45 protein-coding genes and 1 tRNA gene are annotated in these 40,689 nt (G+C 60.7%); 21 read left to right on the top strand and 25 right to left on the bottom strand.

From position 1 onward, the window contains the following. Nucleotides 1–645: 645 nt before the first annotated feature. The 9 genes from ACW9H9_RS23840 to thrS form a co-directional block, all read right to left on the bottom strand. A tRNA-Pro gene (locus tag ACW9H9_RS23840) sits at nucleotides 646–722 on the bottom strand. Between the two features lie 91 nt (nucleotides 723–813). Further along, entirely contained in the window at nucleotides 814–1,170 is a 357-nt protein-coding gene (locus ACW9H9_RS23835) for a MerR family transcriptional regulator (protein WP_003174972.1), read from the bottom strand. Beyond that, nucleotides 1,151–1,453, bottom strand: a complete 303-nt coding sequence (ihfA, locus tag ACW9H9_RS23830; RefSeq protein ID WP_002553164.1) for an integration host factor subunit alpha — start codon at nucleotides 1,451–1,453, stop codon at nucleotides 1,151–1,153. Before ihfA ends, ACW9H9_RS23835 begins: the two co-directional genes overlap by 20 nt. Before the next feature lie 3 nt (nucleotides 1,454–1,456). Next, a complete protein-coding gene (gene pheT, locus ACW9H9_RS23825) occupies nucleotides 1,457–3,835 on the bottom strand; it encodes a phenylalanine--tRNA ligase subunit beta (protein WP_457345652.1) in 2,379 nt (792 codons plus the stop codon). Between the two features lie 26 nt (nucleotides 3,836–3,861). Further along, nucleotides 3,862–4,878, bottom strand: a complete 1,017-nt coding sequence (gene pheS, locus ACW9H9_RS23820; RefSeq protein ID WP_065874065.1) for a phenylalanine--tRNA ligase subunit alpha — start codon at nucleotides 4,876–4,878, stop codon at nucleotides 3,862–3,864. A 109-nt stretch (nucleotides 4,879–4,987) separates the two neighbouring features. Further along, nucleotides 4,988–5,344 carry a 50S ribosomal protein L20 gene (gene rplT, locus ACW9H9_RS23815; RefSeq protein WP_002553161.1) on the bottom strand — a complete coding sequence of 119 codons (357 nt, stop codon included), beginning with the start codon at nucleotides 5,342–5,344 and terminating at the stop codon, nucleotides 4,988–4,990. Nucleotides 5,345–5,374: 30 nt separating this feature from the next. Then, a complete protein-coding gene (gene rpmI / locus ACW9H9_RS23810; protein WP_002553160.1) occupies nucleotides 5,375–5,569 on the bottom strand; it encodes a 50S ribosomal protein L35 in 195 nt (64 codons plus the stop codon). Between the two features lie 60 nt (nucleotides 5,570–5,629). Beyond that, on the bottom strand, nucleotides 5,630–6,181 hold the full coding sequence (gene infC / locus ACW9H9_RS23805) for a translation initiation factor IF-3 (RefSeq protein ID WP_457345657.1): 552 nt from the start codon (nucleotides 6,179–6,181) through the stop codon (nucleotides 5,630–5,632). Beyond that, entirely contained in the window at nucleotides 6,181–8,103 is a 1,923-nt protein-coding gene (gene thrS / locus ACW9H9_RS23800) for a threonine--tRNA ligase (protein WP_457345651.1), read from the bottom strand. Before thrS ends, infC begins: the two co-directional genes overlap by 1 nt. A gap of 364 nt (nucleotides 8,104–8,467) precedes the next feature. Here thrS and ACW9H9_RS23795 point away from each other — a divergent pair, with 364 nt between their 5' ends. Together ACW9H9_RS23795 and ACW9H9_RS23790 are read left to right on the top strand one after the other, a co-directional pair. After that, a complete protein-coding gene (locus ACW9H9_RS23795) occupies nucleotides 8,468–8,782 on the top strand; it encodes a hypothetical protein (protein ID WP_457345650.1) in 315 nt (104 codons plus the stop codon). A 288-nt stretch (nucleotides 8,783–9,070) separates the two neighbouring features. After that, on the top strand, nucleotides 9,071–9,283 hold the full coding sequence (locus ACW9H9_RS23790) for a cold-shock protein (RefSeq protein ID WP_003234260.1): 213 nt from the start codon (nucleotides 9,071–9,073) through the stop codon (nucleotides 9,281–9,283). A 71-nt stretch (nucleotides 9,284–9,354) separates the two neighbouring features. Here the strand turns inward: ACW9H9_RS23790 and ACW9H9_RS23785 are convergent, their stop codons facing one another. The 9 genes from ACW9H9_RS23785 to ACW9H9_RS23745 all read right to left on the bottom strand — a co-directional run bounded on the left by ACW9H9_RS23785 (nucleotide 9,355) and on the right by ACW9H9_RS23745 (nucleotide 17,244). Continuing rightward, on the bottom strand, nucleotides 9,355–9,675 hold the full coding sequence (locus tag ACW9H9_RS23785) for an I78 family peptidase inhibitor (RefSeq protein WP_457345649.1): 321 nt from the start codon (nucleotides 9,673–9,675) through the stop codon (nucleotides 9,355–9,357). A gap of 146 nt (nucleotides 9,676–9,821) precedes the next feature. Next, nucleotides 9,822–10,130, bottom strand: a complete 309-nt coding sequence (locus tag ACW9H9_RS23780; RefSeq protein WP_457345648.1) for a hypothetical protein — start codon at nucleotides 10,128–10,130, stop codon at nucleotides 9,822–9,824. Between the two features lie 142 nt (nucleotides 10,131–10,272). Next, entirely contained in the window at nucleotides 10,273–11,301 is a 1,029-nt protein-coding gene (locus ACW9H9_RS23775) for a nucleoside hydrolase (RefSeq protein WP_457345646.1), read from the bottom strand. A gap of 30 nt (nucleotides 11,302–11,331) precedes the next feature. Beyond that, entirely contained in the window at nucleotides 11,332–11,736 is a 405-nt protein-coding gene (gene rbsD / locus ACW9H9_RS23770) for a D-ribose pyranase (protein WP_457345644.1), read from the bottom strand. Further along, entirely contained in the window at nucleotides 11,733–12,650 is a 918-nt protein-coding gene (gene rbsK, locus ACW9H9_RS23765; RefSeq protein ID WP_457345642.1) for a ribokinase, read from the bottom strand. Before rbsK ends, rbsD begins: the two co-directional genes overlap by 4 nt. A gap of 13 nt (nucleotides 12,651–12,663) precedes the next feature. Continuing rightward, entirely contained in the window at nucleotides 12,664–13,695 is a 1,032-nt protein-coding gene (locus ACW9H9_RS23760) for a LacI family DNA-binding transcriptional regulator (protein ID WP_457345641.1), read from the bottom strand. A gap of 3 nt (nucleotides 13,696–13,698) precedes the next feature. Next, a complete protein-coding gene (locus tag ACW9H9_RS23755; protein WP_457345639.1) occupies nucleotides 13,699–14,676 on the bottom strand; it encodes an ABC transporter permease in 978 nt (325 codons plus the stop codon). Beyond that, entirely contained in the window at nucleotides 14,673–16,226 is a 1,554-nt protein-coding gene (locus ACW9H9_RS23750) for a sugar ABC transporter ATP-binding protein (protein ID WP_457345637.1), read from the bottom strand. The genes ACW9H9_RS23755 and ACW9H9_RS23750 overlap by 4 nt, the downstream gene beginning before the upstream one ends. A gap of 58 nt (nucleotides 16,227–16,284) precedes the next feature. After that, on the bottom strand, nucleotides 16,285–17,244 hold the full coding sequence (locus tag ACW9H9_RS23745; RefSeq protein ID WP_457345636.1) for a substrate-binding domain-containing protein: 960 nt from the start codon (nucleotides 17,242–17,244) through the stop codon (nucleotides 16,285–16,287). 558 nt (nucleotides 17,245–17,802) lie between these two features. Between ACW9H9_RS23745 and ACW9H9_RS23740 the strand changes: the two genes are divergently transcribed. The 3 genes from ACW9H9_RS23740 (at nucleotide 17,803) to ACW9H9_RS23730 (ending at nucleotide 20,016) form a co-directional block, all read left to right on the top strand. Beyond that, complete coding sequence (locus tag ACW9H9_RS23740) at nucleotides 17,803–18,891, top strand: asparaginase (RefSeq protein ID WP_457345634.1); 1,089 nt, start codon at nucleotides 17,803–17,805, stop codon at nucleotides 18,889–18,891. Nucleotides 18,892–19,070: 179 nt separating this feature from the next. Continuing rightward, nucleotides 19,071–19,322 carry a DUF1654 domain-containing protein gene (locus tag ACW9H9_RS23735; protein ID WP_457345632.1) on the top strand — a complete coding sequence of 84 codons (252 nt, stop codon included), beginning with the start codon at nucleotides 19,071–19,073 and terminating at the stop codon, nucleotides 19,320–19,322. A gap of 4 nt (nucleotides 19,323–19,326) precedes the next feature. Further along, complete coding sequence (locus tag ACW9H9_RS23730; RefSeq protein WP_457345630.1) at nucleotides 19,327–20,016, top strand: endonuclease; 690 nt, start codon at nucleotides 19,327–19,329, stop codon at nucleotides 20,014–20,016. A gap of 40 nt (nucleotides 20,017–20,056) precedes the next feature. On the opposite strand, the gene ACW9H9_RS23725 is transcribed toward ACW9H9_RS23730, so the two are convergent. After that, nucleotides 20,057–20,434 (bottom strand): SPOR domain-containing protein, encoded by a 378-nt coding sequence (locus tag ACW9H9_RS23725; protein WP_457345656.1) that lies wholly within the window; start codon nucleotides 20,432–20,434, stop codon nucleotides 20,057–20,059. A 258-nt stretch (nucleotides 20,435–20,692) separates the two neighbouring features. On the opposite strand from ACW9H9_RS23725, the gene csrA reads away from it, so the two are divergent. From csrA to ACW9H9_RS23710, 3 genes are all read left to right on the top strand, one after another. Next, entirely contained in the window at nucleotides 20,693–20,887 is a 195-nt protein-coding gene (gene csrA / locus ACW9H9_RS23720; RefSeq protein ID WP_003192511.1) for a carbon storage regulator CsrA, read from the top strand. Nucleotides 20,888–21,167: 280 nt separating this feature from the next. Further along, a complete protein-coding gene (locus ACW9H9_RS23715) occupies nucleotides 21,168–21,425 on the top strand; it encodes a hypothetical protein (RefSeq protein ID WP_457345628.1) in 258 nt (85 codons plus the stop codon). Nucleotides 21,426–21,524: 99 nt separating this feature from the next. After that, nucleotides 21,525–21,803: a hypothetical protein gene (locus tag ACW9H9_RS23710; protein ID WP_457345626.1), complete on the top strand. Its 279-nt coding sequence runs from the start codon at nucleotides 21,525–21,527 to the stop codon at nucleotides 21,801–21,803. A 12-nt stretch (nucleotides 21,804–21,815) separates the two neighbouring features. Here ACW9H9_RS23710 and ACW9H9_RS23705 read toward each other — a convergent pair whose 3' ends face one another. Next, on the bottom strand, nucleotides 21,816–22,484 hold the full coding sequence (locus ACW9H9_RS23705) for an HAD family hydrolase (protein ID WP_457345624.1): 669 nt from the start codon (nucleotides 22,482–22,484) through the stop codon (nucleotides 21,816–21,818). Nucleotides 22,485–22,780: 296 nt separating this feature from the next. Between ACW9H9_RS23705 and ACW9H9_RS23700 the strand changes: the two genes are divergently transcribed. From ACW9H9_RS23700 to ACW9H9_RS23680, 5 genes are read left to right on the top strand one after another with little or no spacing between them, the layout of a single operon-like run. Beyond that, on the top strand, nucleotides 22,781–23,749 hold the full coding sequence (locus tag ACW9H9_RS23700) for a CobW family GTP-binding protein (protein WP_457345622.1): 969 nt from the start codon (nucleotides 22,781–22,783) through the stop codon (nucleotides 23,747–23,749). Between the two features lie 11 nt (nucleotides 23,750–23,760). Next, nucleotides 23,761–24,498: a nitrile hydratase subunit beta gene (gene nthB, locus ACW9H9_RS23695; protein ID WP_457345621.1), complete on the top strand. Its 738-nt coding sequence runs from the start codon at nucleotides 23,761–23,763 to the stop codon at nucleotides 24,496–24,498. Beyond that, complete coding sequence (nthA, locus tag ACW9H9_RS23690; RefSeq protein WP_457345619.1) at nucleotides 24,495–25,115, top strand: nitrile hydratase subunit alpha; 621 nt, start codon at nucleotides 24,495–24,497, stop codon at nucleotides 25,113–25,115. Before nthB ends, nthA begins: the two co-directional genes overlap by 4 nt. 10 nt (nucleotides 25,116–25,125) lie before the next feature. Then, complete coding sequence (locus tag ACW9H9_RS23685; protein WP_457345617.1) at nucleotides 25,126–25,449, top strand: nitrile hydratase accessory protein; 324 nt, start codon at nucleotides 25,126–25,128, stop codon at nucleotides 25,447–25,449. Nucleotides 25,450–25,495: 46 nt separating this feature from the next. Beyond that, nucleotides 25,496–26,464 carry a GlxA family transcriptional regulator gene (locus ACW9H9_RS23680; protein WP_457370548.1) on the top strand — a complete coding sequence of 323 codons (969 nt, stop codon included), beginning with the start codon at nucleotides 25,496–25,498 and terminating at the stop codon, nucleotides 26,462–26,464. Here the strand turns inward: ACW9H9_RS23680 and ACW9H9_RS23675 are convergent. From ACW9H9_RS23675 to ACW9H9_RS23665, 3 genes are read right to left on the bottom strand one after another with little or no spacing between them, the layout of a single operon-like run. Beyond that, entirely contained in the window at nucleotides 26,461–27,369 is a 909-nt protein-coding gene (locus ACW9H9_RS23675) for a LysR family transcriptional regulator (RefSeq protein ID WP_457345613.1), read from the bottom strand. The two genes, ACW9H9_RS23680 and ACW9H9_RS23675, sit on opposite strands and share 4 nt — an antisense overlap. A gap of 49 nt (nucleotides 27,370–27,418) precedes the next feature. Next, the gene (locus ACW9H9_RS23670; RefSeq protein ID WP_457345654.1) at nucleotides 27,419–28,696 is read right to left on the bottom strand and encodes a dicarboxylate/amino acid:cation symporter; all 1,278 of its coding nucleotides are present in this window, start codon (nucleotides 28,694–28,696) and stop codon (nucleotides 27,419–27,421) included. A gap of 32 nt (nucleotides 28,697–28,728) precedes the next feature. Next, nucleotides 28,729–29,955: an amidase gene (locus ACW9H9_RS23665; RefSeq protein WP_457345612.1), complete on the bottom strand. Its 1,227-nt coding sequence runs from the start codon at nucleotides 29,953–29,955 to the stop codon at nucleotides 28,729–28,731. 267 nt (nucleotides 29,956–30,222) lie between these two features. On the opposite strand from ACW9H9_RS23665, the gene ACW9H9_RS23660 reads away from it, so the two are divergent. The 5 genes from ACW9H9_RS23660 (at nucleotide 30,223) to ACW9H9_RS23640 (ending at nucleotide 33,923) form a co-directional block, all read left to right on the top strand. Continuing rightward, complete coding sequence (locus tag ACW9H9_RS23660) at nucleotides 30,223–30,501, top strand: phage infection protein (RefSeq protein ID WP_457345611.1); 279 nt, start codon at nucleotides 30,223–30,225, stop codon at nucleotides 30,499–30,501. A 162-nt stretch (nucleotides 30,502–30,663) separates the two neighbouring features. Then, nucleotides 30,664–31,434 (top strand): alpha/beta fold hydrolase, encoded by a 771-nt coding sequence (locus ACW9H9_RS23655; protein WP_457345610.1) that lies wholly within the window; start codon nucleotides 30,664–30,666, stop codon nucleotides 31,432–31,434. Between the two features lie 111 nt (nucleotides 31,435–31,545). Beyond that, the gene (locus ACW9H9_RS23650) at nucleotides 31,546–31,803 is read left to right on the top strand and encodes a DUF2790 domain-containing protein (RefSeq protein WP_457345608.1); all 258 of its coding nucleotides are present in this window, start codon (nucleotides 31,546–31,548) and stop codon (nucleotides 31,801–31,803) included. 51 nt (nucleotides 31,804–31,854) lie between these two features. Further along, nucleotides 31,855–32,526, top strand: coding sequence for a heavy metal response regulator transcription factor (locus tag ACW9H9_RS23645; RefSeq protein ID WP_457345607.1), 672 nt, complete (start codon nucleotides 31,855–31,857; stop codon nucleotides 32,524–32,526). Then, on the top strand, nucleotides 32,523–33,923 hold the full coding sequence (locus tag ACW9H9_RS23640; protein ID WP_457345606.1) for a heavy metal sensor histidine kinase: 1,401 nt from the start codon (nucleotides 32,523–32,525) through the stop codon (nucleotides 33,921–33,923). The genes ACW9H9_RS23645 and ACW9H9_RS23640 overlap by 4 nt, the downstream gene beginning before the upstream one ends. A gap of 13 nt (nucleotides 33,924–33,936) precedes the next feature. On the opposite strand, the gene ACW9H9_RS23635 is transcribed toward ACW9H9_RS23640, so the two are convergent. After that, nucleotides 33,937–35,139 (bottom strand): ROK family transcriptional regulator, encoded by a 1,203-nt coding sequence (locus ACW9H9_RS23635; RefSeq protein ID WP_457345604.1) that lies wholly within the window; start codon nucleotides 35,137–35,139, stop codon nucleotides 33,937–33,939. A gap of 202 nt (nucleotides 35,140–35,341) precedes the next feature. On the opposite strand from ACW9H9_RS23635, the gene ACW9H9_RS23630 reads away from it, so the two are divergent. Genes ACW9H9_RS23630 through ACW9H9_RS23620 form a run of 3 tightly spaced genes read left to right on the top strand, consistent with a single transcriptional unit; the run spans nucleotide 35,342 to nucleotide 38,756 of the window. Next, nucleotides 35,342–36,733: an APC family permease gene (locus ACW9H9_RS23630; RefSeq protein ID WP_457345602.1), complete on the top strand. Its 1,392-nt coding sequence runs from the start codon at nucleotides 35,342–35,344 to the stop codon at nucleotides 36,731–36,733. Nucleotides 36,734–36,741: 8 nt separating this feature from the next. Further along, on the top strand, nucleotides 36,742–37,746 hold the full coding sequence (locus tag ACW9H9_RS23625; protein WP_457345600.1) for an ROK family protein: 1,005 nt from the start codon (nucleotides 36,742–36,744) through the stop codon (nucleotides 37,744–37,746). Then, nucleotides 37,737–38,756: an SIS domain-containing protein gene (locus ACW9H9_RS23620; RefSeq protein ID WP_457345599.1), complete on the top strand. Its 1,020-nt coding sequence runs from the start codon at nucleotides 37,737–37,739 to the stop codon at nucleotides 38,754–38,756. Before ACW9H9_RS23625 ends, ACW9H9_RS23620 begins: the two co-directional genes overlap by 10 nt. Nucleotides 38,757–38,871: 115 nt before the next feature. Here ACW9H9_RS23620 and ACW9H9_RS23615 read toward each other — a convergent pair whose 3' ends face one another. Continuing rightward, complete coding sequence (locus tag ACW9H9_RS23615; RefSeq protein WP_457345598.1) at nucleotides 38,872–40,056, bottom strand: acyl-CoA dehydrogenase family protein; 1,185 nt, start codon at nucleotides 40,054–40,056, stop codon at nucleotides 38,872–38,874. Nucleotides 40,057–40,689: the final 633 nt, after the last annotated feature.

Below are 40,689 nucleotides of genomic sequence, written 5' to 3'. Positions count from 1 at the left end.
GCAAACTCAGCGGCCAAGGCCATGATGAGTTACACCACTTCCAGGGACACGATCGTTACCCGTAAGGCCTACTACCCACAAGGCGGCAGCATTCTCACCGACTTGGTACATCCACGAAGACAAAATTGTCGTTATTAATTTTAATAGCCCACCTCTGGCCGTCACCAGGCCTGCCGCATCAGCAGCGGCTAGCATCGCCATATTTACCATGATTGCCATGGACCCCGCTCTCAGCGCAATAGAGAGAACCTGGGCGTTATGAAGACTCGAAACATCCGGCTTGCTCATTAAAACCACCTACCCCTGCGTCTCGTGAAATATTGCGTACGACGCTGCTGAGCAGCTGTTATTCCATCGCAACGAAGGCAGAGGTGGATCAGGCCAAAGATCTGGGGTGCACCGCGAGGATTTGTTGCGGGAGGACTTGAAACCCTTGGTTGCATTGCTGAGTCAATGGGTATCGAGCGTGACGCCTTGCAATAGCTGGTGAAGGCGGCGAATAAGCGGTATCGGCAACCGGCTCAAAAGGACCGGTGTTGACGATTTTGAAGAGGAGGCAGGCGTGAGAAAACGACAAGTCACGCAAATGTTACGCACATGAAAAAGGCCAATGCTCTGAGCATTGGCCTAAGTCATTGAAAAATATGGTCGGGACGGAGTGATTCGAACACTCGACCCCTAGCACCCCATGCTAGTGCGCTACCGGACTGCGCTACGCCCCGACTAGGCGTGTTACTGGGTTCGCTTCGCAACGAAGCGAACAGGAATATACCGCAAGCTTTTGAAATGTGGAAGTATTTTTAAAGCCTGATGTTATTTCTTCAGCACCACCAGCACATCTTCGAGTTCGGAGATCATCTGGCGGATCAGTTGCTTGTACTGGGTGGTGTCGTCTTTGGCCTCATCACCCGACATGCGCTGACGCGCACCGCTGATGGTGAACCCCTGATCATACAGCAACGCACGGATCTGTCGGATCATCAGCACGTCCTGGCGCTGATAATACCGACGGTTCCCGGTGCGTTTGACGGGGTTGAGTTGAGGAAACTCCTGCTCCCAATAGCGCAGCACGTGCGGTTTTACCGCACAGAGCTCGCTGACTTCACCGATGGTGAAGTAGCGTTTGCCTGGGATGACGGGCAGTTCGTCGTTATGACTTGGTTCCAGCATAAGCCTCAACTCGGGCCTTTAACTTCTGCCCTGGACGAAAGGTGACCACACGGCGAGCCGTGATCGGGATTTCTTCTCCCGTTTTTGGATTGCGGCCAGGCCGCTGGCGTTTGTCCCGAAGGTCAAAATTGCCGAAACCGGACAATTTGACCTGTTCGTTGTCTTCAAGAGCGTGCCTGATTTCTTCAAAAAACAGCTCGACCAATTCCTTGGCCTCACGTTTGTTCAGACCCAGCTCTTCATACAGACGTTCCGCCATCTCAGCTTTCGTCAAAGCCCCCATACGTCACTTCCTTAACGTGGCGTTTAACCTTTGTTCGAGCGAGGTGAGGATATTTTGCGTAGTCGTATTCACCTCATCGTCATTAAGAGTGCGCGATGGATGCTGCCAGGTCAAGCCAACGGCAAGGCTTTTTCTATGTGGATCAATGCCTTTACCTTGATAGACGTCAAATAGCCTGAGGTCTGTCAGCCATTCCCCTGCATTTTCACGGATTACGTCCAGAACCGCCGTGGCCGCCACGTCTTGATCGGCGATCAAGGCCAGGTCACGTCGAACTTCAGGGAAACGCGACAACTCGCTGAATTTCGGCATTTTGCCCGAGGCGACTTCGGCCAGCACCAGTTCAAAAACAAAGACCGGACGGTCTAGGCCCAAGTTTTTCGACAGTTCTGGGTGAATAGCGCCCAGGAACCCGACCAAACGCCCATCGCGCTCGATGCGAGCCGTCTGGCCCGGATGCAGCGCCGGGTGACTACCTGCCGTGAAGGTGAATGAGTCCAGCGCGCCGGCAAAGCCCAACACGGCTTCCACATCCGCCTTGACATCAAAGAAGTCAACGACGTCACGCCCCTGCGCCCAACCTTCCGGCAGACGGCTACCGCAAACCACACCGGCCAGCATCGGCTCTTGCTTCAAGCCATCGAGCTGACCAACAAAACGCAGGCCACTTTCGAACAGGCGAACGCGGTCTTGCTGACGGTTCAGGTTGTGGGAAAGCGCCTTTACCAGGCCCGGCCACAAGGACGAACGCATGGCAGCCATGTCGTTCGAGATCGGGTTGGCCAACAGCAGCGGCTCAACACCCGGGTTGAACAGCTCAAACTGTTTCGGATCGATGAAGCTGTAGGTCACCGCTTCCTGATACCCACGAGCCACCAGCAGGCGACGCAATTCAGGCAAGTGCGCACGCGCCTCAGCCTTCGGTTGCGGGGCCAGACGCGCTTGCGGATAACGAACCGGCAGGCGGTTGTAGCCGTACAGACGGGCCAGTTCTTCGATCAGATCGACTTCCAGGCTGATGTCGAAGCGATGGCTTGGCACTTCTACCTGCCACTGCCCCGCCGCACCGGCAGAAACACCCAGGCCGAGAGCCGACAGCAGGCGCTCGATTTCAGCAGGCTCGATGACCAGGCCGAGCATTTGCTCCACAGCAGCAGCGCGCAGGGTGATCGGTGCAACCGACGGCAGGTGCTGCTCACTGACCGTTTCGGTGATCGGCCCCGCTTCGCCACCGGTGATTTCCAGCAGCAAGCCCGTGGCGCGCTCCATGGCTTCACGGGCCAGTTGCCAGTCAACGCCGCGCTCGTAACGGTGTGAGGCGTCGGTGTGCAAGCCGTAGGAACGTGCCTTACCGGCAATGGCGATCTGGTCAAAGAAGGCACTTTCCAGGAACACATCGCGCGTGGTGGCGGATACGCCGCTGTGCTCGCCACCCATCACGCCAGCGATAGCCAAGGCACGGGAATGGTCGGCGATGACCAGGGTATCGCTACGCAGGCTGACGTCCTGGCCGTCGAGCAAGACGAGTTTTTCGCCCTCCTCAGCCATGCGCACGCGGATGCCACCGTTGATTTCGGCAAGATCGAACGCGTGCAGCGGTTGGCCCAGCTCCAGCATCACGTAGTTGGTGATGTCGACGGCAGCGTCGATACTGCGTACGTCCGCACGGCGCAGGCGCTCCACCATCCACAGTGGGGTTGGCTTGGAGAGGTCGACGTTACGGATGACACGACCCAGGTAGCGCGGGCATGCGTTGGGGGCCAGCACCTCGATCGAACGCACGTCATCGTGCACAGCAGGTACGGCTGCCACCACCGGACGAGTGACAGGAGCGTCGTACAGCGCGCCCACTTCACGAGCCAGGCCCGCCAAAGACAGGCAATCGCCACGGTTCGGGGTCAGGTCGACCTCGATACTGGCGTCTTCCAGATCCAGGTACACACGAATGTCCTGGCCAACAGGCGCATCGGCCGGCAGCTCCATCAGGCCATCGTTACCTTCACCGACCTGCAGCTCAGCCTGCGAGCACAGCATGCCGTTGGACTCGACGCCGCGCAGCTTGGCCTTCTTGATCTTGAAGTCGCCCGGCAGCTCGGCACCGATCATGGCAAACGGGATTTTCAGGCCCGGGCGCACATTGGGCGCACCGCACACGACCTGAAATGTTTCCGAGCCATTGCTAACCTGGCATACACGCAGCTTATCGGCATCGGGGTGCTGCTCGGTGCTCAACACCTCGCCCACCACCACACCACTGAAAACCCCGGCGGCCAGCGTAACGCTATCGACCTCAAGACCGGCCATCGACAGACGGGCAACCAGCTCGTCGCGACCTACCTGCGGGCTTACCCAGCCACGCAGCCATTGTTCACTGAATTTCATCCTGCTCTCCTAAAGGTTCGTTACGACTAGCGAAATTGCGCGAGGAACCGCAAGTCGTTGTCGAAGAACAGACGCAAGTCGTTCACGCCGTAACGCAGCATGGCCAGACGCTCAACGCCCATACCGAAGGCAAAGCCCGAGAATTCTTCCGGGTCGATCCCGGACATGCGCAGCACGTTGGGGTGAACCATGCCGCAGCCCATCACTTCCAGCCAGCCGGTCTGCTTGCACACGCGGCAACCCTTACCGCTGCACATCACGCATTCCATATCCACTTCAGCGGACGGCTCGGTGAACGGGAAGAACGATGGGCGGAAACGTACCGCCAGTTCTTTTTCAAAGAACACCCGCAAGAACTCTTCGATGGTGCCTTTAAGGTCAGCGAAGTTGATATCGCGATCGACCAGCAGGCCTTCGACCTGGTGGAACATCGGCGAGTGGGTGATATCGGAGTCGCTACGATACACACGGCCTGGGCAGACAATGCGGATCGGCGGCTTGTTCGCTTCCATGGTGCGCACCTGTACCGGCGAGGTGTGGGTACGCAGCAGCATGTTCGCGTTGAAATAGAAGGTGTCATGCATCGACCGGGCCGGGTGATGGCCTGGGATGTTGAGCGCCTCGAAGTTGTGATAGTCGTCTTCGACCTCAGGGCCTTCGGCAATGCCGTAGCCGATGTGGGTAAAGAACTGCTCGATGCGTTCCAGCGTCCGGGTAATCGGATGCAGGCCGCCGGAGGTCTGGCCACGGCCAGGCAGGGTGACGTCAATGGACTCGGCGGCGAGCTTGGCCGCAAGATCGGCCTCCTCGAGCGACGCCTTGCGCGCATTGAGAACCTCTGTAACACGCTCTTTGGCAACGTTGATCAGCGCGCCGACTTGCGGACGCTCTTCAGCCGGCAAATTCCCCAGGGTCTTCATCACCTGAGTCAATTCACCCTTTTTGCCAAGGTAGTGAACCCGGATTTGCTCCAGGGCATTGATGTCTTCAGCGCTTTGCACAGCCTCAAGAGCTTGGGCGACGAGCGCGTCCAGGTTTTCCATGTACAGACTCCAGATACAAAATAGGGGAAGAGCTTGAAGGCTCTTCCCCTATTTATGACGTTTAACACCCTAGGCTACAGGAGCAACCCAGGATGACTGTCGGGGGTACTTAAGCCAAGGTGGCTTTAGCTTTCTCGACAATCGCAGCAAACGCCGCTTTTTCGTTCACTGCCAGATCAGCCAGAACCTTACGGTCGATCTCGATGGACGCTTTTTTCAGGCCAGCGATGAAACGGCTGTAGGACAGACCGTTAACACGTGCACCAGCGTTGATACGAGCGATCCACAGAGCGCGGAACTGACGTTTTTTCTGACGACGGTCACGGTAGGCGTATTGGCCTGCCTTGATTACCGCTTGCTTGGCAACACGGAATACGCGTGAACGCGCGCCGTAGTAGCCTTTAGCAAGTTTCAGAATTTTTTTGTGACGCTTACGGGCAATGACGCCACGCTTTACACGAGCCATGAGTTACTTCCTCTATTCTTGATCCAAAAATTAACGAAGGCGCAGCATGCGCTCGACTTTTGCCACGTCAGACGGATGCAGCAAGCTGCTACCGCGCAGTTGACGCTTACGCTTGGTCGACATTTTGGTCAGGATGTGGCTCTTGAAAGCGTGCTTGTGCTTGATACCGTTAGCAGTTTTCAGAAACCGCTTAGCAGCACCACTTTTGGTTTTCATCTTTGGCATGTTCGGATACTCCGCATTCAGTTGATAAACATAATCAGAAGGCCTGCCGTGCCCTGTTGATTACTTCTTCTTTTTCGGGGCGATGACCATGATCAGCTGGCGTCCTTCCATCTTAGGATGCTGTTCGACCGAACCGTACTCGAGCAGGTCGTTTTCAACCCGCTTGAGAAGTTCCATCCCCAGCTCCTGGTGGGCCATCTCACGGCCGCGGAATCGCAAGGATACCTTGGCCCTGTCCCCATCACTCAGGAAACGTACCAGGTTGCGCAGTTTTACCTGGTAATCCCCTTCCTCCGTCCCTGGACGAAACTTGATTTCTTTAACCTGCACTTGCTTCTGGTTTTTCTTCGCAGCAGCAACTTGCTTTTTCTTTTCGAAAATCGATTTGCCGTAGTCCATCACCCGACAAACGGGCGGCACTGCATCGGCGGAAATTTCCACCAGATCCAGCTTGGCTTCTTCAGCAATTCGAAGCGCTTCATCAATCGAGACGATGCCAATCTGCTCGCCGTCAGCGCCAATTAACCGAACCTCGCGTGCCGAGATATTCTCGTTGATCGGGGCTTTCGGTGCAGCTCGTTTATCTTGTCTCATATCACGCTTAATAATAATTACTCCGAATCTTGGCGACCACGCCGGGAAACCGCTTGCGCGAGGAACTCCGAGAACTGGGCGACGGGCATCGAGCCCAGGTCTGCACCTTCACGGGTACGCACAGCGACAGTTTGCGTTTCGACTTCCCGATCTCCGATAACCAAAAGATAGGGAACCTTGAGCAAGGTATGCTCGCGGATTTTAAAGCCGATCTTTTCATTTCTCAAGTCAGACTTGGCACGAAATCCGCTTTCATTGAGAGTTTTTTCAACTTCAGCGGCAAAATCTGCCTGTTTATCAGTGATATTCATGATCACTGCCTGAGTCGGCGCCAGCCACGCAGGGAACGCGCCCTCGTAGTGCTCGATCAGGATCCCGACAAACCGCTCGAACGATCCGAGGATCGCGCGGTGCAGCATCACAGGATGCTTGCGGCTGTTGTCTTCGGAGACGTACTCGGCTCCCAAGCGGATCGGCAGGTTAAAATCGAGCTGCAAGGTACCACATTGCCAGACACGACCAAGACAATCTTTCAGCGAGAATTCGATCTTGGGACCATAGAAGGCCCCCTCACCCGGCTGCAGATCATACGCAAGGCCCGCACTATCAAGGGCTGCGGCCAGAGCGGACTCGGCGCGGTCCCACAATTCGTCGGAGCCGACGCGTTTTTCCGGACGAGTGGACAGCTTCATCTCGACATCGGTAAAGCCGAAATCGCGATAAACGTCCATGGTCAGCTTGATAAATGCTGCGGACTCGGCCTGCATCTGCTCTTCGGTGCAGAAGATGTGTGCGTCATCTTGAGTAAAACCACGCACGCGCATAATGCCGTGCAGTGCACCCGAAGGCTCATTGCGGTGGCAAGCACCAAACTCGGCCAAGCGCAGTGGCAACTCGCGGTAGCTTTTCAAACCCTGGTTGAACACCTGCACGTGGCAAGGGCAGTTCATCGGCTTGATGGCGTAGTCGCGGTTTTCCGACTGAGTGGTGAACATGTTGTCGGCGTAGTTGGCCCAGTGCCCGGACTTTTCCCACAGGCTGCGATCAACCACTTGCGGCGTCTTGATCTCCAGGTAACCGTTGTCGCGCTGAACCTTGCGCATGTACTGCTCCAGCGCCTGGTACAGGGTCCAGCCGTTAGGGTGCCAGAACACCATGCCCGGCGCTTCTTCCTGGAGGTGGAACAGGTTCAGGCGCTTGCCGATCTTGCGATGGTCGCGCTTCTCGGCTTCTTCGATGCGCTGGATGTAGGCCGCCAGCTGCTTCTTGTCCGCCCAGGCCGTGCCGTAGATCCGCTGCAATTGCTCGTTCTTTGCATCGCCGCGCCAGTAGGCGCCCGACAGCTTGGTCAGCTTGAACGACTTGAGAAAGCGCGTGTTCGGCACGTGCGGGCCACGGCACATATCCACGTATTCTTCATGGTAATACAGGCCCATGGCCTGCTCGTCCGGCATGTCTTCTACCAGGCGCAACTTGTAGTCTTCGCCGCGAGCGGTGAACACGTCGATCACTTCCGCGCGCGGCGTGACCTTCTTGATGACGTCGTAATCTTTCTCGATCAGCTCGTGCATACGCGCTTCGATCGCCGCGAGGTCGTCCGGGGTGAAAGGACGCTCATAGGCGATGTCGTAATAGAAGCCTTCGTCGATGACCGGGCCAATCACCATCCTCGCCGTCGGATACAGCTGCTTGACCGCGTGGCCAATCAGGTGCGCGCAGGAGTGGCGAATGATTTCGAGCCCTTCCTGATCCTTGGGGGTGATGATCTGCAGGCTGGCATCGCCGGTGATCAGGTCGCTGGCGTCAACCAGCTTGCCGTCGACCTTACCGGCCACGGTGGCCTTGGCCAAACCTGCGCCAATGGATGCGGCGACATCGGCTACGGAAACCGAATGATCGAATGAGCGTTGACTGCCGTCGGGAAGAGTAATAGTTGGCATGGCGCCTCCTCTCCTAGTGGTGACCCCTACCAAAGGTCACGTGGGTTGGGATGAGCCAGTACAAGATCCAACACCAGGCCATTCATGATGAACGCCTGCCTTACAGCGGCAGGAGCCTTTCGGCCAACCGGTAATCGAACCAGAGTGACTGGAATTAAACAAAGAACGGTCATGGCAAGGCGGCAAGTGGCACGCCTGTAATAGCCAAGCGGGCGATGCTAGCACAGATGAGTGGTTGTCGCGTGGTCACGGCCTGCGCAAAGGCAATTTCCTGGCATCGCAGCCCGGAAAGTGAACTTGAGCTGTACGTCAGCCCTCAAATCCACTGAGAATCACCGTTTGTCCCCGACTCGAAGGAGCACCCATGATGCGTATTACCTCGACTTTCGCCCTCGCCGCTTCACTGACCTTCCTCTCCCTGGGCGCACAAGCCGCCGCCCCGTCGAACTGGCCTGCCGGCGCTCGCGACAGCTTCGTCAAGGACTGCAGCTCGGCCGCCAGCCAGAGCGTGGATGTGAAGACCGCCAAGGATCATTGCGAATGCGGCGCCGACAAGATCAACGCCGAGTTGAGCACAGCAGAAATCAAGGAGCTGATGACCAACCAAAACGCCAGCCAAGAGCTTAAAAACAAAGCGGTCGCGGCGATTTCGTCCTGCAAAGTCGTGAAGAAAAAGTAATCTGGGGCATCGCTTAGCCCCTGATCGCGCTGAAAAAACCGTCTAAAACTGCCTTTTCTCACAATTTACACAGCTTTTACGGCTTTTTTTAATAGCTGATATTTCGCACAAAAGCCCCGTAGAACGGGGCTTTCAGCCACCTTGGCAGCGAAACACAACGCGATTGATTAGCAAACAGTGCCTTGGGGGGGCTCCCAAGTCGAACATTTCGACTATGATAGCTCGGTGTGCCCAGTTGGCCTGAGCAACACAGCACTACTGAAAATATATGTTTCTTGGAGATACACCATGTCTAATCGCCAAACCGGCACCGTTAAATGGTTCAACGATGAAAAAGGCTTCGGCTTCATCACTCCTCAAGGTGGCGGTGACGACCTGTTCGTACACTTCAAAGCTATCGAAAGCGACGGTTTCAAAAGCCTGAAAGAAGGCCAAACCGTATCCTTCGTGGCTGAGAAAGGCCAAAAGGGTATGCAAGCTGCACAGGTTCGCGGCGAGTAATTCTCCGCTGAGCTAAAAAACCCCGTCCATGTGACGGGGTTTTTTATGGGCGTCACAAAAGGCGGGAACGATCAGCCGCAATTGACCCGATTGATCACCAGGTTGTCATCGGTGTTGAGGTTCAGGCGATCGGAGCGATATTCCAGTGTCACCATGTCGTCAGGGGTGAGGATCCGTGCGTTTTGCGCACCGGCGCGGGTACGGGCCTGCTCCAGCAACTGCGCCGAAGCTTTCTGGCCGATGGCGAACTCGGCAGCCTTAGCCTCACAGCGCGTGTGAACCGCATCGGCCACCGCGGCGTCTTTGGCAGGCTGCGAACTACCCGGGGTGCTGCAACCCGCCAACATCAGTGCAGCCAACAAAGAACCCAATGACGCAAGCTTCCAAGGCATGGAGCCTCCTTTGATAAATATGAACAGAGATCGTGCGACCATCGTTTAGTGGAATGGTTTCAGAATTGTCACAATTGGCCGCAAGGCAGTCTGCCTGACTCGGCCCCCTCCCCCGACGAATCAATCGTCACCAGATATGAATATCGTCAGTAGATGTCGATGTAATCCGACACCGGTTTCGGCCAGTTTTGTTTCAGCGCATTAAAAATCTGCATGACCCACACCTCATCGCTGGCGGCAACAAGCCCGACGTAGCCGGAACCCTTTGCCCAGGTTTCCAGGCGAAACAGCAGCCCGCCGATGTCCACACCGCCCACCGCCGTTCCCGATGAAAGATAAGCGATACCCGCCCGGGTTACACGCAACTGGGTGTGCTCGTCATCACTGGCGCTCGCGAGCAATTGGCGCACAGCGTCCAGCGTCAGGTTTTCGGGGTTGTTCAAATCGATCTGCACGCGCTTTGCCCTGGCAATTAAACAGGCCGACAGTGTCGCACAGGCCCACGCCTGCGCCTAAGCAGCCGTCCAAAGAAAGCACCGGCAGGAAAACGTGGGCCCATCAAGAAGCGGTCGACGAACGCCGACCGCAAAGCAGCACTTACTTCAACCGCGCAAGACGCTCGGTCAGCAGGTCAAAGAAGCCCTGGGCGTTGCCGTTTTCCACCCAGAACACATTTTTTGGCTGCTTGAGGCCGTCATACCAGTCCACGATGGTCTGGCCAAACGTCGGGCCTTCACGGCTGTCGATCACCATGTTGACCTCACGCCCGGTGAACAGCTGAGGGTTGAGCAGATACGCGATCACCGTGGCATCGTGCACCGGGCCGCCGGAAATGCCGTAGTGCTCCATGTCGCCTTTGACATATTCGTTGAGAATATTGCTGACCACCTTGCTTGCATTATTGTTCAAGTCGGCGATTTTCTTCAGGCGAGCCTCGCTGGTGAGGATCTTGTGAGTCACGTCCAGCGGCAGGTACGTCAGTTTCACGCCACTTTTGAGCACGATCTCAGCGGCGGCCGGGTCGGCGAACAGGTTGAACTCAGCGACCGGCGTGATGTTACCGCCGTTGAAGTGCGCCCCGCCCATGACCACGACTTCCTTGATGCCTTGCGTGATCTCTGGCGCCTGGGTCAGTGCCAACGCCAGGTTGGTCTGCGGGCCGAGCATGGCGAGGGTGATGCTGTGCGGCTTGGCGGCCGTCAGCGTCTTGATCAGGTAATCAACCGCATTGCCTTCAGCCAGGCCTTTTTTCGGCTCATGCACGGTGACGCCCGAAATACCCTCCTTGCCATGGATGTTCTCGGCGTAGATCGGCGTGCGCAGCAGCGGCTTGGGCGCGCCGGCATACACCGGGATGTCTTCGCGCCCCGCCCACTCGCGGGCCAGGCGGGCATTACGTGAGGTTTTGTCCAGGCGCACGTTGCCGGCCACAGTGGTCAGCGCAAGGATATTCAGTTCCTGAGGTGAAGCCTGGGCGAACAATAAAGCCACCACATCATCGGCACCCGGGTCGGTGTCGATGATCAGGTCGATTTTGTCCGCCGCCTGGGCGCCGACCGTGGTCAGCGCAGACATCAGCAGCACGCTCCGAAACAGATTTCGCAGGGTTGGGTTGCCACGTTGCATGAAACACTCCTTGTCATGGGGGGGAGAAACCTAAAAAGTCACGCCAGAAACCAGCGCGATATTGCAATAGGGCTGGCATTCACCAGTACGCACGACCGCGCGCGCCTTGCGGCTCAGTTGCTTGAACGCCTCGTGGCTGACCAGCTGGCGCTCACCCAGCGCCGATTGTTCGGTCAGCGCCGCAAGATCGACCAGCGCCGGTGGTTGCTTGAGCAGGATTTCTTCGGCCAGCACATGGCTTTCTACCTGCATTTCGCTGAGCACCACGCGCAGGGTGCTGATGAAGTCGGGAATGCCTTTCGTCAGCGCCAGGTCGATCATCTCGACGCCTGGCGGCACCGGCAGTCCCGCATCGCCAATGACCAGAATATCGCCGTGCCCCAACGAAGCGATCACGCGTGACAGGGCGATGTTGAGCAGTGGGGTCTTTTTCATTTGGATACAAAATCCTGGACGTCATGCAGCGTGGGAATAGAAGGTTGCGCACCGGCGCGGGTCACCGACAGCGCGGCGGCCGCCTGACCAAAACGAATGGCCTCGGCTTCACGTTTGCCGCCCGCCAATGCGGCTGCAAAACCGCCGACAAACGTATCACCGGCGGCCGTCGTGTCCACGGCCTTGACCTTCGGCGCTGGCAGGTGCTCAAAACCCTGACCATCGGCAAACAACGCCCCTTGGGAGCCCAAGGTAATAATGACTTTGCCCGCACCCGCCGCTATCAGGCGGGTCGCTGCGACCTTTGCGGTGTCCAGCGAATCCACCACCACCCCGCTCAACGCAGTGGCCTCGCTTTCATTGGGAATCAGGTAATCGATAAACGCATACCACGCCTGCGGAAGCGGGCTGCTGGCCGGCGCCGGGTTGAGAATCACGGTCTTGCCCAGTTCACGACCGCGCTTGAGCGCATAGGCCACCGTTTCCATCGGCACTTCAAGCTGGCAAACCACCACATCGGCCTCTTGCAGCACGGCGTCAAAGGCTTGTAGACGCTGCGGCGTCAATTCGCCGTTGCCGCCCGCGACGATCACAATCGCATTCTGGCTGCTGTCATCCACCACGATCAGCGCAACACCGCTGGAGCCGTCAACACGACTGACGGCCTGGCAATCGATCCCTTCCTCTACCAGGGCGTCGCGAAGTTGCGCGCCATAGGCGTCTGTTCCCACGCACCCCACCATCGCAACCTGCGCGCCCAAGCGCGCCGAAGCCACCGCCTGATTGGCACCCTTGCCGCCCGGCACGGTGGAGAACGATTGGCCGATCAGGGTTTCACCGGCACGCGGCAAACGGCTGGCCCGGGTGACCAGGTCCATGTTCAGGCTGCCTACTACCACTACTTTTGCTGGCATACATCAGTACTCATCAATTCGGTTCAGCGGTATGGGCGACCGCACCCGCCAAGGGCGCTGTCGACTCACGCAGCACGATGCTCGGCGTCACAATGCGCTGCTCGACCGGCAGTTGGGGTGACGCGATTCTTCGCAGTAACAGTTCGGCCGCCATCTCACCCAACTGCACGATCGACTGGCCCACCGTGGTCAGCGCCGGGTACACATAACGACTCATTTGAATATCGTCAAAACCAATCACCGACAGTTCAGCGGGCACGCGGATATTGCGCTCGGCCGCCGCTCGCAATACGCCGAAACCAATCATGTCGTTACCGGCAAAAATGGCAGCAGGCGGATTATCCGCAAGCAGTTGCGCCGCGGCGGCGTAACCACCGGTGCTGGTGAAGTCGCTTTCCAGCACGCGGCCAGGCGGCACGTGCAACCCGGCTTCCTCCATGGCGCGATAAAAACCGGCCATCCGCGTTTGCGCCACGCGGGTATGACCGGGGCCACCGATACAGGCGATGTCGCGGTGCCCTTGGTCCAGCAGATGCCGGGTCGCGAGGTAAGCACCTTGTTCATGATCGATACGCACCAGGTCGACATCAATGCCGTCCAAGGCACGGTCGACGATGACCATGGGCGTGCGTACCACTTTCAGGCCGGTGGCCAGGCCGCTGTCATCACCGCCCACCGAGGTCACGATCAGGCCATCGATGCGCTTCTCTAACAGCACCCTTAAATAGTTGCGCTGCTTTTCGGCGTTGTCATCAGAGTTGCACAAGATCACGCAGTACCCGTTGCGCTCGCAGTAATCTTCGATGCCGCGGGCCAGCTCCGCAAAATACGGGTTGAGGCTGTTAGGCACCAACAAACCGATCGTAGCGGTGGTCTTGGCCTTCAAGGACCGCGCAACCGCACTGGGCACATAGTCGAGTTGCTTGATAGCCGCTTCGACCTTGATTCGTACAGGCTCACTGACCGGGCGCGTCTTGTTCACCACATGGGACACCGTGGTGTAGGAAATCCCCGCAAGCGCTGCCACATCCTTGATCGTCGCCATGGCTCAGCCTCGCCGACTGGCGCGCTGGCTGCGGTACGTGTCCAGTATCACAGCGATCACGATGACGGCACCGGTAATGATGCGTTTGGTCGGCTCGGTCGCACCGATCTGCGCAAGGCCTGCGGCCAGTACCGAGATAATCAGCACACCAAAAAAGGTGCTGATGACCGAACCACGACCACCCATCAGGCTAGTCCCGCCGATCACCACCGCCGCGATCACTTGCAGTTCAAGGCCTGTACCGGCGTTCGGGTCCGCCGCTTCCAGGCGGGAAATCTGAAACAGCGCCGCCAGGCCCGCCAACAAGCCCATCAGGCTGAATACCAAAATCTTGTAGGGCTTTGGATTGATCCCCGCCAGACGCACGGCCTCTTCGTTGGTGCCAATGCCGATCAGGTAACGACCGAACACCGTACGGGTCAACACCAGTTGAGCGGCCACAATCACCAGGAAAGCGATGATGAACGAGGGCGAAATCCCGAAGGCAACCGGGTTGGACAGCCAGGCGAATGAGTCACCGATGTAGGCCGTGCGCGAGCCGGTCATTTGGTACGCAACGCCACGGGCCATTTCCAGCACACCCAGCGACACGATAAATGAAGGAATGCGCCAGGCCACGGTGATGGAACCGGTAATAGTACCGGCCAATGCGGCGCAGCCCATGCCCAGTACCGCGGCAGGCAACACGCCCCAGCCCCAGCCCAGAATCGCCACGCTGACCGCAGAAGCGGCCAGGGCCAGCACCGAACCCACCGACAGGTCGATACCGCCGATGATCAAGACAAAGGTCATGCCGACCGCCAGTACCATCAGGTCCGGGATCTGGTTGGCCAGGGTGCTGAACGTGTCATAAGACAGGAAGTGGTCGCTCAGGAACGAGAACAGCGCAATCATCGCCAGCAAGGCACCGGCCAGGCCCAGATAAGTGCCAAGGCCGGCGAGGGAGCCGCCGCGTTTTGCGGGAGTGGAAGCAGTTTTCATGGGGCAGTCCTGGGCGCTGCGTCGTTGAGCAGCGCATCACGTTTCTGGTAACCGGCAAAAGCGGCAGCGAGCAATTCGTCCTGGGTCCAGCTGTCGCGCTCGAATGTCTCGATCAGACGCCCGGCGGACAGCACGCCGATCCGGTCACAGATCAGCATCAGCTCGCGCAGGTCGCTGGACACCACCACCAGCGCCTTGCCCTGGCGGGTCAGGTCGCCAAGCAGGGCGTAAATATCAAACTTGGCGCCGACGTCGATGCCTCGGGTCGGCTCATCGAACAACATCACCGAACAGTCACGCTCCAGCCAGCGGCCAATCACCACCTTCTGCTGGTTGCCGCCCGACAGCTCGGACACCAACTGCGCCGTACTGGAACTGCGAATGCGCATGGCGTCGACCTGACGCTTGGCCAACGCGGTTTCATCACCGCCGTTAACCAGACCGGCACTGGAAATCTTCGGCATATTGCCCAGCGCAATATTGGCGCTGATGGATTGGGTGAGCAGCAGCCCCTCCCCCTTGCGGTCTTCGGTGATCAGGGCGATGCCGTGGCCTACCGCGTCGACCGGGGAACGAATACTGACGACCTGGGCGGGCGAGCCCAACGCCACGGTGCCGCTGTCGGCCGTGTCGGCACCGAAGATCAGCCGCAGCAGCTCGGTACGGCCTGCGCCGATCAGGCCGGAAATCCCGTAGATTTCACCGGCACGCACTTCAAAAGACACATCACGAACCTTGTCCGAACGCGTCAGGCCTTTGACCGTCAGCGCCGGCGCACCAATGGTGCGCGGCCCCAGGTCGATCTGCTCGCCCAGTTCGCGCCCCACCATCAACGTGACCAGTTGCTCGCTGTTGTAGTTGGCCATCGGCTCGACGCAGACCAGCTTGCCGTCACGCAACACGGCAATGCGTTGCGCCACCCGGGCCAGCTCTTCCAGCCGGTGAGAGATGTAAATGATCGCCACGCCCCGGGCCTGCAGGCGGGTGATTTGTTCAAACAGCATCTCGACTTCACGGGCGGTCAGCATGGCCGTGGGTTCGTCGAGGATCAGCACGTGACAGTCGCCGATCAGGTTGCGGGCAATCTCGACCATTTGCTGGTGACCGATACCCAGCGTCCCTACCAGGGTGTCCGGGTCGATCGCATCCAGGCCGACTTGGGCCATGGCTTCGATAGCGGCTTTGCGCAGTTGCTTGCGGCTGATCCAGCCACCGTGGCTGGGCAGGTTATCGAGAAACAGGTTTTCGGCCACCGTCAGGGTCGGCAGCAGGTTGAGCTCCTGCATGACCATGCGAATGCCCAGCTCTTCAGCTTGGGTCCGGCTGACCGGGGTGTAAGGCTGGCCATTGAATTGCATCTGGCCGTCGGTCGGGGTGACCAGGCCGCCAATAATTTTGGACAGCGTGCTTTTCCCTGCGCCATTCTCACCGGTCAACGCCAACACTTCCCCGCGATTGAGCGTCAGGGTGATGTCGGACAGAACCGGCTGGGCATAGGTCTTGCCGATACCGCTGACCGTGAGGACAGCGTTCGGTGCGCAAGATGACATAGTGAACGTCTCCAGGCGCCCGCTCGGGATGAGCGGGCGCTGCGTGTTGCTGCGGGGATTACTTCTTGAGAACGAGCTCGACCGGCGTTTCGATCACGCCATTGACGGCATCGACCTTCTCACCCTTGACCAGTTTCAGCGCGTTCTGGATACCGAACACGGCTTGCTGGGCGGCGGCCTGGTCGGCGGTGGCCAGCACGCGACCGTCTTGCAGCATCGGCTTGATGGCTTCGATGTTGTCGTAGCCCACCACCTGGACCTTGCCCGCCTTGCCCGCGGCACGCACAGCAGACACGGCGCCCAGCGCCATGTTGTCGTTACCTGCCAGCAGGGCTTTCAAGTCCGGGTATTCGCTGAGCATGGCCGAGGCCACTTTGTTGCCCTGGTCGATTTCCCAGTTACCAGACTGAGTGGACACAATCTTCATGCCCGCCGCGTCCATGGCATCCTTGAAGCCCGCGGTACGTTGCTGGGCGTTGGTCGTGGTCGGTACGCCTTCGATGATGGCAACCTTGTCGCCAGCGGCCAGTTGCTTGGCGAGGTAATCACCCACCAGCTTAGCGCCCTTGCGGTTGTCGGGGCCTACGAAGGGAATGTCGAGGTTCTTGCTTTTCAACACGTCCGGGTCCAGACGGTTGTCGATGTTGACGACCTTGATACCCGCGTCGGAGGCTTTTTTTAGCACGGTGACCAGTGCCTTGGAGTCGGCCGGGGCGATCACCAGTGCATCCACCTTGGACAGGATCATCTGGTTGACGATATCGATCTGGGCGGCGGTGTCGGTTTCGTTCTTGATCCCGTTGGTGATCATGTCGAAATCGGCGGCGTGGGCCTTCTGGTAATCCTTGGCACCGTCTTGCATGGTGACGAAGAATTCGTTGGCAAGGGATTTCATGACCAGGCCGACCTTGGGTTTGGCGGCGGTTTCGGCGGCAAATGCAGAGGAGAGAGGCAGGGCAGCGGATGCGGCAGCAAGCACAGCAACAGCAAGAAGACGTCCAGCGAATGGCAGCTTCATGGGTTCACTCCGATCTTATGATTATTGTGGGCAACGCTTGCACCGAAAAAACACTTCGGCAGCCCTCCCACCCGGGGGGCTGATACGAGCGTTCACGACACCCCGGGGGGGCGCTGCGCGAAACATCTCGCAAACGTTTGCGTTAAACAAACTATGAGAACGTTGTAGGGATTTGTCAACGTTAGAAATTGGCTTTTGCCGACGCCTCATATCGCTTTTTCCTACGTAACCCCGGTGAACCCTCGCCCGACCTGAAGACGCTACAAAACGACAGGTCGATGTTTATACCTCTGGCTTTATCCAAAGCCTTTTCCGTACGCCTTTTCGGACAACCGAACACGCTCTTGCCGATTGTTCGGAAAGCCGGACGAAGGTTGCAAAAAAGCGCCTGAAACATAATAAAAAATAGATACAGATCAATAAGTTGAACCAAACCTAAAACCACAATGGCGCTGGTACAAATCCTGCTCTTACTCCTTGCCTCGTGGCGTTCAGAAGCGTCCGGGTGTTTCTAGATGAACCTGCATCAGCACTCATCAAAAACCAGAGAGAAGAATAATGAAATCTGCATTGAAGACTTTTGTCCCGGGTGCCCTCGCCCTTCTGCTGCTGTCCCCGCTTGCCGCTCACGCGAAAGAAGCTGAAACCCAACAAAAACTGGCCAACGTGGTCATTCTTGCGACCGGCGGCACCATTGCTGGCGCCGGCGCCAGTGCCGCCAACAGCGCGACCTACCAAGCCGCCAAGGTCGGCATCGACAAACTGATCGCCGGCGTTCCTGAGCTTAGCCAAGTGGCCAACGTTCGCGGCGAGCAAGTGATGCAAATTGCGTCTGAGAGCATCACCAACGAAAACCTGCTGCAGCTGGGCCGTCGCGTCGCCGAACTGGCCGACAGCAAGGATGTGGATGGCATCGTGATTACCCACGGGACCGACACCCTCGAAGAAACTGCCTATTTCCTCAACCTGGTGGAAAAGACCGACAAGCCCATCGTGGTGGTCGGTTCCATGCGCCCAGGCACCGCCATGTCGGCTGACGGCATGCTCAACCTGTACAACGCCGTGGCCGTGGCCGGTAGCAAAGACGCGCGCGGCAAGGGTGTGCTGGTGACCATGAACGACGAGATCCAGTCGGGGCGCGATGTGAGCAAAATGGTCAATATCAAGACCGAAGCCTTCAAGAGCCCATGGGGCCCGCTGGGCATGGTGGTGGAAGGCAAATCCTACTGGTTCCGCCTGCCTGCCAAGCGCCACACCTCGGGCTCGGAATTTGACATCAAGTCCATCAAGAGCCTGCCTGACGTAGAAATCGCCTACGGCTATGGCAATGTCAGCGACACCGCCTACAAGGCCCTGGCCCAGGCTGGCGCCAAAGCCATCATCCACGCGGGCACTGGCAACGGTTCGGTGTCCTCCAAGGTCGTACCGGCGCTGCAGGAACTGCGCAAACAAGGTGTGCAGATCATTCGTTCTTCCCACGTCAACGCCGGCGGTTTCGTTCTGCGCAACGCCGAACAGCCTGACGACAAGTACGATTGGGTGGTCGCCCACGACCTGAACCCGCAAAAAGCCCGCATCCTGGCCATGGTAGCCCTGACCAAGACCCAGGACAGCAAGGAACTGCAACGGATCTTCTGGGAATACTGAGTGCCCCGGGCCTGACCTGACGTAGTCAGGCCCTTCCCGCCTTTCGCCTCCTCACAAAAAACCGAAACCCGTATTCCTGCGTCAGATCACCGTCAGAAAACGCTCTTGAGTTTTGAGTAGTTGCGAAATCGCCTACAGTTAAATACTGTATGCACGCACAGCAAACTAAGGAAATTCCCGTGGCAACGTCCTCCTCCGTAGCAGTTGCAGCACCTGATGCCTACGCACGCCTGGCCCTTCGCGTACAAAAAATCATCAATTCGACCACGGCACAAAGCAGCAAGGCCGCGCTGATCTTCCGCTTGCCGGACGAACCCGTGGATGAATGGGAGCGCTTGCTTGAAGAGATTGCAGAAAACGACAACGTCACCGTCGCCCATCGCGATGACGGCGGCGTGCAGATTTTCTGGGTTGTGCCGAAGGAAGATTGAGTCAATGGGTGTTCGTTTTATCAGCGTGTTTTGCCTGTTTTTTGCCGTCACCGCTCATGCCCAAGCCCCCAAGACCTTCAGTGAAGCCAAAAAAATCGCCTGGAAACTGTATGAACCTCAATCCACCGAGTTTTATTGCGGCTGCAAATACTCCGGCAACCGGGTGAACCTCAAGGCCTGTGGCTACATTCCTCGCAAAAACGCCAACCGCGCGGCACGCATTGAATGGGAGCACATCGTTCCCGCCTGGCAGATCGGCCATCAGCGCCAATGCTGGCAGCAGGGTGGGCGCAAGAACTGCACGCGTCATGACGACGTCTACAAGCGCGCAGAAGCCGACCTGCACAACCTGGTGCCGAGCATCGGCGAGGTCAATGGCGATCGTAATAACTTCAGTTTTGGCTGGCTGCCGGTGCAACGCGGGCAGTACGGCTCCTGCCTGACCCAGGTGGATTTCAAGGCGAAGAAGGTGATGCCCCGCCCCTCCATTCGCGGCATGATCGCGCGGACTTACTTCTACATGAGCCAGCAGTACGGCTTGCGCCTGTCGAAACAGGACCGCCAGTTGCACGAAGCCTGGAACAAGACTTACCCAGTACAACCCTGGGAACGCCAGCGTAACCAGACCGTGGCGTGTGTGATGGGACACGGCAACGCGTTTGTCGGACCGGTCAACTTGAAAGCCTGCGGGTGAACATTACGGGCGGGAGAAATGCCTCCCGCCCGGCCCGGCATTACTGCGCCGCTTTGTGTTCGATCACCTGCGACACCGTGTCGTTCTTTTTGGCCCTGGCCAGTTTTTCCGTCAACAGTACCTGCTTGGCTTCAGCCTCTTGCTTAGTGCTGAAAGGTCCCAGCAAGACCTGATCTTTGCCGTCCTCTTTGGCCAGGTAGAAACTGAACCCGTGTTCAAGTAGCCAGGCGGTCAAATCAGTCATCGCCTGTAACTTGTGATCGGGTGGTCCCACCCATACATCCCATTCCTGAGGCGCAATCGCGCCCGCCTGGGAAGTGGGCTGAACGTCTGCCTGGGCGACGGCGGGCGGGGCCTTGGGGGGATCGGCAGGCTTGCCTTCGCCACAACCTGCCAATACCAGTACCGCAATTGCCATCGCTACTTTACGCACTGCCCTGCTCCTTTAACGATCAAAGAGGCAACTTTATCATTCACTGTCTATTCTGGCCGTCATAAACGTTGGCTTAAACAATGCGAATGATGTATCGCAGACCTGTATGATGGCGCCACGGGAATTAATGTTGCCTCCAAGCGTCCTAAAAGAGGCAGCCACAGGGAAGCGCTTCGCAGTAAGCTACGCACATCCGACATCTGCCCTGCCTGAATGTCCTTAAAAGTAATCAAGGAGAAGTCCATGCTGATACTCACCCGCAAAGTCGGTGAAAGCATAAACATCGGTGACGACATCACGATCACCATTCTGGGCGTTAGCGGCCAGCAAGTAAGAATCGGCATCAACGCCCCCAAGGATGTTGCCGTGCATCGCGAGGAGATTTACCAGCGCATCCAGGCCGGCCTGACTGCTCCGGATAAAAACCAGACACCTTGAAGCGCCTCAGTAGCCAGCCCTTTCGTTTACTGTAACGGCTGGCGAAAACCCTCCAGGCCTGTGCGCGCCATCGGCAACCCAGCCCCACACCGCGTGCCCTGCCGCTCGCGGCAATCCCCCTCAAAAGAACCCCGTGAGTCAACATCGGACGCGCGCCGCATGGGACTCAAGGCGTTTTTGCGCATGAAATCTCTTACATCACACGGGAACTTGTCGCTAAATCGATGGACGAAACTGCGTACAAACACTCGACAATTTCCAGCGCCCTCGGGAGCCCGTGATGAGGCCAATCGGCAAGCAGCCTTATTTGTCCAGGTCGTGGGTGATCGCCCTGCTCATCGGGGCGGTCTTTATCCTGCTGGAATGGGGCATCAAGTTTGAAGTCGAAGGCGCCGCCCCCCTGCAAAATCGCTCGAAGCTGGACCTGGCGCTGTTTCTGGTCGGGTATCTGTTTATTTTTTGCCTCAAGCCGATCCAGGCGGCCATTCATCGAAAACTCTGCCGCCGCGCCTTGAGCCACCACCGCCAAAAAGCGTGAGGCGGGTGCTAACGCCTGCTATCAGATAGCCGCTATTTACAGCCTGACGACACCCCCTATGCTTGGGGCATGCACGCTTTGTAAAAGGTTATGCCGTCGATGGACACTCTGAGCAAAACCGAAATCGAAACGGCCCTGGCCGCCCGCCTGCCCAGCTACACGATCGTGTGCACCCTGCATGCCGACGGCACCTTGTCGGCGATCCTCAGCGGCCCCGAAGCCGACCATTTCGCCGTGACCGGAATTGTGCGGGCACATTACCGGGGCGCTGAAGCGATCGGCCGGTTGGCCAGCGAGATCCTCAAAGAAATGGTGCTTTCGCGCCAGGGCATCAAGAGCAACCGGCTGCACCCACTGGCCGACAGTGGCCGCCCTTGAGCCTATAAAACCTCACCGACGCAGCGACAACCACCCCTCATCGTCACACAGCACCTGCAAACCTTCGTACCCGGCAATCGTCGGATGTGCCGTCTGCATCGGCGTGAGATGGGTTGCCGTCACCACCAGCACATCGGCGCCCGCCGCTTCACCGGCACGAATACCCACCGGGGCGTCCTCAAACACCAGACACTCCTGCACCGCCACCCCCAGGCGTTCTGCGCCCAGCACGTAGCAGGCCGGGTCCGGCTTGCCGATGGCAACGTCTTCGGCCGTGACCCACACCGCCGGCGGGCGGATACCGGCCGCGTGCAGGCGGCGCAGCGCCAAGGCCTTGGGCGCGCTGGTCACCAGCGCCCATTGCGCTGCAGGCAAGGCATTGAGAAACGCCGCCGCACCAGAAATGGCCACCACGCCCTCCACGTCCTCGATTTCTGCCTCGGTAATCCACTGCGCCTCGGCCTGCGGATCGACACCGGGCAGTGCCTGCCGGGTAATGGTGTCGATGGCCCGTGCGCCATGAATCGTCTTCAAAAAGGCCGGCACGTCCAGGCCGTGTCGTTCGGCCCACGTGCTCCACACGCGCTCGGCGGCGGCGATGGAGTTGAGAAGCGTGCCGTCCATATCAAACAGGAACGCGCGGTAACGGTTGGCAAATACACCTGAATCGTGGATGGACACTGCTCGGCTCTCTCTGGCGTTCGTCACCCGGTGTTGGGCCCTGACGAATGATTGGCTCGATGCAATCTACGGATCACTCCGCTGCTTGTAAACGATGCAACGCCAGCGCCCGAGGTGCCAAGAACGTGCAACCGCGCATGCCGCCCGAATGTCCATTGCGGTTGAAAAAACCTCGGGCGGCCAAATGCACCCGCAGCGCTGGCCATATGCTCCCTCCTGCCAGACACCCACTGCAGGCTGGAGCGCATCTGGCTTGTCTTACGCACCCCGTCAATTTTTGTGCGAAGAGTGCCGCCATGCCCCAACAAAAAATCCCCGTCACGGTCATCTCAGGTTTTCTGGGCGCCGGCAAAACCACCCTGGTCAACCACCTGCTGGCACACACCCCGGGGCAACAGATCGGCATCGTGGTCAACGAATACGGTGAAGTCGGCATTGACGGCCAACTGATCGTCGCCGATGACCAGGCGTTGATCGAGATTAACAACGGTTGTGTCTGCTGCACCGTGCGCGCCGACCTGGTGGTGGGCGTGCAAACGCTGCTGCAGCGTCCGGGCCCGCCGCTGGACCGGCTGATCATCGAAACCTCCGGCCTGGCCGACCCCGCCCCGGTCCTGCAAACCTTCCTCGCCGACCCGCAATTGCGCGCCCGGGTCGTGCTGGACTCGATGGTGACGGTGATCGACGCCAAACACCTTGCCGCCCAACGGGAAGACGACATCGCCCGCGAACAGGTGGCCTTCGCCGACACCCTGTTGCTCAACAAACTGGACCAGGTGGACGCCCGCCACCTCGCCCCGCTGCACGCGCTGATCCGCCAGATCAACCAGACCGCCGTGGTGCTCCACGCCACACGCTCACAGGTGTCACCGGCCGATCTGCTCGATTCCCGACGCTTTTCCCTGCCCAACCTGCTGGCCATCGAACCGGACCTGCTCGACGAAGGCGCCCATGACCACGAACACGACAGCCGCATCAACTCCTGCTCCGTGGTGGCCCCCGGCACGCTTGACCCCACGCGGTTTACCGCCTGGGTCAACCGGCTGGTGCAAGACCAAGGCACGCAGTTGATGCGCATGAAAGGCCTGCTGAACATCGCAGGCGAGGCCCGAAGGTTTCACTTTCACAGCGTGCACATGCTGCTCGAGTCTGTGCCCGGCCAGGCATGGCAGGCGCACGAAGAACGGCTCAACCGGTTCGTCTTCATCGGCCGCGACCTGGACACCGCCCAGCTACGTGACGGCTTTATGGCCTGCATCGCCTGAGGAGCCTGGCCATGAAACTCCAACACTACATTGGTGGCCTGCAAAACCTGGGGCCCGTGGACCTGGAGCACCGGGTGTTCGTCGAACCGTGGGAGCGCCGGATCTTTGGCATCCACACCGTGATGATGGCCCAAAGCAGCCACCTCGACGCGGGCCTCGACACGGCCTTCAAACACCCCTGGACCTGGGCTTCGCTGCGCACCGGTGCCGAGGGCATGCAGCCCTTTGAATACTTCAAGTTTCGCTACTACGAAAAATGGTTGATGGGCATCAGCAGTTTTTTTGTCGACCAGGGTTACCTCAGCGCCAGTGAGCTCGGTCAACGCACCGACCACTACCGCCAGCACCCCGACGCCCCACTGCCCGAGCGCCCTCACCCGGCACTCAAGACACAGGTGCAACGCTACCTCAAGACCGGCGACTCGCCGCTGCGCCCGCTCAAGATAACGCCCCGCTTCACCCCCGGCCAAACCGTCTGCGTCGCCAACCCCGCCGCGGTGCAACACACCCGCCTGCCCGGCTACCTGCGCAGCCAGCACGGGGTGGTGGTCGAGGTCTATGACGGCGCATTCAGCTATTTCGTCGACACCGGCCCAGACGGCATCGGCGCGCCCATGCCGGTGTACCGCGTGGCGTTCGACGCCGCCGATCTGTGGGGGGACACCCCGCAAGAAGGCAACACGCAGATCTACGCCGACCTGTTTGAAGCCTACTTGCTGCCCACACGCCAAACGGAAACCGCACCATGAGCCACCTGTTCAAACACGCACAACAACGTGAAGCGGCCAGCGCCGCCAAAGTCCGCGCCCTGGAGTCGCTGTTGATCGACAAGGGCGTGATCGGCAGCGATTCGGTGAACACCGTGCTGGAATATTTTGAAACCACCGCCGGCCCGCTCAACGGTGCCCGCCTGGTCGCACGGGCGTGGGTCGACCCGGCCTTCAAACAGCGCCTGCTCGACGACACCCCCAAGGCCATCGCCGAGTTGGGCCTGGCCCAAGGCATGACAGGCGCCGAGGGCGAGCACATGCGCGCCGTCGCCAACGGCCCTCACGTGCACAACCTGGTGATCTGCACCCTCTGCTCGTGCTACCCCTGGCCGATCCTCGGGTTGCCGCCCTACTGGTACAAAGACCCGGTATTTCGCGCCCGTGGCGTGCGCGAGCCGCGCGCGGTGCTGCGCGAGTTCGGCGTGCCGATCCCGGCGCACCTGCCCGTCAAGGTCTGGGACAGCAGCGCGCAAATCCGCTGGTTCGTGATCCCCGAGCGCCCGCACGGCTGCGAGCACCTGGACGAAACCCAACTGGCCGCCCTGGTCACACCCGAATCCATGATGGGCGTGGCGCTGGTTCAGCCGCCCGCCTGAGGACACCGTCATGTTTACCCGCTTTGAAGAATTCGCCGCTGCCAGCATGCTCGGCCAACCCGACTCGCCCCCGCGCGCCCAGGGCCGATTGCTGTTCAGCCAGCCCTGGCAACGGGAGGTGTTCGGCCTGGCGCTGGCACTGTCCAAGCAGGGCTGTTTTGAATGGGAGGCCTTTCGCCAACACCTGATCCGCGCCATTGCCCGCTGGGAACAACAGCCCTGCGCCGAGCAACCGGCCTGGGATTATTACGAGCGGTTCCTGGAGGCTCTGGTGGCCGTGCTGGAGGACCACGCACTGGTCACCCCCTTTGAGCTGGGGCCTGCGACGAATTGAACATCCACCGTTACACTGCGCCTCTCCCGTGCAGCGAGACTTCATGATGCGCAAGATCACCGTGGCCATGGTGCTGTTCCCCGGTTTCCAGCTACTGGACATCGCCGGGCCCAAGGACGCGTTTGCCGAGGTGAACATCCTGAGCCAGGGACAATGCCAATACGAAATGATCACCGTCGCCACCACCCGTGGCCCGCTCGCGTCGTCCAGCGGGATGACGGTGATCCCTGACCGCACCATCTTCGATCCCTGCCCGCATTTCGATACGGTGATCCTGCCCGGCGGGCTGGGCATTTTCCAGGTCTACCACGACAGCACGCTGGCCCAGTGGCTCGCCGCCCAGTACAAAAGCGCCCGCCGCCTGGCCGCGATCTGCAACGGGGTATTCGCCCTGGGCGCCGCACGGCTGATCGACCACAAGACCGTCACCACCCACTGGCAGGACGCCGCCCGCCTGAGCGCCAGCTTTCCGTTGGCCTGCGTCGAGCCGGACCAGATCTACATCAAGCACGGCTCGCTCTACACCACGGCCGGGGTCACGGCGGGCATCGACTTGGCGCTGCTGATGATCGAAGAGGACTTTGGCAAGAAACTCGCCATCGACGTGGCCAAGTACCTGGTGGTGTACCTGCGCCGGGCGGGGGGCCAGTCACAGTTCAGCCCGCTGCTGGACGTGCAGGCGAGCGGCGACTCCCAGGTCAGCGCCCTGCAAGACTACCTGCTGCAACACCTGCACCTGCCCCATAGCCTGGCGTCCCTCGCCGAGCGGGCTCACATGAGCCCGCGCAACCTGTCGCGCCTGTTCACCAGGGACACGGGCCTTGCGCCCATGGCGTTTCTCGCTGACGCCCGTATCGACGCCGCCCGCCGCCACCTGGAGGGCACCGATCTGTCCCTCAAGGACATTGCCCGGCGTTGCGGCTTTGACAGCGGCGAAGCCCTGCGCCGGGCATTTGCCAGGCGCCTGTCGATCAACCCCGGGGATTACCGGCAGCGCTTCCGTACCGGGGGCTAGCCCGCCGCTCGCTGCCCCAGCAAGGCCACCAACTCACGCAAAAAATAGTGGGTCTGCAACGACCCGCGCCGCACGCAGATGCGATGCCGGCGCAGTGCCCAGGCCTCCGACAGTTCCAGCACCGCCAGGCTGTCGCTGTCCGAAGGTTCCAGCGCCGAGCGCGGCACAATGCCAATGCCCGCACCGGACGCCACCAGCCGGATGATCGCCCGGTAATTGGAGACTTGCACCCGCACATCCAGGCGCCCGCCCGCGGCCAGCGCCTGGTTGGACAAGTACGTGTGCAGCGCCGAGCCGTTTTGCAGGCTGATAAAAGGCGCGTCCAGGCACTGACGAAACGTCACCGCCGCCTGCGCCGCCAACGGGCTGCCGGGCGGCGCCAGCAATACGAAATGGTCTTGGCAATAGGGCAAAAATTCCAACTCGGGGGGTTCGACATCCACCACCACGATGCCGATGTCGGCCCGCCCGTTCGCTACGGCAACCACGATGTCCGACCCCAGACGCTCCTCAAGCGTGATGCGCACGCTGGGGTAGGCGGCAAAAAACCGCCCCAGGTCCTCGGGCAGCCAGGAGCCGATCGCATTGTTGTTAGCAAAAAACGTGATGTGGCTGGTCAGGCCCTGGGCGAAGGGCAAAAGGTCGACGTGCATTTGCTCAAGCTGGGCGATGCAGCGGCGCACGTGCTCGAGCATGACCTGCCCGGCCGCGGTCAACGCGACGCCACGGGCCTGGCGCACCAGCAGGGCCGTGCCCAGAGCGTCTTCCAGGCCCTTGAGCCGCAGGCTCACCGACGAAGGCGCCAGGTGGCAGCGCCGCGCACCCCGCGACAGGTTGCCCTCCTCGGCCACCGCCAGAAACACTTTCAAGTCGATCAGGTCGTAATGCACATTGGGCCCCGGCACGCAATCACTCGTCCCGGGCACCCTAGCCTGTTCCGCACGCGCTGTCATATCAGGCCGCTTCAGGGGCCCGTGGTGTGCCGTTGAGTTCGCGGTGCAGTTGGTCGTAATCGAGTTCCTTTTCCCAGGCCGACACCGCCAGCGTGGCCACGCCATTGCCAATCACGTTGGTCAGCGCCACACATTCGCTCATGAACCGGTTGATGCCCAGGATCAACACCAGGCCGGCCACCGGCACCGTCGGCAACACCGTGAGCGTCGCCGCCAGGGTGACAAACGCCGCGCCGGTCACGCCGCTGGCACCTTTGGAGGTGAGCATGGCCACGGCCAAAATCGTCAACTGGTCGGCCCAGCTCAGGTCGATATGGGTGGCCTGCGCGATAAACAACACCCCCAGGGTCATGTAGATATTGGTGCCGTCCAGGTTGAAGGAGTAACCGGACGGAATCACCAACCCCACCACCGAACGCGAGCAACCGAGCCGTTCGAGCTTGACGATCATGCGGGGCAACACCGGCTCACCGGAACTGGTGCCCAGCACGATCAACAGCTCTTCCTTGATGTAGGCCAGGAACTTGAACAGGTTGAAGCCCACATAGCGGGCGATCAACCCCAGCACAATCACCACAAACAGGAGCGCGGTCAGGTAGAAAGTGCCGATCAGCTTGAGCATGGGCAGCAGCGAAACAACGCCGTATTTGCCCACGGTAAACGCCATGGCGCCAAATGCCCCGATGGGCGCCAGCTTGGTGATGATGCCGACGATGCCAAACAGAATGTGCGACACCCCGTCGATCAGGCCGGTGACGCTTTTGGCCTTGTCACCCAGGGTGGCCATGATCGAGCCAAACAGGATCGCGATCAGCAGGATTTGCAGGATCTCGCCTTGGGAAAACGCCGAGATCAGCGTGTCCGGGATGATGTGCATCAAAAAGTCGACGGTCGACAGCGACTTGGCGGCCTGGGTGAAACTGGCCACGGCGGTCACGTCCAGCGTCGCCGGGTCCACGTTGAACCCCGCGCCCGGCTTGAACGCATGCGCCGCCACCAGCCCCAGTACCAGGGCAAAGGTGGAGACGATCTCGAAATACAGGAACGCCTTGCCCGCCACGCGGCCGAGTTTTTTCATGTCTTGCATGCCGGCGATACCGCTGACCACGGTGCAGAAAATCACCGGGCCGATGATCATCTTGATCAACTTGATGAACGCATCGCCCAAAGGCTTCATGTCCACCGCCAGAGACGGAGAGTAATGGCCCAGCACGATGCCGACGGCAATGGCCAGCAGCACCTGGATATACAGCACGGCGTAAAACGGTTTTTTCATGATCAGGCTCCGATTTTTGTTGTTGGAATAAGGGTTCAGCCTTGGGCGTGAAGGGCCGCGTGCAAGCGCTGCGCGGCGTCCAGCACCCGTGCATCCGCGCCCCGCGGGCCGATCACCGAGAGCCCGACCGGGGCGCCGTCCACCTTGAGCCACGGCAGGCTGACTTCCGGCAGCCCCGCCAGCCCGGCAATGGCCAGCAGCTGTTGCGCCCCCAGGCGGCTGCGTTGCAGGGCGTCGGCACTGGCGTCCAGGCGCGGCGCCACATCGGGGGCGGTGGGCAGGATCAACACGCTGTTGTCATCCGCCAGCAATTGGGCCAGGTGCGCCGAGGCGCTGATACGCACCTGCTGTTGCTGCGCGACCTGGTGCGAAGTGACCTGGGCCGAGGCGCGAAAACGCCCTTGCACGTCGTCGGCCATCGACGTACCAAAGCGGCTGACCCACCCACCGTGCTGCTGCCAGATCTCTGCGCCTTGCAACACGCGGTGAGCCTCGGCCCAGGCGTTGAGCGCCAGCGTGCCGACAGGCAGGCGCTGGACCTGCCAGCGGGGTTTGAGCCGCGCAATCAAGGCCTCGATGCCCTCGCGCACCGCCGGGACAGCCAGCGCCACGGCATCGTCCACCACCTGCAAGACCGGCGGGGGCACAGGCGCCAGGGCCTGGTTGGCCAGCAGGCTGAACACCGAGGCCAACACGTACCCCTGCGCCGCAAACCAGCCGACCGTGTCAAAACTGTGGGCCAGGGAAAAACAACCCTGGGTGGAAATGCGTCCATGGGTAGGACGCATGCCCCATACGCCGCAGAAACTGGCCGGCAAACGGCAGGAGCCGCCGCAATCGGACCCCAGCCCGATGTCGGCATGCCCCGCGGCCACCGACACCACCGCCCCGGAAGACGAGCCGCCGGGAATGCGTTGCGGGTCCGCCGGGTTACGCGGCGTGCCGTAGTAGGCATTGATGCCCATCAGGCTGAACGCCAGCTCGTCGGTCACCGTTTTACCCACCCAGTGCGCACCGGCCTCCAGCAACAACTGCACCACGAGGGCGTTCGTAGCGGCCGGGGGTTGTTGCTGCAACCACCACGGGTTGCCGGCGCCGGTGCGATGGCCTTCAAGGTTGAACACGTCCTTGGCCGACAGGCGCAGCCCGGCCAGCCGGTCGCCGGTGCACGCAATGCGGGGCATTGCGCCAAAGCCTTCGCGTACAAAGGCGCCGTGCAGGCCGGGCTGGGTCAGGGCATCCAGAGAGAGGGTGTCGTGCATGGCGGGCTATCCCAAGAAGGCATTTGAGCGAGTGCTCGGAATTATCGACAGCGACCGCAGCGCTCAAAAGCGAGCAATCGCAAAAGCAGGGTTTGCCGCACACGAACGCTCGGGGTTTTGTATCGGACTGTGTAGGCGCAGGCGCCGGATACGCAAACCGGCAAACAGGCCGGTTCGCGTACACAGGGCGGATACAGCCGGGGGGTTAACTAGGCCTACCCCGCCCACACCGGCGGGCTCACTCAACCCCCTGCAAGGAGTTCCACCATGTTCAAGTTCGCCAAAAACGCCGTTGTGTTTCTGGGCCTGGCCGTCGTTGCCGGGCTGGGCGTGTCGTCGCTGGCCCAGGCCGCCGCTCAACCGGCCGCGCAAGTGCAGTGGCAAGCTGAGGGCGGTGCCGACCGCCTGAACCAGGACCGCGTCGCTGAAGGTGGCGCCGAACGCCTGCGTGAACGGGGCCTGGCCGAAGGCGGTGCCGAACGTCTGCGTGAACGAGGCCTGGCTGAAGGCGGCGCCGATCGTTTGCAAGCGTCGCGCTCGGTCTGATACCTGGCGCGCACTACCCCGGGCAGTCACAAGGCTGCCCGTTGCATTACAAACTTGTCATTAAGCTGTCAGCGTTGGAATCACCCTCGCTTCATACAGTGAAGTCGTCAGCCTCCCACTGCGGATGACACAACTTCCTACTGATAATGAAGAGCACGCCCCATGAAACCTGCAAGCAAACTCTGCCTGATCGCCGCCAGCCTGTTGATGCTGGGCACCGGCTCCGCCATGGCCGCCACCGTTGCGCCGGTAAAAGCCAATAACGTTGTACTGGTCCACGGTTCCTGGGCCGACGGCTCCAGCTGGGCCGAAGTGATCACCCGCCTGCAGGCTGCCGGCTTGCACGTCACCGCCGTGCAAAACCCGCTGACTTCGGTGGCCGATGACGTCGCCGCGACCAACCGCGTACTGGATCAACAGGACGGTCCTACCGTACTCGTCGGCCATTCCTACGCTGGCACCATCGTGAGCGACGCGGGTGCCAACCCTAAAGTCAGCTCGCTGGTGTACGTCGCCGCCCGTGCGCCGGACGCCAATGAAGACTTCGTGGCGCTGTCGGCCAAATTCCCGACCACGCCGGTGCGTGCAGGGGTGGTGGAACACGATGGCTACCTGACGCTGAACCAGGACGCCTTCCTCAAGTACTTCGCCGCCGACGTACCGCACGCCAAGGCCATGCAGCTGTTCGCCGTGCAACAACCCATCGCCAAGACCTTGTTCAGCGGCCGCACCGTGAACGCGGCGTGGCACACCAAACCGTCCTGGTACGCGGTGTCCAGCAACGACCAGACCATCAACCCGGACTTCGAACGCTTCCTGGCCAAGCGCATGAACGCGACCACCATTGAAGTGCCGTCGAGCCACTTGTCGCTGGTGTCCCACGCCAAGGAAATCACCGACCTGATCCTGGAAGCCTCGGGCCGTCAGCCTTAAGCCGTTCATTACAACCTTGTCATTGTCCTGTTGGTTGGCTGTTGGCGTCGCCCGGTTACTGTGAACTCACTGCCAGGCCCCTGGCAGCCAACCCTTAAAGAGAGAACCACCATGAAACTGTTTATCCTAGGTTTTGCCGCCCTCCTCGCCACTGGCACCGCCCTTGCCGACACCCCGGCCGCCGCACCGGTGATCCACGACAAGGTCAGCTTCTTCATGCACCTGGACGTGGCCAAAGTGCTGTCCAGCACCGACACCTACGGCCAGTGCGGCATTGTCCCCGCTCGCCTCGACTACCTCGACAGCCAGGGCCGCGAGCACCAACTGGACTACCAGGTGCAAGGCATCGGCTGCGCCAATGACAATTGATCGGGCTACACTTGCGCTACCATTGACCGACACGCAACCAAGGCACCATCCATGAACATCCTCGTAGTGGAAGACGAACCCAAGGCGGGCAATTACCTGCTCAACGGCCTGCAGGAACTGGGTTACTCCGTTAGCCTCGCCCGTGATGGCGTGGATGGTTTGCACCAGGCGCTGGAAACTCCATTCGACGTGATCGTGCTGGACGTGATGATGCCCAAGATGGACGGCTGGGAAGTGCTGCGCCGCCTGCGCAAAGAAGCCGATACACCGGTGCTGTTTCTCACCGCCCGCGATGACATTGCCGACCGCATCAAGGGCCTGGAACTGGGCGCTGACGACTACCTGATCAAACCGTTTTCATTTGCCGAACTGGTTGCGCGCCTGCGCACCCTGACCCGCCGCGGGCCGACCCGCGAAGAGGAACAGCTGCAAATCGAAGACCTGCAAATCGACGTGCTCAAGCGCCGCGTGACCCGTGCCGGCGTACGCATCACCCTGACCAACAAAGAGTTTGCCCTGCTGCACCTGTTCGCCACCCACCAGGACCAGGTGCTCTCGCGCTCCATGATCGCCTCGCGTGTGTGGGACATGAATTTTGACAGCGACACCAACGTGGTCGATGTAGCGGTGCGCCGCCTGCGCCTGAAGATCGATGACCCGTTCCAGCTCAAGCTGATCCACAGCGTGCGCGGCATCGGCTACCGCTTCGATACCCAGCCATGAACAAGCCTCGCCATTACTCCCTGACCCTGCGCCTGGCGGTGGTGTTTGCCCTGCTGGCCTTTACATTGATGGCCACCTTGGGCGTGGCGCTGTACCGCGAGCTTGAGCGCGCGTTGATCCACCGCGACGATGCGGCGCTGATCTACCGGGTGGATCAGTTGCGCAACCTGCTTAACGACAGCAACACCCTGGACCTGATCAAGACCAAGCCCGAGATGTTCCAGAACATGATGGGCAACCGTGAGTCGGTACTGAGCATCGGGGCGCCGGGGCAAGCACCGCTGCTGCTGGTCAACCCGGGCAACGTCACCCTGCCGTCCGCCAAACCGGTGCCGCGCAAACAAGACATCAGCTTTGACGATGTACGGCACATGCCCGACGTCAACGGCGTGCCGTTTGCCTACCTGGCCGCCACCATCGACTCCGGCGACCTGGGCAGCCTGCAAGTCACCACCGGACGGCTGATGACCGAGCGCACCGCCGTGCTCGCCAGTTACCGCTTGAGCGTGTACGTGCTCGCCAGCATTGCTGCGATTGTCCTCGCGCTGGCCGGTTATTTATTGGTGCACCGCGGGCTGTTGCCGTTGCGCCGCCTGGCGGACCACGCCCATGGCATCGGCATGGGCAACCTGTCCCAGCGCCTCGACAGCCAGGGCGCGCCCAAAGAACTGCTGCCGATGATCGACGCGTTCAACACCATGCTGGAGCGGCTGGCCAAGGGGTTTGTACAACTGGGCCAAGTGTCCACCGACATGGCCCATGAGTTGCGCACGCCCATCAACAACCTGCTGGGTGAAACCCAGGTGGCGTTGCAGCAACACCGCAGCATCGAAAGCTACCAGCACCTGCTGGCCTCCAACGTCGAAGAACTCGAACGCCTGGCGCGCATGCTCGACAACATGCTGTTCCTGGCCCGCACCGACCCCGCCAGTGCCCTGCGCCAACGCCAGGAACTGGACGCCGCCGACGAAGCCGAACGCATGGCCGACTACTTTGAAGGGCTGGCCGGTGACGTTGACATGACCATCGTCGCGCAAGGCAGCGGGGTGATCTGGGCCGAGCCCATGTTGCTGCGCCGTGCGCTGGCCAACCTGTGCGCCAATGCCATCAAGTACGGTGCTCCGGGTTCCGAGCTGCTGATCGCTGCCACGCCCAGCGCCGAGGGCATCAGCCTGACCGTGAGCAACCACGGCGCGACGATCCCGGCCGAACACTTGCCGCACCTGTTCGAGCGGTTTTACCGGGTGGACCAATCACGGGAGCGTTCGGCGCAGTCCAACGGCCTGGGCTTGTCGATTGTGGCCACCATCATGCAGTTGCACAGCGGGCGCTATAGCGTGAGCAGCAAAGCCGGGGTGACGTGTTTCGAGCTGTTTTTCCCGGCGCGGGAAAGCTGACCGGCCAGGGGTGTTATTCGGGTTTGAGCAACGCCTCATAGTCCGGGCTGATTTCCGCCAAAATCATCAACGCCGCCGCCCCCAGGGCCACCGCGTCATGCCCGGCGGCGCCCATCTGTATCCGCGGGTGCTGGCGGTCCAGGCGGCTGCTGATCGAGCGGCTCAAGGGCTCCAACCGGGCGATCAGCCGCGCGAGGATCGCTTCGGGAAGAAAGCCGCTGATCAGGATGGTTTGCGGGTCGAGCACCGACTCCAGGATGTTGATGGCTTGGCGCAACGCGGGAGCGGCTTCATTGAGCCAGGTGTCGACGCCGTCACTGAGCGCTTGCTCACTCCAGTCCCAACTCGCCAGATCCTGCTCGGCGGGCCGCCCCAAGTGCTCCAACAAGGCGGCGATGGAAATATAGCGCTCCAGGCAGCCGTGATTGCCGCAGAAACAGGCTTTGCCGCCCGCAATCACAGTCATGTGGCCGATCTCGCCCGCGTTGTGCCAATGCCCGGAATACAAGCGGTTGTCCAGATACAGCCCGGCGCCCAGGCCGCTGCCGATAAACAAGTGCACGAAGTGTTGCAGGCCGCTGGCGACCCCGTACAAACGCTCGCCCATGGCGGCGGCGGTGGCGTCGTTTTCGATCAGCACGGGCAAACCCAGGTCCTGTTGCAGGCGCAGCGCGATGTCGGCATCGTCCCACCCCGACATCGCCGTGGGCCCCACCGCCGTCATGCCTTCCACGCTGAACGGTCCGGGCAAGGCGATGCCCACGCCAAGGAAACGCCCGCCCGGTCGCTGCTGGCGAAAGGTGTTCACGTGGTGCCGGATCAGCGGCAACGCTTGCTCGAACGTGGGGTAACTGACCTTGAGCGTCACCTGCGCCACCGTCTCGCCCAGCAGGTCGAGCATCACCGCGATGATGCGGTGCTGCTCCACATGAAAACCAATGGAATAACCCCCCTGTGGGTTCAGCGACAGCGGCACCGGCGGCTGCCCACGCCCGCCCTTTTGCGCCGCGTGCACCCGCAGCACACCCTCCTCTTGCAGCTCGGTGACTATATTGGACACGGTCTGCGCCGTGAGCGAGGTGAGCCGCGTCAGGTCGGCCCGCGTCAGGCGGCCACTCTGGCGGATGGCTTCCAGGATGACCCGGCGGTTGTGCAACCGCGCGTGTTCAGCGTTGGTGCCCGTGGTGACGGCACGGGGGAGCTTGGGATTTTTCATGGGCAGATCATTGGCTTTGTCGATTAATTAAATCAAGTTGAATTAATAGCCATCCCGTGCTTTTCTTAGCGCCTCGGACGGTTGTTCCTACAGCCATCTCCGAATACGCCCATAAAAACAAAACGGGTGGATAGATGCCTTCAGTGGCGCGCAGTCCCTTTGCCCCTGCCCCTTCTGTCCCCTATCAAGAGGTCGTTTTCCCATGAGCACGCTGACACCCGATCCCGGCATCAAACGCAAAATCGGCTTGTTTCCCGCCATCACCCTGAACATGAGCCAGATGTGCGGCGTAGGCCCCTTCATCACCATCCCCGCCATGATCGTCATCATGGGCGGCCCGCAGGCCTACCTCGGCTGGATCCTCGGCGCCCTGCTTGCGCTGTGCGACGGGCTGGTGTGGGCCGAACTCGGCGCCTCGTTGCCGGGAGCGGGCGGCACTTACGTCTACCTGCGCGAAGCCTTTGGCAAACGCACCGGCAAGTTGCTGCCGTTCCTGTTTGTGTGGACGGCCATGTTGTTTATCCCGCTGATCATGTCCACCGGCATCATCGGCTTTGTGCAGTACCTGACCTGGTTCTGGCCAGACATGAGCACCACCGCCGGCAATATCATCGGCCTGGCGGTGATCTGGCTGATCATCGCCATGCTGTGGCGCAAGATCGAGTCCATCGCCAAGCTGAGCATCGTGCTGTGGGTGATCATGCTGGTCAGCATTGGGGCGCTGATCGCCGCGGCCCTGTCCAACTTTCATGCCGACCTGGCCTTCACCTTTCCCGAAGGCGCCTTCAACCTGGCCGACAGCGGCTTCTGGTTTGGCATGGCCGGTGGCCTGACCATCGGTATCTATGACTACCTGGGCTACAACACCTCGGCTTACCTGGCCGGTGAAGTCGAACAGCCGGGCCGGGTGATTCCCAAGTCCATCGTGCTGTCGATCGTCGGCATCCTCACCATTTACCTGGTGATGCAAGTCGGTGTGCTGGGCGTGGTGGACTGGCACCGCATGCTCGACCCCGAGTCCGCCGCTTACAAATCCGTGGCCTCCGTCGTGCTCAGCGAAACCTGGGGCAATACGGCCGCCGGGATTGTCACGGTGCTGATCCTGATCACCGCCGTGGCCTCGGTGTTTGCCGGCCTGCTGGGCGGCTCCCGCGTGCCGTTTGAAGCGGCCAAGGACAAAGTATTTTTCAACGCGTTCAGCAAGACCCATCCCAAACACCAGTTCCCCACATGGGGCATCGTGAGCATGGGCCTGCTGACCTCGGTGGGGTTCATGATTGGCCGCCTGACCGACCTGAACACCCTGATCCAATTGCTGACCACCGTGATGATTCTGGTGCAATCGGTGGCGCAGATCGTCTCGCTGCTGGTACTGCGCAAGACCAAACCACACCTGGCCCGGCCTTACAAAATGTGGCTGTACCCAGTGCCGGCGGTCATTGCCCTGCTCGGCTGGGTGTATATCTACCTGGCGTCCAACCACAACGCGCCGGGCGCCTACCCTATCCAGTGGTCGCTGGTGTGGGTGCTGGCGGGCAGCGTTGCCTACCTGTTCTGGGCGCGGGTACAGCGGCTGTGGCCTTTTAACAAGTGATGAACGCGATGCAAGAACCATTCGAGACAACGGGCGCTGCGGCGCCCCGGCAAGGCTTGCTGCTGGCGATTGACGTGGGCGGCACCAAGACGCAAGTGGCGTGCTACAACCTGGCCCGCCAACACATGAGCACACGGATTCTGGCCACTCACGCGCCCGGCTTGTGCGGTGTGCCAGCGCTGGAGCGCATTCTGGATGCCGCCCGCGATTGCGTGGCCGAGTACGACAACGTCCAAGTGTTGAGCGTGGCCGCGGTGTTCCCAGGCGTAGTGCGTGGCCCTAGCCTGTTGATGGCGCCCAACACCCCGGGGTTCGAGGGCCTGGACCTGCAAGGTTTGATCGCCAAGGCATTCGGCAACGCTCTGGTGGTACTCGACAACGATGTCAAAGCCGGTGCCCTCGCGGAGGTTCGCTGGGGCTCGCTGGCGGGCATCGACAACGCGATTTACCTGAACCTGGGCACCGGCCTTTCAGCCGCAGCCATTGCCAATGGCAAGTTGATTCGCGGCCACAACGGCGCGGCCATGGAGATCGGCTACCTGTTGTCGCCGTTTCTTGACCCAGCCGCCCCGCAACAGTGGCGCACGTATGAAGCGGGCGGAGCGCCGCTGGAGGAGCTGTTTTCCGGCAACGCCTTGAGCCAGTTGGCCGCAGAAATGCTCGGCGCCGGGCATGCCGCCCCCGACCTGTTTGCCAGTACCGACGCACACGTTCGCGAGGCGCTGCAACACCGCATCCTCGCCTGCGCCGTGCAAGTGGCCAACCTGGCTGTCGCGCTGGATGTAGAGCGCATCGCTATTGGCGGCGGCCTCTACCGCCAGGCGAGCCTGTTGGCACCGATGATCGAACAGTTGATCCACCGCGTGGTGCCCTTTGCACCGTCCATCGCTGCCGCGCACTTCACCCACGATGCGCCGCTGTGGGGCGCCCTGAGCATGGCCCTGGAAGCCGCCGGTTTGAGCGCCATCGCCCATCATTTGCTGCACGCCACGGGAGCCTCGTTATGTCGTTGATGTTGAGCGAAACCCTGTCCATCCCCACCATTTTGCAACGCATGCTCGACGATGACAGCGCCGTGCGCGCCCTCAGCCAACGCCTGCGCGACGAACGCCCGGAGTTGCTGATCAGCGTGGCACGCGGCAGCTCGGACCATGCCGCCGCCTACTTCGGTTATGCGATGACCAGCGTGGTGGGCATACCGTGCCTGTCGATTCCGCTGTCGCTGGTGAGCCTGCAACAGCCGCCCTTGCACTTGAACAAAACCTGGGTCGCCGCGTTTTCCCAGTCGGGCAAAAGCCCGGACCTGATCGACAGCGTACGTTACCTGCAACAACGCGGCGCGACCTCGGTGGCGCTGGTCAATACCGCCCACTCCCCTCTGGCCGAAGCCTGCAATTACGAGGTATTGCTGCCCGCCGGGTTGGAACAAAGCGTGGCCGCCACCAAAAGCTACGTGGCGATGCTGATGGCCAGCGCGCAACTGGTCGCCCACCTGGCCCCCGACGACAGCCTGGGCCAGGCCTTGCAGGCATTGCCCGGGCACATGCACGCAGCGGCCGACGCGGACTGGTCCTGCTTCGTCAAGGTTCTGGTCGACGCCGACAAGATGATCGTCATCGGCCGGGGCGCCGCGCTGCCCATCGCCCAGGAAGCGGCGCTCAAACTCAAGGAAACCTCCGGCATCCAGGCCGAGGCGTTCTCCAGCGCCGAAGTGCGCCACGGCCCGATGGAAATCATCGAGGCGGGCTACCCGGTGCTGGTGTTCGCCCCTTCCGGGCCGGAACAGGCTGGCACCCTGGCCTTTGCCGACGACATGCGCGCACGCGGTGCACGCGTCTTGGTCGTAGCGCCCAGCGGCACACCGTGCGCGAACCTGCTGCCCAGCGTGCCCACCGGCCACGCGCTTCTGGAACCGTTCACCATGATCCAGGGGTTTTACCTGGCGGCCGCCCATTTGGCGGTGGCGCGAGGGCGTAACCCGGACCAGCCGAGGTATTTGCAGAAGGTGACGCGTACGCGGTGAGCCACGATGCGGCCCTAACACGGGCCTGAACATTCGTATCGGTCATGGAAATGAAAGCCCGCGACACGCCAGGCAAAAAGGCGGTGCCCGGGCCATTGCAGCCCGGGCACGCTCATCAGGCGGTCTCGGCAGGCCGGGCGCTGTCGAGCAGGTATTTGCCGGTCGTGGCGTAATGGCGTTGCTGCGTCGAGAAATGCTGCGCCCCGGTACGTGCGTCACGCAGGCGGCGCTGCAGCGAGGCATGCTCGTACACCACGGCGCCGCCCGCCAGCGCGAAGCACGCGTCGACGATGGCGCAGCAAGTGGTGGCTACCCATACCGTCTGCTGCTGCGCTTGAACCGTGAAGGCATCCGAACGCAGTGTGCCCGCCAACGCCTGCTGCCAATGATGATCCACCTGAACCGTTTGGTAGGCCTGGGCGGCCTGCAGCTCTGCTTGGATACGCCCAATTTCGGCCTGGAACTGCTCGGAGTCACGCATAGGCACCATGGTCCGCTGCTGCACGCGCCCCGAGTTGGCCAAGGTAATCACATCCTCCAGCGCCCCTTGCGCCACACCCAGGAAGAAAGCACCGAAACTCAGCGGGATCAGCTCCAGCAGAGCGCTGTAGAGCGGGCCCCGCGAGGACGCACTGCTGGTGTCGATATCAAAGCAGTTCTCCTCGGGCACAAACGTATCCGCCAGGCTGATGTGATGACTGCCGGTGCCCTTGAGCCCCATCACGTGCCAGGTGTCTTCGATCTGCCACTCAGTGGCCGGCAAAATAATGCCGCGAATCTTGGGCATGCCCTTCGTCAGCATCGAGCCGCTGTCGCTGGGCACCGGCTTGCCGTCGCGCGTGACCAGGCAAAAGCCGATCATCCAGTCTGCCTGCTGGCACCCACTGGCAAACGGCCAACGACCGGTGACGCGATACCCACCCTCCGCTTCCTCCGCCATACCACCCGGGCTGCCCGCACCGGCGATGATGGCGTTGGGATGCGCGCCGTACACACGCTGGAGCACCGGCTCCTGGACCAACGCCGCCATCATCGTGGACGCCGTGGAAATCATCGCACTCCAGCCCACCGAGGCATCGATCTTGGCCAAGGCTGTGACGACGCGCATGCCCGAGGGGAAATCCAGCTCCAGGCCGCCCAGACGCTTGGGCACGAACAGACGAAAGACACCGATGGCCTTGAGCTTTTCTATGAGGTCCAGCGGAATGCGGCGGCCGTCCTCGATCTCGGCAGAACGTGCAGCCAGCTCGGGGGCGAGCGCCTGGATATCGGTGAGCAGCGTGTCGACGGCATGGGTCATGGCGAAGAGTCTTCCAACGGAATAGGTGTGGGAAAAGGGTCATTGCCTATGAGTAACGGGGGGTGGGCGCGATATATTCCCGGGGGGTGGGTAATTTCATGTTCAGGTTGAAGGTTTGCCAAGCCCGCAACGCACGGCTTCAAGCGATCAGCCTCCGTGCATTGACTTCGCGGCTATCGAGATTGCCGTTACGGGCGAGGTGAATTTCCGTCGTCGGCCAGCTTGGCGTGATGTAGGGTCGTATTTTTCGTGTTGAGGACGTAGACCTTTGGCGGTGCGTAGTATCAGAACGCAATCGCTGCCACGAGCAACAGGACAATCCAATGCCCTATGGGTAGCGGTCGTTTCTCATTTGCCGGCATGCTTTTGAACCCCGGTAGCCCATGCGGGTATTGGCACCGCTAACGGGTTGTCCATGACGATCCGTGCGGTAATACCACCGTTCAGTTATTCCTTGTAGAGGTTCATACCGATGATGATAGAGATCCATCAGGGGCGCTCATATTGAGCACATAGAAAAATTAGCGGAACTGTGCATCGTTTTGAAGTTTTCTCGCAGACAAATATGTAAGAAGAAACGAGGGTGTCAGAAATTTTGTGTTCGGGCATAACATGAGTAAGAGGTGCATATAT

The organism is Pseudomonas sp. SDO5215_S409 (assembly GCF_054071325.1).
This window is presented reverse-complemented; position numbering and strand designations above follow the sequence as displayed.

What these genes read in the sequence shown, in the direction of transcription:
- ACW9H9_RS23730 (WP_457345630.1), top strand. Translation starts at nt 19,327, where the DNA reads ATGGGTGTTCGTTTTATCAGCGTGTTTTGCCTGTTTTTTGCCGTCACC.
- pheT (WP_457345652.1), bottom strand. Translation starts at nt 3,835, where the DNA reads ATGAAATTCAGTGAACAATGGCTGCGTGGCTGGGTAAGCCCGCAGGTA.
- ACW9H9_RS23795 (WP_457345650.1), top strand. Translation starts at nt 8,468, where the DNA reads ATGATGCGTATTACCTCGACTTTCGCCCTCGCCGCTTCACTGACCTTC.
- ACW9H9_RS23640 (WP_457345606.1), top strand. Translation starts at nt 32,523, where the DNA reads ATGAACAAGCCTCGCCATTACTCCCTGACCCTGCGCCTGGCGGTGGTG.
- rbsD (WP_457345644.1), bottom strand. Translation starts at nt 11,736, where the DNA reads ATGAAAAAGACCCCACTGCTCAACATCGCCCTGTCACGCGTGATCGCT.
- pheS (WP_065874065.1), bottom strand. Translation starts at nt 4,878, where the DNA reads ATGGAAAACCTGGACGCGCTCGTCGCCCAAGCTCTTGAGGCTGTGCAA.
- ACW9H9_RS23645 (WP_457345607.1), top strand. Translation starts at nt 31,855, where the DNA reads ATGAACATCCTCGTAGTGGAAGACGAACCCAAGGCGGGCAATTACCTG.
- ACW9H9_RS23725 (WP_457345656.1), bottom strand. Translation starts at nt 20,434, where the DNA reads ATGGCAATTGCGGTACTGGTATTGGCAGGTTGTGGCGAAGGCAAGCCT.
- ACW9H9_RS23755 (WP_457345639.1), bottom strand. Translation starts at nt 14,676, where the DNA reads ATGAAAACTGCTTCCACTCCCGCAAAACGCGGCGGCTCCCTCGCCGGC.
- rpmI (WP_002553160.1), bottom strand. Translation starts at nt 5,569, where the DNA reads ATGCCAAAGATGAAAACCAAAAGTGGTGCTGCTAAGCGGTTTCTGAAA.
- rbsK (WP_457345642.1), bottom strand. Translation starts at nt 12,650, where the DNA reads ATGCCAGCAAAAGTAGTGGTAGTAGGCAGCCTGAACATGGACCTGGTC.
- ACW9H9_RS23615 (WP_457345598.1), bottom strand. Translation starts at nt 40,056, where the DNA reads ATGACCCATGCCGTCGACACGCTGCTCACCGATATCCAGGCGCTCGCC.
- ACW9H9_RS23685 (WP_457345617.1), top strand. Translation starts at nt 25,126, where the DNA reads ATGTTTACCCGCTTTGAAGAATTCGCCGCTGCCAGCATGCTCGGCCAA.
- ACW9H9_RS23665 (WP_457345612.1), bottom strand. Translation starts at nt 29,955, where the DNA reads ATGCACGACACCCTCTCTCTGGATGCCCTGACCCAGCCCGGCCTGCAC.
- ACW9H9_RS23715 (WP_457345628.1), top strand. Translation starts at nt 21,168, where the DNA reads ATGAGGCCAATCGGCAAGCAGCCTTATTTGTCCAGGTCGTGGGTGATC.
- ACW9H9_RS23660 (WP_457345611.1), top strand. Translation starts at nt 30,223, where the DNA reads ATGTTCAAGTTCGCCAAAAACGCCGTTGTGTTTCTGGGCCTGGCCGTC.
- ACW9H9_RS23650 (WP_457345608.1), top strand. Translation starts at nt 31,546, where the DNA reads ATGAAACTGTTTATCCTAGGTTTTGCCGCCCTCCTCGCCACTGGCACC.
- ACW9H9_RS23625 (WP_457345600.1), top strand. Translation starts at nt 36,742, where the DNA reads ATGCAAGAACCATTCGAGACAACGGGCGCTGCGGCGCCCCGGCAAGGC.
- ACW9H9_RS23750 (WP_457345637.1), bottom strand. Translation starts at nt 16,226, where the DNA reads ATGTCATCTTGCGCACCGAACGCTGTCCTCACGGTCAGCGGTATCGGC.
- ACW9H9_RS23745 (WP_457345636.1), bottom strand. Translation starts at nt 17,244, where the DNA reads ATGAAGCTGCCATTCGCTGGACGTCTTCTTGCTGTTGCTGTGCTTGCT.
- ACW9H9_RS23680 (WP_457370548.1), top strand. Translation starts at nt 25,496, where the DNA reads ATGCGCAAGATCACCGTGGCCATGGTGCTGTTCCCCGGTTTCCAGCTA.
- nthB (WP_457345621.1), top strand. Translation starts at nt 23,761, where the DNA reads ATGAAACTCCAACACTACATTGGTGGCCTGCAAAACCTGGGGCCCGTG.
- ACW9H9_RS23835 (WP_003174972.1), bottom strand. Translation starts at nt 1,170, where the DNA reads ATGCTGGAACCAAGTCATAACGACGAACTGCCCGTCATCCCAGGCAAA.
- nthA (WP_457345619.1), top strand. Translation starts at nt 24,495, where the DNA reads ATGAGCCACCTGTTCAAACACGCACAACAACGTGAAGCGGCCAGCGCC.
- ACW9H9_RS23710 (WP_457345626.1), top strand. Translation starts at nt 21,525, where the DNA reads ATGGACACTCTGAGCAAAACCGAAATCGAAACGGCCCTGGCCGCCCGC.
- ACW9H9_RS23775 (WP_457345646.1), bottom strand. Translation starts at nt 11,301, where the DNA reads ATGCAACGTGGCAACCCAACCCTGCGAAATCTGTTTCGGAGCGTGCTG.
- ihfA (WP_002553164.1), bottom strand. Translation starts at nt 1,453, where the DNA reads ATGGGGGCTTTGACGAAAGCTGAGATGGCGGAACGTCTGTATGAAGAG.
- rplT (WP_002553161.1), bottom strand. Translation starts at nt 5,344, where the DNA reads ATGGCTCGTGTAAAGCGTGGCGTCATTGCCCGTAAGCGTCACAAAAAA.
- ACW9H9_RS23700 (WP_457345622.1), top strand. Translation starts at nt 22,781, where the DNA reads ATGCCCCAACAAAAAATCCCCGTCACGGTCATCTCAGGTTTTCTGGGC.
- ACW9H9_RS23655 (WP_457345610.1), top strand. Translation starts at nt 30,664, where the DNA reads ATGAAACCTGCAAGCAAACTCTGCCTGATCGCCGCCAGCCTGTTGATG.
- ACW9H9_RS23635 (WP_457345604.1), bottom strand. Translation starts at nt 35,139, where the DNA reads ATGAAAAATCCCAAGCTCCCCCGTGCCGTCACCACGGGCACCAACGCT.
- ACW9H9_RS23620 (WP_457345599.1), top strand. Translation starts at nt 37,737, where the DNA reads ATGTCGTTGATGTTGAGCGAAACCCTGTCCATCCCCACCATTTTGCAA.
- thrS (WP_457345651.1), bottom strand. Translation starts at nt 8,103, where the DNA reads ATGCCAACTATTACTCTTCCCGACGGCAGTCAACGCTCATTCGATCAT.
- ACW9H9_RS23760 (WP_457345641.1), bottom strand. Translation starts at nt 13,695, where the DNA reads ATGGCGACGATCAAGGATGTGGCAGCGCTTGCGGGGATTTCCTACACC.
- ACW9H9_RS23785 (WP_457345649.1), bottom strand. Translation starts at nt 9,675, where the DNA reads ATGCCTTGGAAGCTTGCGTCATTGGGTTCTTTGTTGGCTGCACTGATG.
- csrA (WP_003192511.1), top strand. Translation starts at nt 20,693, where the DNA reads ATGCTGATACTCACCCGCAAAGTCGGTGAAAGCATAAACATCGGTGAC.
- ACW9H9_RS23630 (WP_457345602.1), top strand. Translation starts at nt 35,342, where the DNA reads ATGAGCACGCTGACACCCGATCCCGGCATCAAACGCAAAATCGGCTTG.
- ACW9H9_RS23790 (WP_003234260.1), top strand. Translation starts at nt 9,071, where the DNA reads ATGTCTAATCGCCAAACCGGCACCGTTAAATGGTTCAACGATGAAAAA.
- ACW9H9_RS23740 (WP_457345634.1), top strand. Translation starts at nt 17,803, where the DNA reads ATGAAATCTGCATTGAAGACTTTTGTCCCGGGTGCCCTCGCCCTTCTG.